The organism is Lonsdalea britannica (genome assembly GCF_002111595.1).
In the GTDB taxonomy this organism is placed as follows: Bacteria; Pseudomonadota; Gammaproteobacteria; order Enterobacterales; family Enterobacteriaceae; genus Lonsdalea; species Lonsdalea britannica.
The window spans coordinates 1-57,671 of record NZ_LUTN01000011.1; the positions used below are offsets into that span (position 1 = coordinate 1).

Genomic DNA, 57,671 nt, shown 5'->3' on the forward strand with positions numbered 1-57,671 from the left:
GGAGGGCAAGGCGCGTAGCGCCGCAGTGAATCCCTCCCTCACCGCCGCAGACAAAGAAAAAGCCCCAGACATGGGCCTGGGGCTTTTAACAGTAGCGGTTCGCTTATAGCGTTTAAATCAGGCGTAAGCCAGTAAGGTGCGCTGACACAGTTCTGAACGGACGCAATCATGTTTATTAAACGAGATCACGCCCACCATTTCATCTTCCGTGAATCGTTCCAGCGCGTCGCGCAGACCCGAACTGACACCTGCAGGCAGGTCGCATTGGGTGATATCGCCATTCACAATAACAGTGACGTTTTCCCCTAGGCGCGTCAGGAACATTTTCATCTGGTTCACCGTGACATTCTGTGCCTCATCCAAAATGACGACGGCATTTTCAAACGTTCGTCCACGCATATAGGCAAAGGGAGCAATCTCAACCTTCGCGATTTCAGGACGCAGGCAGTACTGCAGGAAGGAAGCGCCCAGTCGTCGCTGCAAAATGTCGTATACAGGACGGAAATAAGGTGCGAATTTTTCAGAGATATCGCCAGGTAAAAAACCAAGATCTTCATCTGCCTGCAAAACCGGGCGAGTCACGATGATCCGGTCAATTTCTTTGTGAATCAGTGCTTCCGCTGCTTTGGCCGCACTCAAAAATGTCTTACCACAACCGGCTTCTCCGGTGGCAAAAATTAACTGTTTATCGTCTATTGCAGACAAGTATTGTTCCTGGGCTTCTGTCCGGGCTTCTATCATCGATGTATCGCGATTTTCTCGCGCCATTCCGATGGACTCAATGCCCCCCAGCTGAACCAGAGAAGTGACCGAATCTTCTTCACGCTGGCGATGATTGCGGGCTCCACGTCTGATGACGCGTTTCGCTTCACGGCGTGCTTTGATCACTGCTTTTTGTCTTCCCATAGTGCCACCTTACAGTTTGTTTCACATACCGCATGAATCGGCTTCTGCGGCGCTGCATGTACAAATGAGGTTTGGCTTCCTTATTAAGCCGCTCGACAACACAAGAGGGGAAAAGCCGCCTGCAGGCGCGGTGACACCACCGAGCGTCGATGCAGTCGGTTTTCGATAAAAAGGGATAACATTTGATAGGACACGTGAGGTGAATAAAATCGGATGGAGATAACGAGTGAGAACGATGAGGGTAGAATACCCGCCGCAGCAGATGTGCGGTAAACAGCGATGAAGATTTATACTATTTCGTCCCTTTAAGGACTTCACCATTCTCGCCCCTTACTGTGACAACAACTATTCACAAGAATAATAATTGACAGACCAACATCCTTGCTAAAAAAATTACTGCTAAAGGATGTCAGCAATATGACAGTGCAATATTCTTCCCCTTCTGACAAGACTTTTCACACTGTCATATTATAAACGTATAGTTGAAGTCTCCCGGTTTACAACATCAACGCGGTTTCCCGTGAAAAATTTTTCTCCCATTCCAAAAACTGATCGTATTTACGCAGTGCGCTACGATAAGTGTTTTGTTCCAGATCGGGGATATCGCTGCAAATTTGCTGCTGAAGACTCTCATTTTCAACAAGGAGCTCGGAAGGATAATGACGCGTAATAAGTAATTCATCCAATCTACGCAGACGAATCACATATTCTCGCATCGTACTGTATTGCACTTCCGTTTGGTCGATAAGATAGCGGGTAAATGATTTGATATTGAAGTAATGCGCTGGCGGCTTACAGAAGACTTCGCTGCAGAACCGGCAGAGAGGAATTAATTCCGCCTGCATCGATTCCCAGGTCTCGTCATCGATCTTTCTGTCCAGATATTCGAGCGCTTTTTTATTGAGGGGCTTCGATTGGTAAACCAATGAGACACGGTCAAGTGATTTGCCGCAGTTGGCGCAATGACTTTGTTTATGTTTAAAATCTTTTAAATACCGACTAAGAAGCAGTTTCTTCCTGGCTGACTGAGACATGAATCCATTCCATGACAGTAAAAAGGGATAGCGACCGGCCTACGCTTCCAAATTAACTTTCATTCATTAATTTAACGCGCAGGCGCTTAATCGCTTGGCTATGTAATTGACTCACCCGTGACTCCCCAACCTCCAGAACCGCACCGATCTCTTTTAAATTGAGCTCTTCCTGATAGTAGAGGGTCAAGACGAGTTTTTCGCGTTCTGGAAGATTATCGATGGCATCCATAACACGCTGACGGAGGTTGACGTCCATAAGCTGTTTCAGTGGATTAGCATCTTCGTTGCCTTCCAGTAAGGCTTCGGCGCTATCGCCATGTTCCTCACGCCATTCGTCGTAAGAAAATAGCTGGCTGTTATTGGTATCGAGCAGGATCTGACGATAGTCCTCAAGGGAGATATCGAGAATTTGCGCCACTTCTTGTTCCGTTGGCGCTCGGCCCAGCTGTTGCTCGGCCTGTTGCATGGCATGAGCAACTTCTCGCGCGTTACGCCGCACGCTACGTGGGGCCCAGTCGCGACTGCGCAATTCGTCCAACATGGCGCCACGGATGCGCTGAACGGCATAAGTGGTGAATGCCGTCCCCTGCAGGGAATCGTAACGCTCAACTGCGCTGAGCAGCCCGATGCCGCCGGCCTGAAGAAGGTCGTCAAGTTCCACGCTTGCGGGTAAACGAACCTGCAAACGAAGAGCCTCATGGCGCACTAATGGTATATAGCGCTTCCATAAGGAATTTTTGTCCATTGTTCCTTCAGCGGTATACAGCTCACTCACAGTGACAAACACCTAGATAATAAAGTTATCGGTACTATTATGCGTTCGTATAGTGTAGCCAATCGAATGAATAGGCGTGAAAAAAGTATGCTATTTAAGATATACAAGAAAGGTAAGGAAGTTTTACACCGCTATCTGGCTGCCGCCAGATTATTGAAAATAAGTAAGATAAAGAATCATACCACCCAATGAGCAGGACACCATTTATGTCCAGGGTGTAGAAATGTGGCCGCGTATTTTAACCTCTGTAATTAAATATGTCTTCACTCTTTGAAAAATTATCGTTTTTACAAAAAAACGACCATTTCGTTTGAAAAGACTCCGGCCCAAAACCCTCCCCCATTTATTTTGACCAACGAAACGAACGTGGTTGATCTCGATAAAGTCGCGAGGGTTTTGGCCATCAGCAGCTACCGCCTATTCTGGCGCGTTTTCATTTGAAACAGCGTCGGTTTCGCGTACCGCCGCTTAATATCTTTCAATATTTTTAACGTTTCTGTCGGACCTAAGTCCGGGACATCTTTCACCCGCACACCGTGTTTATCACGAAAATAGTTAAGCGCTGCTTTTTGATTCTTGGTGTAATTTTCTTGGGAGAAAATGGTCGAATGCTCAAAGTCTTTATGGTCAAAGCCAATAAAGTCTTTCGCGTTATCGATATCCGCAAAATACCAGAATGGCGGATGCATGCCCGCGTTTATAATCGCCAGCGTATGGTCCACATGCTCTAACGCGTTGTAATAGGTTTCGTCCATATATCCCACACGGTCAATACACGCCTTCGAGTAGTAAACAAATGCGCCGTCGCATGTCTGATACAGTTGAATTCGACCACCAGCATAATCCGCGTTCATTTTCGGTTTAACCACTTCATCGAGACAGGCAGGCGTCGCCTGACTGAACATGAAATGTTGAATACCGCTGATCCTTGATGCCTGAATATATCGCTCGAATACGGATTTGTTTTTGATATAGACATCATCCTCAATCAAGAAAAAATGGTCGACATTGCGTTCATGTAAATACCGTAACGCAATGTTTTTACTTTTTCCTACCCCCAGGTTTTCGGGGTTATTGATCAACGTATGCGTGATCTCATGAAACTCGGAGAAAAGATGACCATCATTCACAATGACAAGTTCATCCAGAATATCCATCGGCAAGGAGCGATAGAGCTTGATTAACTCATCTGGACGATTATGAGTTATTATCCCTACCCCAATTTTTTTTCCGTTAATCATATTTCATCTGCTCAATGAACCAAAAAAGTCTAGCCGGGGTCGGCGATCGTTGCGTCCCCCGGAGAATGTCACATTAATCCGGCAGCCAGGCTTTCTGCCACAACAGCAAATTATCGCCGCTGAGCATCCAGTCACGGTAAACCGCCTGGCGTAATTCGTCCCCCATTCGCGCAGTCGCGTCGAGGTCGGCCAGATGCATGCGGATCGCATCCATCCAGTCTTTATAGCGGTTGCGTACGCGAGTGACCGGCAGGTCGCACTGGTAAGGCTCGATATCCGTACAAATAACCGGATACCCGCAGGCCCCGTACTCCAACAAGCGCAAGTTACTCTTACAGCGGTTGAAGATATTCTCTTCCAGCGGCGCCAGGGCCAAATCCAGGTTCAGTGAAGCCAATTTCTGCGGGTAAAAATCGATATCCACCCCTTTGTGGAATTCATGGATATAGGGGCGTAATTTTTCAGGGCACATCCCGAAGAAGACCCACTCCACTTCATCCGCCAAATCCCGCACGATATCGGCGATCAGTTCCAGATCCCCGGTATGGCTGCTCCCCCCGCCCCAACCAATGCGGGGTTTCTTGCCCTGACGCCGCAGGGAGCTGAGATTAGACCACCACGCCACCGGCAACCGGTTTTCGACCACGTGAATATTGTCGTGGATACCCGCGAACGCCTCCGCCATCGGCTGCGTCGAGACCACAAAACGGTCCATGAACCCCAGACTCTTACGCATCGCTTTCAGTGCGTCTTTGGGGAGCCCGGCTCTGTGCACGCTTTTCAGCGGGATATTAGGGAGGTAGTCGTCCAGCTCATATACCTTGAACGTATTGTTGAGCTTGCTGATTCTCTCGATCCAGTCATGAAAATACGCCGACACCTGTTTTTGAAGCACCAGCACCTCAGGATCATAACGCGTCAGCGTCGGAGTATTCAGATAAACATTGGAGAGCTTGCCATCGATCATGCTGGCCTCTTTCAGCGCATTGAACGGCTTGATGATGCGATAGTGGCCGCATCCGGTTTGGTCTGACATATGCGCCATCACCACCGGCAGCGGGCGCCAGGTCAGCGGACGCCAAATGAGTCCAGCATCCTGCTCCATCTCGAACCCGCGTCCATTTAAGGACAGGTTGATGTTGTAGGCAGGATCCCGGGCGATGACCGGAAGCCACTTCTCGTACATTGCCAGCTGTTCGCTCTGGAAACGCTTCCTCTTCGCCTCCTGCGCTGAAGTGTCGACCTTTTTCTGGCTCACGCTACCTTCGTGCATCACTGTGGCAAATGGCGTCCATACGGTGAGATAGCCCGCCTCACGCACTTTCAGACACAGGTCCACATCGTTGTAGGACACTTTAAAGGCCTCTTCATCCAGCCCGTTAACCTGCTGGTAGATGGACTTTCTAATCAGGAGGCAGGCGGCGGTAACGACACTGTAGTTTTGGTCCACTTTCAGGCGTTGCATATAGCCGGGAGCGTCCATCGGATCGCCGTTAAAGGGATGTTCAGCGGGTCCGCGCAGCCCCAGAATAACGCCGCCATGCTGGATGCCGCCATCCGGATAAACCAACTTCGCACCGACAATACCGACTTCGGGGCGTAGCGCGTGGTTAAGCATGTTATCCAGCCAATCCGGCTGCACCACTGCCGTATCGTTGTTGAGCAACAGCAGATAGTCGCCGCGCGCCTGCTCGGCGGCCATATTGTTAATCGCCGAGTAGTTAAAGGCGTGGGGATAACGAATCACGCGGATGCGATTAGGATCGACCTTCGCAAGCCCATCCAACCAGGCTTTCGCCTCAGGCGTTTCGCTGTTGTTGTCGACAATCAGGAGTTCATAATTGCGATAGCGCGTTTTCTCCAGCAGGCTGGTGACGCAGGCGACCAGCACCGGAAGTTCATCTTTGGTAGGGATGATGATAGAGACCAGCGGTGATTCTTGATGGCCGTATACCATCCGATAATGTCCGGGCAAAGTCGCGATGGCTTTACCGGAAGCATAGCCACGGCGCTGAAGATGCCTGTCCAATACGGCGATTTCATCTTCATTGGTCGAAATTTCCAGCTCACCCGAGATGGTGAGGAACTCCGCCAGATGTCCAATGGAACCCATGCCCTGCTGCTCAATCAAGCGCAGGATGTACTCCAGCTCCATGCAACTGGCGTATTTCGTATCGAAACCGCCGAGTGACAAAAACAGCTCGCGGTTGAATAACCAGTGCCGCGTCATGACCGCAGGCAGACTCAGCAGATAGTCCAGATTGAAGTCCGGTCGACATGACAGCCCCAGTTGACCATCTTTACCGCAGATCAGCTCATCGCCATAGATGGCGCTGCAGCCCTGTGCGGTCACCAAACCCAAGCTGGTCATTAGCAGGCCGCCTGCGGTAAAGAGCTCGCCTGCCTCAACCAGCATCAACCAGTCAAAGGTCTGTTCGCGTACCACTTCGTTGAGGGTTCTGACCAGAATTTCCTGACGGATTTCCAGCACCGTACAGGTGGGAAAGCGTGACGCCATTTCCGAGGACGAAGTCAGGATAATGCGCTTAAGCTGGACGCCATCGGATTCGATGGTTTCGAGGCTCTCGACGGTCGCATCTAATTTCTCTTCGTCGCCTTCGGTATCCAGAATGACAATACCGAATTCGCGGCCGTCCAGATGCTGACCTAAATACTCTTTAATGAGCACCGATTCACTGGCGGTCGGGTAACGACTGGCGACCCAGTCCGGCGTGGTGCTTTCTTCCTTTTTACCCTCTAATGCGGCTTTCATGCCTTTTTTGAGGTCAAAGGTGTAAAAATGTTCTTTTTGGTCCAGATCGGCAATCTCGAGCACGTCCGTATTTTCAACGTCGCGCGCGAAAAAGATCGAGTTTTGGACCTCGCGGAAGTAGGCCGCCTGTTCCTGGAACTCCGCTCCGCTGATGGAACCGTCCACCCTCTCCGCAGGTACACGCCGGTCGGTCAGCGGCTCGGACAACATCGCCAGATCGCCATCGCGCAGCAGTGCAAGGTAGAAAGCCAGCGGCGCCGTATAGTTCAGCTTGACGCCGTTTAGGGTGAACAGGGTTTTAGGGGACAGCATTTCTTGCCGTACTAAAACGCAGCTCAGTTCCCCAATAAAATTTGTCGCATACTGAGTCAGATAATGAATGACACTCTGTCCACGAATCTGCACGTTGCCGGAAAATGGGTATGCAGTTTCAGCAATGTCATTGAGTATCTGCCCCTCTCCATCAATACGACGGCGGCGTGATGAACTCAACACCACGCTGTCGTCCTCTTCCATCACTGCGGTCAGCAGTCGGACATGGTCTTCTCTCAGGACATCACCGTCGCTGAGGAAGTTGACATATTTACCTTCTGCGAACGTCAGGCTCTCTGCGCAGAGATCGTGTTCAGAAATGTCGCGGGACTCGCAGCGGAAATAGCGAATGGGATGGCGAGACACATCACTGACCTTATACACGGCATTCTCGATGAGCGTGTCGGCGCTGGCGTCATGAACGATGATTTCTACATTGTCATAATCCTGAAGGGTTGCGCTCAACAGTGCGAGTTCAAAGTATCGGGGTTCCTGCGCGGGAATAATGATACTGACGAGTGGGGACTTATTCATGACTAACCCTCTATGTGCATTCGATGTAACCGGACCTGACTCTGTATTGATGTGATGTCCCGATGGTGGACAGGACATCCCAATCTAATAATAAGATGCTGAATACCAGCTCAAATACGTGAATTCATCTTCTTTATACCGGCTAATCTCGGTATTGCCCGCGCGCGGGCGATCTTCAGCATAAAAAAAGCCCCGCCAGAGGCGGGGCTTTTTAGACAGAAGAGGAAACAGATTACTGCAGCAGAGACAGAACGGTCTGCGGAACCTGGTTCGCCTGCGCCAATACTGAAGTACCAGCCTGTTGCAGGATCTGAGCCTTGCTCATGTTGGAAACTTCTGTAGCGTAGTCAGCATCCTGGATACGAGACTGTGCTTCGCTCAGGTTGGTAGACGTGCTGGTCAGGTTGTTGATGGTGGAGTCAAAACGGTTCTGAATCGCACCCAGGTTACTACGCATGTCATCTACGGTAGACAGTGCTTTATCCAGAGTCGTCAACGGGTTTTCCGTCGCAACGCCAGTCAGGTTGTCGGTAGAAGCATCAACGGTCACGGTCATCGCGCCATCGTCAGTGATGGAGATGTCGTTAGAAGTCAGTTTGTAGTAAGCAGTAGCACCAGATGCGCCAACGCCTTCAACGTCTGCAGTCAGAGTACCGCTAACGAAGTAGTTACCGTTGGAGTCAGAAACCAGGCCGGTAGCATCCAGAGAAGAAGTACCAGAGAAGCTTACTGACGCATTAGCGCTCAGCGTGATGCTGTTGTAGGTAGAACCGCTTGCAACAGCAGTCGTTGCGCTGCTTGCAGGACCATCGACGTTGAAGCCAGTCAGGTTCAGAGAAGCAGTGTTAACTTTCTGCAGGTTGATGCTGATGGTCTGACCATCCTGAGAACCAACCTGGATAGAGATGGAAGTTTTGCTACCATCCAGCACTTTCACGCCGTTGAAGTCGGTCTGCTGAGAGATACGGTCAACTTCAGACAGACGCTGAGTGATTTCGTCCTGGATTGACTGCAGGTCGGAAGCAGAGTTAGTACCGTTCTGAGACTGTACGGTCAGAGTACGGATAGCCTGCAAGTTGTCGTTGATTTCGTCCAGTGCGCCTTCAGTGGTCTGCGCCAGAGAGATACCATCGCTTGCGTTGCTGGAAGCCTGAGTCAAACCGTTGATGCTGGAAGTGAAACGGTTAGAGATAGCCTGACCAGCGGCGTTATCTGCAGCGCTGTTGATTTTCAGACCAGAGGACAGACGTTCGATCGCGGTGCTCAGAGAAGACTGAGATTTGTTCAGGTTATTCTGTGCAACCAGCGAGATGCTGTTGGTGTTAATTACTTGTGCCATAAGAGATTTCCTTTTAGATATCCGTCAGGACTTAAATCGTTAGGGTTCAGGCTTTTCTGCCCACGGCGTCAACCACCGTCTACAGAAATATCGGCGTTGCCCTAATGATCTTTAGCAATTAAAACCAATATTTTTAAAAGTGATATTTTTCATGGAGTTAAAATAAAAAAACCTCAACGAGGAAGCGTTATTTTAACAAGTGATGCGGTATAAATCGGGTTTCGGCGCTTATTTTTCACACAAAAAAACGATAGCGCCTTGAATTTTTGTGGTTCATCGACCCCGCCTGCGACAACTTAAAACACCCTTACAGATTAAAGTTTGTCACCAGCGTAGCAATCATATCGAAGAACTCGCTAAAAAGATGCTCGGCGAATTGAGGTATCAGCATCATCAACGTACCTATCGTCATAATCCCCACCGTCAGCGTCACGGGAAAACCAATGACAAACACGGACAGCTGCGGGGTCATTCGGTTTAGCAAACCGAGAGCCAGGTTGAGAACCAGCAGCAGCGTCACCAACGGCAGCGCCAGCATCAGTCCATTAATAAAGATAAGACTGCCTGCGCGTGCAATAGAGTAGAAGACATTGGTGTCGATGGGCGACGTATCGATCGGAATCACATGAAAACTATCGGCAAGCATGGAGATCAGCCAAAGGTGTCCATCAAACGCCAGAAACAACAGCATAGCCAGCAGGTTGAGAAAGCGCGCCAGCACCGGCATGTTCGGCCCACCGGACGGATCGAAGAACGTCGCGAACGACAGCCCCATCTGTAAGCCAATCACCTCCCCGGCCATACGGAAGGTCGCGAACGCCAACTGCATCGTGAAACCGATACACGTGCCGATCAATATCTGTTTGACCAACAGCCAAAGCCCTTCGGCGGAGAAAATGGGGACGGGTGTAATGGTAAGGTGCGGGCCAATCAGAAACGTCGCCAGCAGACCCAGACCAATTTTGGCCTTGGTGGTAATTTCTTTTTCGTTAAGTACCGGAGCCGTAGAGATGAGCGCCATCAGGCGTATAAAAGGCCAGAAGAATTGGTTGAGCCAGTAGTAGATATCAGCGCTGGTAATGTCAATCATGCTTAGCCGATCATGGTAGGCAAATTGCTAAACAAGGTACGCATGTAATCAAGAAACAGTCCGAGCATCCAGGGACCGGCAATAATAATCGTCAGGAAGACGGCCAAAATCTTCGGAATAAAGGACAGCGTCATTTCGTTAATCTGCGTTGCCGCCTGCAAAATACTCACGATTAACCCGGTAACCAGCGCAGCCAGCAACAAAGGCGCGGCTAACGCCAACGCCACTTTCATTGCTTCACTGCCTAACGCCATGACCGACTCAGGAGTCATAAAATATCCTAATGCTCAATGTTAACTGTAAAAACTCTGCACCAATGAGCTTAGCAGCAGCTGCCAACCGTCAACCAGTACAAACAGCATAAGCTTAAACGGAAGAGAGACCGTCGCCGGAGGCACCATCATCATCCCGAGCGCCATCAACACACTGGCGACCACTAAGTCGATAATCAGGAAAGGAATAAAAACGGTAAAACCGATCTGAAATGCCGTTTTGAGTTCACTGGTGACAAACGCAGGCACCAACACCCGCATAGGTATGGCCTCTGGGCCTTCCAGCGGCGGAATATCCGCCAGTCGGGTAAACAGAGCCAAATCCGTTTCGCGCGTCTGACGCAGCATAAACTGACGCACCGGAGCCGAACCGCGATCAATCGCCACTTCCATGGAGATCTTCTCCTGACTGAATGGCAGATACGCGTCCTGATACACCTTGGTGATCACCGGCGACATAATGAAGAAGGTCAGAAACAGGCTCAACCCAACAATAATCTGGTTGGGCGGCGCCGTGGCGGTCCCCATGGCGTTTCTTAACAGACTCAGCACGATGATGATGCGGGTAAAGCTGGTCATCATCAGCAATACGGCAGGGATAAACGTCAAAGACGTCAGCAGAACCATCGTCTGGATCGGCAGTGACCAGCTCTGCGCCCCATTGGCCATTGGCTGACTAATGATGCCCGGCAGCTGCGCCCAGGCGTTTGGCGCGATAAAGACCATCACGCCGGCAAATAAAACGCGCCGCAACAGCCGCGCCCATCGAGATGAAAACCTGTTCATTCTGACTTTTCCGAACGATTCATGACCTTACTGAGGAGTTTGCGAAAGTCGGCAGGATTAGCTGGGGCTGAAGCTTGAGCGGCATCGACCGCTTTTGCCGGCAGCGTGTGCAGCGGCGTCACTTGCTGCGCCGTCACGCCGAGAACCAGCCAGGTATCGTCGACTTCAACGATCACCACCTTCTCGCGTTGCCCGACTGGACAACTCGATATGACTTTCATCATCTGATTATTGCGGGCCTGAGGCGTCACGCCGAGTTTTTTGGCGAGCCAGGCTAATAGAAGGATAAACAGGAGAATGCCTCCCAGCACAGAGCTAACCTGCGTCAGCGCCGAGCCGGGAGTTTGTGACGGGGCCTGGCTATGCGCCGGCACCGTCACGGATGCGGAGGTCTGCTCCTGAGTTTGCGCCATAGGTTAGCGACTCAGGCGACGCATACGCTCAGACGGAGTGATGATATCAGTGATACGTACGCCGTATTTATCGGCCACCACCACCACTTCGCCCTGTGCGATCAGATAGCCGTTGATCAGGATATCCAACGGTTCGCCGGCCAGACCATCCAGCGCGACCACTGAACCTTGTGAAAGGCGCAGCAGTTCTTTAATAGTCATTTTTGTTCGACCCAGCTCCACCGTCAGTTTGACCGGGATATCCAGAATCAGATCGATGTCCTGAGACATTCCAGGCGCGGCGTCGGCATCCAGCGACTTGAATACGCCTTCGCTACCGCTTTCGTCTTTTTCCGCGGCTTGCTGCTCATTAAATGCATCAGCCCACAGATCGTCCACGGATTCTTTTTCTTCGGACGGGTTCTTGGTGTCACTCATGGGGCTGTCCCTCGTTGTTCAGAGAAGTCAAAATTGGATTCACTAACTGTTCGACTCGAAGAGCATATTGTCCTTTGTAGGTGCCGTACTGACCGGTCAATACTGGTACACCGTCGACATGGGCAATGATGCTGTCAGGTTTTTCTATAGGCAATACATCGCCCGGCTGTAACTTCAGCACTTTGGACAACCGCAGCGACACATCGGTAAAGTTGGCGACCAGCTCCAGCTCAGAATGCTGAACTTGCTTGGCCAACGTATCCCTCCAGCTCTGATCTTCCTGCCGTGAGTTCTCCATCGGAGGATTCACCAGCAGTTCGCGCAGCGGCTCGATCATGGCAAAAGGAATACAAATATTGAATTCGCCGGTCAGGTTGCCGATTTCCACGTGGAAAGGCGTGGTTACCACGATATCGTTAGGCGATGTCGTGATGTTGGTAAACTTGACCTGCATTTCGGAACGTACGTATTCCACGTCCAACTTGTAGATCGCGTTCCACGCATCGCCGTAGCTTCCAACGCCAGGCGCAGCATTCTTTTCACCACGCGCTGTTCGGTGTGGGTGAACTCTCGCCCTTCCACCTTGGTTGGGAAACGCCCATCGCCGCCAAACAGATTATCTACCGCGATAAAAACCAGGCTCGGAGAAAACACGAACAGCGCGGTGCCGCGTAGCGGCTTCAGATGAATCAGGTTGAGGTTGGTCGGCACCGGCAGGTTACGCGCAAAATCATGATACGGCTGGATTTTGATAGGTCCGGCAGTAATATCCGGGCTACGACGCAACAGGTTGAACAGCCCCATGCGGAACTGACGGGCAAAGCGCTCATTAATAATTTCTAACGACTGCAAGCGCTCACGAACAACACGCCGTTGCGTATTGGGGTCGTAAGGCCGGATATCGCTCTCGGGGCCAGAGGCCGACTTGGCTTTGCTATCGCCGTCGTCACTGTCACCGTTGAGCAATGCGTCAATTTCTGCCTGGGAAAGAATACTGTCACTCATAATATTTATCGCAGTATAAAAGCGGTGAACAGAACATCCGTGACCACCTGGTTGGGTTGCCCTTGAACCAGAGGCGGGCTAAGAACCTGTTTAATCTCGTCAATCAGCTTCTGCTTACCTTGTTCGTTTGCCAGAGCGGCCGAATCCTGTCGGGAAAGCAACAACAGCAAGCGGCTGCGTACTTCCGGCAAATAGCGGGTGAAGCGGCTCTTGGTTTCTTCATCTGGCAAACGCAGGGTGAACCCAACGTACAACACACGATCGGGATTGTTATCCGGATTAACCAAGTTAACAGTGAATGTATCCAATGGCATGAATACAGGTTCCGGGGGAGGCACTTCTTTTGCCACCGTTGGCTCAGCGTTTTTATGATAAAAGAACCACCAACCGGTGCCGGCGGCACATGTCGCTACCAATGCGATAACGATTAGCAGCATTAACAAGACAGAACGCTTGCGTCCCGACTGTGATTTTTCTTCAGCCATAGACTAAGATAATTCCTATACTCATTGCCATTGATGCAGCTCTGTGCTGCATATACCCCGTAATTATCCCGTCTATTCCGTCGTTCAATACGGTGAATAGACGAGAAAAATCACACTAGCTTACTGATTTGCCTCACGCAAAAGTATCGACGCCGCTCGAGGAGGACGCAATTCTCTGGAGTGAAACTGGCACATCCACGATTTCCATGTGGGTGTCAAGGCTGCTCGAGTACTGAGACGAGGACGAACCGCCGCCGGTGCTCTGCTGCTGCCCCTGCTGCCATTCGGAGCCAGCGAAGGTCTCGCTGCCGACACTACTCTGGTTCAGCGTGATACCGCTCTCAGACAACGCCGTTCTCAGCTGCGGCATCGCAGCTTCCAACGCGGCTCGAACCTGTCCATGCGCTGAGGCAAGGTGGATTTGAGCCTGGTTATCATCCATCTTCATGCTGACCTGAATCGCGCCAAGCTCCTGCGGATGCAGACGCAGCTCAACGTTTTGCTGATTGTTACGCGTAAACATCACAACCTGCTGGCTGAGCGCCTGTTGCCACTCATCGCTGCCCAGACGTGATGTCAGTACCGCGGTTTGTGGTGTCGCCGCAGCGGAGGTATTGGCCTGGGTGCTGTTGAGTGCGCCCAAAGCGCTATTTACCGTCGCAGCGCTGGAATTACTGTTGGTGGAAGACGGCTCTTGCGTGACCTTAAAGGCGTTGCTCACGGCAGCGCTGATGTCCGCAGACTGAACTTTGTTCGACGTCGCAGTCGTATCAACTACGATGCTTTTCAGGTCAGTCGAATCGTCGTCTTTCGCAGTTCCTTTCGACACTGATTTGCCGGAAACGCGGCCTAAAATATCCGTTAATGCGTCATCGTCATCCTGCCCCGTCGTCGTATCATCAGCGACGGCGTTGAGCATCGAAGTCAGAGACGTGCTCTGCTGACCATCGGTCAACGTCTGTAAAGCATTTTGTCCGTCCACGGTCAGGGCGGCAACACCTTCACTCTGTGGGGTTATCGGCTGCGGCGTCACTTTCTGTAGCTGCGGCGCCAATCCCGCGCCCAGCATAGCCATGATCGTCGACGAGGCATCCTGATCGGCCGTCGTGACCGAAATTCCGGTATCCGTGGCGACCTGGTCGCCCAGCGTTAATGCCGCGTCATCGCGCTCAGCAGCCGCATCCGTTTTCGTAGCCGTGCTCGCGGTTTGCGCCGCTGTCGACTTACCGTGCGTCGCGTGCGATTGCTTTAACAATGCGCTCAGCGAAGACTGTACTGGCGATTCCGCGGACACCGACGTATCTTCGCCTGCGTTCGCCTCAGCAGTCTGCGCATCCACATCCTCATTGTCGTCAGCCTGTTTTGCCGACGTATTTTCGGTTTTAGGCGTCGTGTTGGACGTGGACTGAGCCGTAGTTTGTTTTACCGGCTGTGGCTGTGATTCTTTATTCTGAGCGTTTTGAGAAGCCGTGTTCGACGTATTCTGCTGTGTCCGATTTTGCTCTTCATTCAGGTGTGACGAAAACAGCGCCGTAAAGCTGTTAGGCTGTGACGCATTACTGTCTTTGTTAGTGCTGGACGAGGTCGAATCAGTTCGAGCCGTCTCAGACGCTGAAAGAGCAGTAACAGTAGATAGATTCATGGATTCAGTTTCCTCAATGACGAGCGCTGTGCAAATTCATCCATCAGTTTCTGGTCTCGACGGTTCTCACGAACCAATAGTTCCTGAGCCGCCCGTTCTTTTAATGTCTCAAACGCATTCAGCCGTTGACGCTTCGCCTGCCAGGTTTTCATGGCTTGCTCTAAGCGCTGTGCCCAAACGGCCAGCTGTTTGCGATGTTGTTCGATGGCCAACTCAAGCGTTTTTATAAACTGCTGATAGTTGTACCAATTCGCTGCGTTAATACCGCTGCCCATCGTTTGCTGCAGCTGTACACGGTAGTCATCTTCATACCCGAGCAACATATCGAGCTGCTGTTGCGCCTGAACGTGTGACTGACGGATCTGCCCCAGCAGAGTAGCGGCATCGTCCACTTCCTGCTGAGCCAGTTCGCGAAGTTTGTCGAGAGGAGTTTCAGTTTTCATAGTACCTCAATCACGTACAGTTACCGGCGGCTTACTGATTCAGCCCCTGTCGGGTAAAGCCTACGGCCTTGGTAATCAATACACTACATGCCGAACAGCGCATTCAATTGCTGCAATGCCTGCTGTTCGTCGCAACGTTCGAACATCCCCTGTTGTAAAAACGCTTCCATCTGCGGATAGAGCTGTATGGCCTGATCCAGCAAGGGGTCGGTTCCCGATGCGTAGGCACCCACGCTAATCAAATCCTTGTTCCGCTGATATACCGATAGCAACTGCTTAAATTGCCTTACTTTGGCGTAATGTGATTCGTCGATCAAAGCGGTCATCGCACGGCTAATCGACGCTTCGATATCAATTGCCGGGTAATGGCCGGATTCAGCCAGCTGTCGGGACAGCACAATATGCCCATCCAGAATGGCCCTGGCGGAGTCGGCGATCGGGTCTTGCTGATCGTCGCCTTCCGTCAATACGGTGTAAAACGCCGTAATGGAGCCCCCGCCATGCATACCGTTACCCGCACGTTCAACCAACGCAGGCAGCTTCGCGAAGACCGAGGGCGGATAGCCCTTGGTCGCCGGCGGCTCTCCGATGGCCAGTGCGATTTCTCGCTGCGCCATCGCGTAACGCGTCAGGGAGTCCATAATCAACAGAACATGGTGTCCCTTATCGCGAAAATCCTCCGCGATACGAGTGGCGTACGCCGCCCCCTGCATACGCAGTAGCGGGGAAACGTCAGCCGGGGCGGCAATCACGACCGCTCGGGCACGGCCTTCGGGCCCCAAAATGTTTTCGATGAAGTCTTTAACCTCACGGCCACGTTCGCCGATCAGGCCTACCACAATGACATCAGCTTCAGTATAGCGGGCCATCATGCCCAGCAGCACACTTTTACCCACGCCGGAACCCGCGAACAGGCCCATACGCTGCCCTCGTCCGACGGTCAACAACGCGTTGATAGCCCGGACGCCGACGTCAAGCACGTGATCGATCGGCGTTCGTTGCAGAGGGTTAACCGGCTGCGTGATCAACGGCGCTTTGAATCCCGTTTCCGGCAGCGGCAACCCATCCAGCGGTTTACCTGCGCCGTCCAGGATCCTACCCAGCAGCTCAGGCCCCAGCGGGAGCTTTTTACCTTCATGCTTCTCTCCCCCGCGGGCGTAAACGCGCGCGCCGGGAATAATGCCTTCGACTTCTTCCAGCGGCATCAGAAATAATCTTTGCCCATTAAAACCGACGACTTCGCTTTCGACTTCTTCGACTTTGTCGCCGTTGGCACGTTCCACAAAACAGGTCGCGCCCAGCGGCAAATGCAGCCCAGAGGCTTCAAGTACCAGTCCCGTCGCGCGAGTGAGACGCCCGTAGCGACGCACGGTTGGCGTCGTAGCGATCTTCTTCTCAAACGAATCCAGCGTAGTCAGCCAGCGAGAGAGTCGGTTCGTCATCACAACTCTCCCGGCGCAGCCATGTGACACAGCTCATGCCAACGTGTCGCGATGCTGGCATCCAGATCGCCATCCTCGGCGCTAACTTTACAGCCGCCTGGATGCAGCTGGTTATCCGCCAGTAGACGCCAGCCATGCTGGGCCAACGTCGGCCCTAACTGCTTCTCTACCCGTTCCATATCAGACGGATGAACGCGTAAATTAGGCTTGCCGCTAAATAAAGGTTCTTGCTGGATCATTTGCTGTATCTGATTCAGCAACGCTGTGCCGTCGCATACCGGCGCCTGACCCAAAACTTGTTTGGCCGCAGTCAGCGCCATTTGCATCAGACGTGCGGTAATGACGCTGTCCAGCGAGTCGAGCGTTTGCTGGAATTCGGTCACCATCTGCTGCATCTGCTCAGTCAGCTTTTCCTGCTGCTGTTTTTCTTCCTGCGCGCCCTGCTGACGACCTTCGGCCAGACCGGTTTGGTAACCTTCGTCGTAGCCTCTTTGCTGACCGTCTTTATAGCCGGCATCTTTCGCTTTGAGCTGAACCTCTTCGCGCAGCAGTTCCAGTGACTCCAACGCCTCGACCGGAGAAGTGTCTTCGTCTTCCGAATCGGAGGGCGCGGTTTCTTCCTGCTGAAGCGACGGCGGCGGCGCCGCCAAATCGGTCAGAGTCCAGGGACGCCAGGGTAAGTCATTGGTATTAGACATACGCATCCTCGCCGCCACCGATGATCATCTCGCCGCTGTCTGCCAGACGACGAACGATAAGCAGGATGGCCTTCTGTTCGTTCTCGACCTGAGACATACGTACCGGTCCACGCGTCGCCAGGTCGTCGCGCAGGATTTCTGCGGCACGCTGGGACATGTTGCGCAGGAACTTCTCGCGCAGCGGTTCTTCCGCACCCTTCAGGGCTATCAGCAGGGACTCGGACTCCACTTCCTGCAACAAACGCTGAATACTGCGGTCGTCCACTTCGACCAGGTTTTCGAACAGGAACATTTCGTCGATGATTTTCTGCGCCAATTCGCCGTCGAACTCGCGAACGGCGTCGATGACCGCTTCTTCCTGCTGGGTTTTCATCAAGTTGATGATTTCAGCCGCAGTACGAATACCACCCATTTTGCTGCGTTTAAGGTTCTGGCCGTCCAGCAAGCCGTTCAACACTTCGGTCAATTCAGCCAGCGCCGCCGGCTGTACGCCGCCGAAGGTAGCGATACGCAACATGACATCGTTACGCAGACGCTCGTCGAACAGCGCCAGAATATCGGCAGACTGAGCGCGTTTGAGGTGGATAAGGATGGTCGCGATAATCTGCGGATGCTCATCTTTAATCAGGTCAGCAGCCGTCTGCGGTTCCATAAAGTTGAGCGTTTCCATACCGGAAGAGGTTTCTTTGCTTTCCAGAATATCTTCCAGCAAGGTCGATGCACGTTCCTCACCCAGCGCTTTGACCAGAACAGAACGCAGGTAATCACCGGCGTTGACGCTCAGCGCCGCGTACTGTTCAGCAGAAACCTCGAATTCTTTCAGCACTTCCATCAGCTGCTGATTGGACACCTGTTTCATATTCGCCATGGCGGCACTCAGGTGCTGAACTTCACGCGTGGAAAGATGCGTGAAGACTTCAGCAGCGCGGTCTTCGCCGATGGTCATCAGCAAAATAGCGCTCTTATCAGTTCCAGTCATACTCATAGTTCAGTACTCATCCATTGGCGAATTACCAGGGCGCAGACGCGAGGATCGTTCTCGGCCATGTCGCGAATACGCTGGCTTTGCAGCTCAGTATTGACGCGCTGCTGCGATTTACGCTGCAAGTCTTGCTCTTCTTTGCTGAGCTTGACGATAACGTCTGCATCGCTCTCCTGACCGCCAGACAAGCTTTCCGCCAGAGCCTGCTGCTCTTTCTTCTTGAGCTGCAACTGCGGACGTACCATCTTGCGCCACAGGATCCAGGCCACAATCAAGACCAGCAGCCATTTCCCTGCGCTAATCAGCAGATCGAAGAAGGCTTGTTTCTGCCAGAAGGGCAATTCGCTACCGGCATCATTCGATTCTGTAAACGGCGCGTTGACCACATTGATGGTATCGCCACGGTCGGTTGAGAAGCCCATGGCTTCACGTGTCAGCGATTCAATCTGCTTAATCTGCGCATCGTTCAGCGCCGCGGATTTACCCTCAGCGTTAGGCGCGTAGTTAACGACGACCGCGACGGAGAGGCGCTGTACGGCACCGGCGCTTTGCTTGGTATGGCGAATGGTGCGATCGACCTCATAGTTGATGGTCTGATCGCGGCGGTTGTTGGAAGACTGAATGCCGCCGTTCGCTCCGCCTGATTCGCCCCATTGGCGCCGTTCGCGTTGTTATTAGCACCGTTCGCGTTTGCCTGCTGCTGGCCGTTAGCATTGTTCTGCGCGCCGTTGGCGTTTGGCGCGACAATCGGCGCCGTTGGCGTAGCAGGAGGCTGATTCGATAAAGCTCCCGGGACACCGCCGACGTTTCGCCCGCCTAACTGTTCGCTCTGGCTAGACTGCTGAGAGCGAACGGCGGCCTGATTCGGGGCCTGGTTCGGCTGATACTGCTCATCCGTCTGCTCACGGTTGGAGAAGTCGATCTGGGCAGTCACCTGCGCATGAACGTTACCGGTACCCACAATCGGCGCCAAAATGGCTTCAATACGACGCTGGAAGCGGTTTTCGACTTCGTTAGCGTATTTCAGCTGAGCGGCATTCAGGTCTCGGCCAGCACCGTCCGTCTGCGTCAGCAGCCGGCCATTCTGGTCTACGACGGTCACATTGTCCGGCGGTAAACCCGCGACGCTGCTGGATACCATGTAGACAATGGCGTTGATCTGCCCTTCATCCAGCGCTCTGCCCGGCTGCAAATTCAACGTTACCGATGCGGAGGGCGCTTTTTGTTCACGCACGAACAAGGAAGGTTTCGGGATCGCCAAATGAACCCGCGCTTTCTGCACAGGGCCGAGCGTCTCCATCGTTCGGGAAAGCTCACCTTCCAACGCGCGCTGGTAGTTAACCTGCTCGCTAAACTGGCTGATGCCGAACTTCTCCTGATCGAGAAGCTCGAACCCCACTGAGCCGCCTTTAGGTAGCCCCAACTGTGCGAGTCTCAACCGGGTTTCATAAACATTTTCTGCTGGGATCAGCAAAGCCCCACCGTTATCGCTGAATCGATAAGGGATGTTCATCTGCGTTAGCTGGGTGACGATCTCACCGCCATCCCGATCATTCAGATTGCTATAAAGCACTCTATAATCGGGACTTTTTGCCCATAAAACTAATGCTGTGACAACAGCCACAGCAAAGGCTGCGGCGATTAATAGAGGTACTTTCGGATTAGCACGCAGCCGGTTAAGCACAGCAGTAAATCCGTTGATACTCATTGCGGGCGAACTGCTTTTAGCGGAGCTCATGCACTATTCCTGCCAATTAACATTTTGATAGTTATTAATAAAAACAAAATATACTCCCTGAATAAGCAACGGTTGTTCTAAACATCAACACCCGCCTTTGAGATTTGGGCGATATATTATTTATCCCATAGGACAATTCTATAGGTGAATTAGCCAAGGTTTTTATGCCTATTTAGAAGCTTAGGGTTGCTGGTATTCTGCTAAAGTTATCGCCTGTAAATAATTGGTCACTGAGAAAACCCGAGGGTTTAAATGTCAATACAGGGAATTGAATCTGTCGTTCAGCAGCTACAAAGCGTAGCACTTCAGTCGACGGGCAGTACTTCTAATGCCATTGCAGAGCAGCAAAGCGGCTTTGCGGACGAGATGAAATCCGCGCTGGGAAAAATCAGCGAACAACAAACCACGGCACGCGCACAGGCGCAAAAATTCGAGCTGGGTGAAGAAGGCGTGGCACTGAATGACGTGATGGTCGACCTGCAAAAAGCGTCAATTTCGATGCAAATGGGCATTCAGGTAAGAAATAAACTGGTATCGGCTTACCAGGAAATCATGAATATGTCGGTATAAATAAAGACAGCTATCTTTTTATACCCTCAGCTTTTAGCCATCCAATTATAAGCACCCTTCGGGCTATTCGCTCTCGCATAGCCTGGTCTTGCATATTTATAAATTCTTTCCGCACCTGTTTTATGACAGGTATTGCGGTTGGGCCCCTCGGTTTTATTTCCGCTCATTTATCTCACAAATACCTTGGAATATGCCCAAGCCAGACTTGTAAGCCATTCACATTCATCTTGTGTCCAAGGTCTGCGCGAGGTTAAACGCCGTAGTAATGCCGCAAAGCAACGAGCTTATCGGGCCGAGCATTCAGCGGTAAGCGGTAATACATTTGGGATAAGAATATGAGCCGGTACAGGCAGAGTATGAGAGTCTGCCTCAGGGGACATGAGCCTCGCCGTAGCCTTGACGACGAGACTGAGGGACGTTGAAATCAGTCGATTTATTCTTTCCCGCCGCCGGGCAGCATAGAATCGCCATCGGCGAATTTATGGTAGGCCGCATTCAACGACTGCTGTCTGACAGACTGACCAATAAGTCCCTTCAACTCATTCATGCGTGACTCGAGGCGTTGAGTAATCAGCGTCTCATTTTCCAGAATCGTATCAAGGCACTGCTTGATCTTACGTTGTTCAACGCCAGAGACTTTATTGTTGTATTCGATTAGGCCCGGAAGAAGTCCAACCGCTTCAAGATAAAGCTGCTCAACTTCAATCAATTCTGCCCATTCTGCTTTTTTTGCAAGTGCCAGCATACGATCGCTTAGTTCAAGGATTTGCTGATAACAGGCAAGAACTGAATTGCTGGCTTCCATTGTGGTTTCCTGACTTACACTGTTGTTTATGTTTAACGCAAAACGGCAAAAACAGACACTGTGCCGTACACGAAGCTATTACGATAATGTTCCCGGCACAGACAAAAGCTAAATTACGAATCAATCAGCAGCGTTATTTTTTTCAGGGCCTATTTCTTTCCAGGAGTCAGCAATGCCTCGTAATAGTTCCGTTATATTTTCGAGTAGCGCACGATCGTTGTGCAGATTGGCATGAAGCAGCTGACGGATCATATAGTCGTAAAGCTGCGCCAGATTAGTGCTGATTTCTCCGCCCTTCTCCATATCAAGAGAAGCCAGTAATCCACTGTCAATAATTCTGATGGCTTTGGTAATCGCATTACCCTTCTCCACCGTGTCGCCCTGTTCCATGAAGATATCTGCACGAACCAAGGCGCTGATGGCGCCATCAAACAACATGGTAATCAGTTTATGCGGGCTGGCGCTCATCACGCCACTTTCCAAACCGACCTGCGCATAAGCCTGTGAACCATACATCATGGCCATAACCGTTCCTTACCCTACTCGTTAACTGCTGGAGCTATTGCTAAGTTGTTCGAACGCCGACGTCAGGTAGCTTGCTGTACTATCTAACTGTTGTACCAGTACGTCCAGCTTGGTGAACTGCGTTTTATAACGAGCCATTGTATTTTCAATGCTGCTCTGGACAGTCGTGTACTGTGTTTTCAGCTTGTCGATAATGGACGTGATACCTGATTCCGCGTTATCGATCAAACCTTTACTTTTGGTATAGGAGGACACAGTAGATACCAGCTGCGTTGCCAGCCCCGTTTTCTTGCCGTCGCCCATGAAGAACTCACCAACAGCAGAACCCTCGTCAGTCAGCGCATTCACCAGAGCGGTGTTATCAATACTCAGCGTTCCACGAACCACCGTACCCGTGGTAGCGTCCGTTGTCGTACTCAGCGAGATACCCATCTCAGAGAGCACTTTGAAGGTGTCGCTGCTCTGCGCCGAGCTTATTATGGTCTTCAGCTGGTTTTTAATACCGCTCAGGGTAGAGTCTCCGACCAAAGCACCGTTGCTGGTGGACTGTGATTCACCCGCACTCACGCTGCTGTAAGCGCTCAGCGACGCGAATGACGTCAGTAACGTGTTATAAGAGCTAACCCAATCGGTAATCGCGCTGGCGGCATCTGTGACGCTTTTAGTCACCACCAGATTTTCCGATGAGCTAGAAACCGCGTTCAACGTCAGCGTCACACCTTCGGTCGGGACATCTGTCACTGTATTGCTACTACGTTCAATGGCGATACCGTTGACCGTCAGCTCAGCATTTTGCGCCGCGACCTGCTGCGTCATCCCGTTGGATGACGACGTGCTGTCATATCCCAGGATGCTGTTCAAGGCGCTGTCATTTGAGCTCACGCTCATCGTCGACGTCTCACCCGTCTTATCAGAGGTCAACGTCAGCTGATAGCTGCTGTCACCCGACTGCACAATGCTGGCGGTCACACCCGCCTTGGCGGTATTGATGGCGCTCGCAATACCTGAAAGCGTGGTCTGATCGTTGGTCAGCGCGACATTGACCGCACTGCCGCTACCGACCTGCAGAGTCAGGTTGCGCGTTGTCAGACTGCTATCGCCCAGCTGAGCTGTTTTACTGGTTTGAGCCGCGGTAGCTAACGTTTGGGCCGTTGCCAGCTGGGTCACTTTTACCGCATACGACCCGGAAGTGGCTGTAGAAGTAGCCGTAGAGGTAAAAGCAGTATTGGTCGACGTTTTCTTAGTTGCATACAGCGAGCTGTCGCTCAGCTTTTGCGTGGCGGTTGAAAACGTCTCCAATGAGCTTTGCAGCGTGCCGTAAGCCGTGAGTTTGGACTCATAGCTGGTTTGTTTATTCGTTATCGCGGTAAGTTTCTGTTCCTCGACACTTTGCAAAGACTCAAGAATGCCTGACAGGTCCAAGCCAGAGCCAACACCGAGTCCCGATATAGCAGAGCTTGTCGAAGTCGTACTGGTAGTGCTTGATGTCGTAGCCATATCCTCTTACCCCTTAATAAATGTATTCATCCATCTGCATAGATTATCGGCAGTACTTTTTAAAAGTTTATGCGACTGTCAACATTTAGAAGATAAAAATTACAAGGTTGTTGACGCCAGCAGGGGCTGACAGCACGTCAACCTTGAACGGAATAGGTGCCTACCCTGTCTGTCTCAATTGCTTAGGGCAGAGAAAAAGCCCTATGCGTAAAATAAAAAAACGGCCGTATCGCCTGCTATTAACAGGACGATACCGCCTAAACAAATACGCCCGGTTTAAGCGTATTCCAAAATTTGTTGCTAATTAACTATTCATCTCAAACAGCGACATGCCTTTCATCGAAGAAAACGTGCTCTGCGCTGCCTGCAGCGCCACCTGTTGCATGGTGACATTGGAAATCATTTCATACATATCATCGACATCAGACCCTTTCAGGCTGGTCATACGATCCGAATAGATCAGGTCGCGGCTATCGCCAATACTGTCTAATGTCGTTAATTCATTCAGCTTGCTACCGACGGAGGCCTGTACGGTCAATACATTATCCAAAGAGTTGGCCATGCCTCGGTTAGCTTTATCGAACATCGCAACGTAAGCATCGGTGGTCGTGGTGTCGTCACCCGTATCATCCAGCGGAATATCCAGCGCGGTTAACGCGGTATCAATGCTGTTAAACATGTTGCTTTCACTGGCTGAACCGTCTGGCTCAGTTTTGTAACCCGCCGCCAAGCTCAGAAAAACGGTCGTGCCTGTGTCGCCCGTCGTCATGGTACGGCTGGCATCCACCTTTTGACTCACGGAGCTGTCGCTACCGACATAGGACACGTTGCCATCGCTATCTTCGACAAAAGGGGCCGTATCGGTTTTGTAACCGGCAAAAATGTAGTTACCGTTACTATCCGTCGTGTTAGCCAGCGTCAAGAGCTGATCTTTGTAGCCCTGCAGTTCCGTTTTCATGGACTGGCGGTCGGAATCGCTGTAAGTCGTGCTCGCCGCTTTAACCAGCAGAGTCTGCACGTTTTGAATCACGTCAGTGACCTGATCCAGAACCGTGGATTCCAGAGACAGGTTGCTGGTCGCCGTATCACGAGCGGTAGCAAACTGTTCATTCGTTGACTGTGATTGCGCCAATACAACGGCCTGCGCCGAAGCAATAGGATCGTCCGATGGTTTGTTGACCAGCTGTCCATTGGACAAATCTAACGACGCGCTCTGAAATTTAGAGTAGGCGTTCGTAATGCTTTGCATGTTCTGCTGATAAATCATCGATGAACTTAGACGCATAACACAGTCCTTAAATTTAATTTATATATTATTTTCAATGAATTAGCGAGTCAATCAGTTAACCGCAGACAGCAACGCATCGAAAATCGCTCCGGCAGTTGACAATATTTTAGCGTTGGCCGTGTAGTACTGCTGGTAACGCTGTAGATCAACATACTCTTCATCCAGATTAACCCCGGAGATAGACTGCTGCTTCTCTGTCAACTGGTCCACGATGCTTGATTGCGTCGTGCTGTTGGTGTCAGCGCTTTGCGTTTTCACACCGATTTCACCGACCAGCGAGGCGTAAGCTTCACTGAAAGTGGCATTACCGTTCACCTGATTGCTGGTTTGCAGCGCCAACAGTGCGGCCGCATTACGGTTATCGCTCTCACCCGTGCTGGAATCATTGAGCGCTGCCGCGATTTTTGCTGTGTCAGAGATTGCCACAGACATGTTGGTAATCACTTCGCTAACGGTGTTCAGCGTAAATTTGTCGCCGGAAGTCGCTGTACCGCTAACCGCCACTTCCACGCCGTCGAAGCTCAGCGTCGTGTTGCCGCTACTGTCGGTTCCCGAGGTGTAATCGACGCTGGCACCGTCAGAGGTGCGCGTAACGCCCCAAGAGCCGTTGGTGTATTTCAGCGTGTAATCGCTCGCCTTAACCGCCGTCGTGTCGGTATACGTCGCTGTCAGCGCGGCGCTACCTTTATTGTTTGTGTTGCTGATAACGCTGGGCTGAGTGAAGCTGAAGAAATCCGTCCCCACATCACCGTTCAGATCAACACCTTCTTTATGCTGAGTGTTGAAGCTGCTGGCCAGCGATAACGCAAGCTGACCCAGCTGGTTACGGGCGGTATCCAGCGTTTCAGTACGGAACGTAAGCAAACCGCTGACGCTACCGCTTTCAAGCGAATCTGAGCTCAGCTGAATCGGTTTGCTAATACCATTGTCATAGGCCACTTCCGTTCTTGACGGATCGTCCGGAGATGTCATGGTAACTAAGTTATAGGACGCGTTGCCTTGTACCAAGGTCATGCCGTTAGCCAGGCTGACGCTGACCATGCTGTCCTGCGTGGTGGTGGTCACGCCGACGAAGTTGTTCAGTTCGTTAATCAGCTGGTCACGCTGGTCAAGCAGCGCATTCGCCGAGCTGGAGCCGCTGCCGAGCTGAACGATTTTTTCGTTCAGATTCGCTATCTGCTTCGAGTAGGTGTTGATCTGATCTACGCTGCTTTTCAATTCAGCATTGATAGACGAATCCATATCCTGCAGATATTTATCCGTGCTGCTGAACTGGTTTACCATACTTTGCGCGCTGCTGATGACCGTCTGGCGCGCAGAAGCGTCGCTCGCATTGGTGCTGAGCGACTGGATAGAAGAGAAAAACGAAGACATCAGCGTGGACAGGCTGTTATCGCTGTCGGACAACAGATTGTCGATCTGTGAAACCTGCTCGGAATAGGCTTTTGTACCTGCATAGTTACTGGACGCGGCACGCAGCTGATTGGCCACCAGGGAGTCGTAGGCCCGGTCGACGGAAACAATATTTACCCCATTGCCGATGGTGCCATAAGGCTTTTGCGTACCCGCACTTTGCGCCAGAGATACGCTCTGTCGGCTGTAGCCATCAGTGTAAGCGTTACTGATGTTATTGGACGACGTGCTAAGAGCCACATTCGCAGCTTTCAGCCTGACGACGCAATGTTTATCAATGAACTGGCCATGAAATTTCCTTTAGATTACAAATTCTAACCGGCAATGGTGTCTAATAAAGTTATCGGCTAGGGCCACACAAACTTGAGCAAGAAATTAAAAAATAAAAGCGGTTTAAAATAAGTTACTTATGTCGTGTGTATAGGCCTTCACCGCTTTCTCGGTCGTGTTCTTAATCTGTCCGATAATTTGCACCAGCTTGTCACCATAACGCGGATCGGTCGCATAGCCTGCCCTCTGCAGTTCATATGCCGCCGCCTCCGCGCTATTCGCATTGACGACGCCTTATAACGGGCGTTGTCGGTCAGCAAAGAGATATAGTCATTGATGGAGTCCAGATAAGTGTCATAAACGCGGAACTTCTCTTTCACCTTATAGGACCGACCATTTTCAAACTCGGTCGTCATGATCTCGGTCACTTTCCCATTCCAGTTACTGCCTGCTTTCACGCCGAACAGGTTGTGGCTGGGCTTACCGTCGCTGGTCGTGATTTCGCGTTTACCCCAACCAGATTCGAGCGCGGCCTGCGCCATAATCAGGTGATGGGGAATGCCGGTTTTCAGGCTGGCAATCATGGAAGGCATTGACAGACGATTCGTGAAATCTTCAGAGGACGGCGGCAATTCCGGCGCGGCCTTCGTTGCGCTCTGCCCATCCTGATTGGTGCGCTTCAGGAACTCGCCCATCAACGCCGGCGGGAAAGCGGACGACGTCATAAAATCATCTTTGCTGACAGGCATCGGCGTGGTACCCACACCGTTGCCGATCTGCTCGTTAGCGTTACGGCTGAGCTGTTTCACCATCATGTCAGCGAGTCCCAGGCCTTTTGCTGACAAATCCTGGGCAACCTGCTGGTCATACATGCTGGTGTACAACCGGGTCTGGTCGCTGCTGAGCAAGCCGTCTTTTGGCAGCGCCGAACGCATGCTTTTCAGCATCATGTTGACGAACAAACCTTCGACCTGCTTCGCCACTTTTTTCAGCGCGGAGGGATCGTTTTTGACCGCATCATTGCGTAGCTTGTTCAGTGACTTGATGTCATAGGCCGCAGAGGCCTGATCAACCGAGCTGTTGCTATCGAGCTTCATCATTAGATGATCTCCACTTCCGCCTTGACGCAGCCCGCACTGTGCATTGCCTGGATGATGGACATCAGATCCATCGGCGTCGCACCCAGTGAGTTCAGCGCACGGACCACGCTGTTCAAATTGGTGCCCGCATTCACACGCTGCAGCGCCCCGCCTTCCTGACGCATATCGATCTGCGTCTGCTGGGTAACCACGGTCTGCCCACCGGCTAACGGCGTATCCGGCTGATTCACGTTCTGCTGATTGTTGACCGTAACGGACAGGTTGCCCTGTGCGATAGCACAAGAGTCGAGCGTCACGTTGCGGTTCATCACCACCGAGCCGGTGCGAGAGTTGATGATGATCTTCGCATCCATTTCGCCGGTGTTAATGTTGATATCCTGAATCTGCGCCAGAAAACGAACCTGAGATGTGCTACCGGACGGTAAAGTCACTTCCACGGTACGACCATCAAGCGGTCTGGCAACGCCGGAGCTATTGAACTGATTAATAGAGTCGCTGATGCGCTGCGCCAGGCTGAAGTTTTCCTGCTTCAGCTGCAGCGTAAGGTTGTTGGACGCGCCGAACGTGGTGGGCAGCTCGCGCTCAATGGTCGCGCCGCCGTTGATTCGGCCGCCGGACAACTGGTTTACCTTGACCTGGCTGCCGCCGGAAGAGGCGCCCGCGCCGCCCACCAACATGTTGCCCTGCGCCAGCGCGTAGACCTGATTATCCACCCCTTTCAGCGGCGTCATGAGCAGCGTACCGCCGCGCAGACTTTTCGCTGAACCCAGAGAGGACACCACGATATCGATTTTCTGACCGGCCCGTGCAAATGCCGGGTAGTTGGCGGTCACCATCACGGCCGCGACGTTTTTCAGCTGCATGTTGGTGCCGCTGGGAACGGTAATCCCCAGCTGCGACAGCATGTTGGTCAAACTCTGCGTCGTAAACGGCGTCTGAGTGGTTTGGTCGCCCGTGCCATCAAGACCGACAACCAGGCCGTATCCAATCAGCGGGTTATCACGTACGCCTTGAATATCAACCAAATCACGTAAACGCTCGGCGTGTGCTGATGACAAGAGCGTCAGTGATAATGTGATAAATGAAAAAATAAGGTGACGAACCCGCATGATTAACCTCTTAAAATGGTGAAACGTTCAGGAAGAAGCGCTGTAACCACCCCATTTCCTGGGCTTCATTGATATAGCCTTTACCGACGTATTCAATTCGGGCGTCAGCAACCTGCGTGGAGACCACGGAGTTCGACCCGGTAATTGTTCTCGGATTCACGATGCCGGAGAAACGGATATATTCCGCCCCTTGGTTGATGGCGATCTGTTTCTCGCCCACCACCTTCAGGTTGCCGTTACTCAACACGTCTTTCACCGTCACCGTTATCGTACCGGTAAAGGTGTTTTTCGCGGTCGCTCCACCGGAACCGTCGAAGTCGTTCTTACCTTCTACGTCGAAGTCGGCGCGCTGATTACCGAACAGACCTTGCAACAGACGAGGCGCCGTAGTGACACCAAGCGATCCAGAGCCATCACGGGATGAGTTCGCGCTCGAACTTTTGCTGGCGCTGACATTCTCCTGCAGGGTGATCGTCAAGATATCGCCGACGTTGCGGGGACGACGGTCCTCGAACAGCGGCTGATAGCCATAGTTCATCGGCTGAACCATCTGAAAGATCGATCCATTGGTAGCAACCAGGTTGGGCGGCGCAGGCTGCGCCGTCGTTTCACCTTCTACCAGCTCTTTGTGCGGAAAATAGGCGCATCCGGCCAATGAAGCGCATACCGATAGCACGAGCGCCGGTACGACGACATTTTTCCACCCGGCGCGGCATAGGCGAACACCGCGCGTGCGCGGTGCGTTCACTTCTTTTCTCATTAACACCATAAATGTGCTTTCTTAAATTTGCGTAAGCCGCTGCAGCATGGCATCGGAAGTCGACACCGCCTTACTGTTTATTTCGTAGGCACGCTGGACCTGGATCATATCGACCAGTTCTTCCGCCACATTGACGTTAGAAGTTTCAACAAAACCCTGATAAAGCACGCCTGCGCCGTTCTGACCCGGAGTCGACTCTGTCGGCGCGCCGGAGCTCTGCGTTTCCTGGTACAGGTTTTCACCCAGGCTCTGCAAGCCGGTCGGGTTGATAAACGTGCTGAGCGTCAACTGACCAATCTGCGTCGCAGCCGCCTGACCCTGTTCAGTCACGCTCACTACACCGTCACGCGCTACCGTCATGGATACCGCGGTATCAGGCACCGTAATCGCCGGCTGAACCTGATAACCACTAGAGGTAACCAGCTGGCCGTTCGCATCCAACTGAAAAGAACCGTCGCGCGTATAGGCGGTCGTACCATCAGGAAGCAGGATCTGGAAAAAGCCCTGACCGTTGACAGCGATGTCTTTGGTGTTTTCCGTCTGTTCCAGGTTACCCTGGCTGTGCAAACGCTCTGTCGAAACCGGACGAACCCCCGTACCCAGCTGCAAACCAGAGGGCAAATTGGTTTGTTCAGAAGACTGAGCCCCCGGCTGGCGAACCGTTTGATACAGCAGATCTTCGAAAACCGCGCGCTGACGCTTAAAGCCGTTGGTGCTGACGTTAGCGAGGTTGTTCGAGATGACATCCATGTTGGTCTGCTGAGCATCAAGCCCGGTTTTTGCAATCCACAGTGAACGAATCATAGTGTTACCCTTAAAATTAATTAACTAACAGACAGCAGCTTGTTCGCGCTCTCGGCGTTTTGATCGACGTTGGTGATCACTTTCATCTGCATTTCAAAGCGCCGGGCGCTGTTGATCATGTCAACCAGCGTTTCCGTCGTGTTCACGTTGCTGCCTTCAAGGACGCCAGGCATCACTTTCACTGTGTCATCCGCCGGCAGTGCGTTGCCGACTTGCTGCTGACCTGCGGCGAAATGTGGAACAGGCCGTCATCGCCGCGAACCAGCTGGTTCGGTTCGGACTTGACCAGTTTCAGCGCGCCCGCCGCCCCTACCGTATTCGGCGCATCGCCGTCACCTAAAGCGGAAATCGTTCCGTCTGCGGCGATGGTGACAGTGGACTGCACCGGCACCGTCAGCGGACCATCGTCGCCGACGACCGGATAGCCCTGAATGGTGAGCTGACCGGTTTCATCCAACTGAATAGCACCATTGCGGGTATAAGCTTCTTCGCCGTTGGGGAGCTGTACGGCCAACCAACCGTCGTCCTGCACCGCCACGTCCAGAGGACGGGACGTATAGTTCAGCGGCCCCTGTGACATATCTGCACCCGGAGTCGACGCCACGACCAGCGTACGGGTTGGGAGCGTAGGCCCCTCGACCGGCACCGCGCGCATGGCATTTAACTGCGCCCGAAAACCGGGCGTCGACACATTGGCCAGGTTGTTGGCGATGACCGACTGCTGTTCCATCGTCTGGCTAGCAGCGCCCATCGCTGTATATATGGCATGATCCATATCGTTACCTTGTGTGGCTTAATTAACGCAGGTTGACCAGCGTGTTCAGGATGGAGTCCTGCGTTTTGATGGTCTGGGCGTTGGACTGATAGTTACGCTGGGCAACGATCATACTGACCAATTCCGCCCCGATATCGACGTTGGATGACTCCAGCGCGCCGCTCGTCAGTGAGCCCAACAGACCGGTACCCGCAGAACCCAGTGAAGCTTCACCGGAAGAAGATGTCGCACTCCACACGTTGTCACCTTCAGACTTCAGGCCCTGGTTGTTGGAGAACGTGGCCAGCACGATCTGTCCCAACAATTGGCTCTGGCCGTTGGAGTAAGTCCCGCTGATGGTGCCGTCATCGTTGATGGCGTATTCAACCAGGTTACCGGTGGTGTAACCGTTCTGCGTTTTACTCAGCTCGGAGCTGCTCGCGTTCTGCTGGGTGGAGCCAGTGAAATCGATAGTGAATGCGTTGGCGGCAGAACCATTCAGAGAGTTGGTGTTGATTGTGAAAGACTTCGTATCCGTGGCTGCTGTTGCCCCAGGAAGAGTCGTTCCAGATAGCTGACCGCTGGTGCTGAAGTTCAGCGAGCCAAGATCCTGAGCGGTAGCGTTGCTATCACTGCTGTCCAGCGCGTGCACTTCCCAAGTGTTGTCAGCCGTTTTTGAGAAATACAGGTTCATGACGTGGGTGTTACCCAGACTGTCGTAGGTCGTCATGGACTTGGTCCAGCTATAAGTGCTGGAATTGGTCGCATCGAACGTGGTGCCAGCGGCCAGCGCCGTGGTGCTGGAGTTCAAGTTAGCAACATAGGTAGAAGTCGACGTCTGCTGAGCGGCGATTGAACCAGCCGAGATGTTGAGCGTGGTCGGTTCCGCACCTGCTGCGATGGTCGGCGGCGTACCGGTAGCGGCATAACCCGTCACGTAGTAGCCGGTTTTGGTGGTCAGGTTACGGTCCGCATCCAGCTGGAATTCGCCGTTACGGGTGTAGTAAACCGAACCGGCGTCGTCCGCTACGCGGTAGAAGCCGTTACCGGAAATGGCGACGTCGGTGCCGACGTCGGTATTTTCGATCGTACCGTCGTTAAAGTTCTGCGTAACGGCGGCGACTTTAACGCCCAGACCGACAGCAGAATCAGCAAAGATATCGGCGAAAGAGACGGTTGCGCCTTTAAAGCCTTTGGTCTCTGAGTTGGCGATGTTGTTACCGATGACATCCAGGTTACTGGAGGCAGCATTCAATCCGCTGACCGCTTGTGAAAAACCCATTTGGAGGTGCTCCTAAAAATTAGTAGTTTGCTGTGTGTTGTTTTAGGCGGCTGGTCTGCTTGTCAGCCGCGCCATTCACAATCAAATAATTTGTTTGACGTCGCTCAGCGACGCAGTGCCTGACAGGCCGAGGTTAAGCACGGCTTCCGAAGAGTCCGTGTTAACGCCGTAGACCAGCGCATATTTCAGCGGCGTCGCTGTCACGCTGGCGCCATCGGAACCGGTCGCCGTCACCGAGTAGGTGTAGGTGCCGGCGTCGACGGTGCCGCCGCTGTCGTTAGTGCCATCCCAGCTGTAGGTCTGCACGCCGGCGCTTTGAGCACCGAGATCCACGGTTTTCACCGTATTACCGCTGGAGTCTTTAATGGTGACATTCACGTCCGTAGCCGCGTTAGCCAGTTCAACACCAAATGCGGTGGTGGAGCTGTCGGAGCCGACGACGATGCTGTTGCCCTGAATCAGGACGCCGTTGCCAATCAGAGAACTGGCTTGCAACGTCTCGGAGGTATCCAGCTGGCTGGAAATAGAGCCCAGCGTGGTGTTCATGTTCTCGATGCCGCTCAGCGTACTGATCTGCGCAAGCTGCGTGGTCAGCTGGCTGTTGTCCATCGGATTGGTGGGATCCTGGTTCTGCAACTGCGCAACCAGTAAGGTCATAAATTCGTTTTGCAGGTCCGCACTGCTGCTCGTACTGGACGAGCTGCTGGTTGTGCTGGTCTTGCTGGTATCTGTTGATTCGGTAAGTGAAACTGAGACGCTCATGGCTACTCTCCCACGTTATTATTGGCCTAATGTCAACGTTTTCTGCATCAACGACTTGGCCGTATTCAGCACTTCTACGTTTGCCTGATAGCTGCGTGACGCAGAGATGGAGTTCACCATTTCCGCAGTAACATCCACATTAGGCATACGTACATAGCCACGTTCATCCGCCAGAGGATTTCCCGGTTGATAAACCAGCTTGTCCGGAGAGGTATCTTCCACGACGTCGTCAACCTGCACGCCGCCGATAGCCTGTCCATCTGGAGCAGCCACTTTGAAAACCACTTGCTTGGCGCGGTATGGCTCGCCATCTGGTCCGGTGACACTGTCCGCATTCGCCAAATTACTGGCGCTTACGTTCATGCGCTGGGACTGCGCAGTCAGCGCAGAACCCGAAATTTCGAAGATATTAATTAGCGACATACGCGTTATTTATCCTGTAACACTGACATCATGCTTTTGATTTGGCCGTTTAACAGCGTAAGATCCGTTTGATACCGCAGACTGTTGTCTGCGAAATTTGTCCGTTCTCTGTCCATATCTACGGTATTCCCGTCAAGGGCCGGCTGGTCGGGTACGCGATAAAGCAGATCTAAATCAGGCGTTGACGTCGTAGATGCAGGGATATGACGGGTCGACGTAGTGGCTAACGACATCGTCGTACCGGTCGCGCGACCTTGTTTCAGGGCTTTATTCAGCTCGCTGGAAAAGTCGATATCCCGAGCCTGGTAGCCCGGCGTATCCGCATTCGCGATATTCGCAGAAAGGATTTCCTGGCGCTGAGCCCGTAAATTCAACGCCTCCTGCTGGAAGCGGAACGATGCATCTAATTTGTCAAGCATGCTTTCCCTCAGGAAAAGTAATTAAAGAAGAGTGACGATAGACAGGATAAACTTCGCGCGGCAACTTTATCGCCGGAATAGACGGGAAATGAGTAGCTATTTTCTCGTTTGGCACAGACTGCATCTCTGTAAACTGCACAGGCGATGTTGTGTACTGCTACAGTCGGATCGACTTCATTTCATAAAACGGACAGGGGACTATTTGATGGGATTTTGGCGCAAATTAATCTTATGTAAGATTTTTTTCCTTATCTCACTCACCCCGGCGGCGGCCGCTGATCGCGATCAGATTACCGCGCAAATTAAGACGTTCATTCAGGGACAGCTCGACATCCCCTCGGCTGAAGTTAATGTTATTGTGAAAACGCCGGTCGAAAGGCTTGAATTATGTCCTGAGCCACAGCTGTCGCTGCCCTCCAGAAAGAAAATATGGGGCACCCTCAGCATCCGAGCCATGTGTGGGACCCAACGCCATTTTCTGCAGGCGAATGTTCAGGTGACCGCACCTTACGTTGTCGCCACTCGGCCGATACCGCCCAAACAAAAAATCCTGGCAGAAGATGTGGCTCTTCAACGAGGCCGACTTGACGCATTGAACGTACCACCGCTGGCGGACCCTGCTCTCGCCGTCGGCGCTATAAGCATTCGCATGATTGGCGCAGGGCAACCCCTTGCCGCCAGCATGTTGCGAAATCCCTGGGCGGTGAAAATGGGCGAGACGGTGAAAGTGACGGTATCTGGGGATGGTTTTAGCATTGTCAGCGAAGGCAAAGCCATGGATAACGCCGCGCTTAATGACGCCGTCAGAATACGAATGGAGTCCGGACAGATTATTACTGGAATAGTGGCTGAAATGGGATTGGTAAAAATTGTACAATAAGCGTTAAAGCTTGGGCGGGATCGTCCGATATAAGTATTCAGTCACTATACCGATATCATTTTTGTAAGTAGGGAGGCCACATGAGCATTGATAGTACTCGTCCGGTATCTGGAGTAAAATCAATTCAAAATACGGAAGCGGATTTACTTCACACCACAAAAAGTAAATCTACTTCATCAAGCAGCGCAGCGAGCACGAGCAGCCAGACGCAGGTTAGCCTGAGTGAGACGCAGTCCAGCCTGATGCAGCCAAGCAGTCAGGACATCGATATGGAAAAAGTCGATACCCTGAAGCAGGCTATCAAGGACGGAAAACTGGAAGTCGATGTGGGTAAAATCGCCGATGCCCTGCTGAGCGAAGTTCAGACAACTTTCTGATAAGTTTATTAAAAGGCAACGTTGACCCATGCAAATGAATGAAGTTCTGGAACAAATGCTGAATAGCCTGGTGTCGCTTAAAGATATCCTCTCTCAGGAGCAGGATGAATTAAGCGCACGCCAGGTCAATCCTGCGTTTTTGCACCGGGTGACTGAGAATAAAAACGAGCAGTTGTCTATTCTCAAGCATTTTGATAATCAGCGCCTGGCGCTGGATGAGCAGTTGTCGGTTAAACCTCCCTACCCCCACTCGCCGGAGCTGAATGCTCAGTGGTCTCAGATTCATGAGCTGACGAGCGAGTTAAGCCAATACAACCACCGCAATGGTCTGCTGCTGAACGCACACCTTGAAAATAACCAGCAGTCGCTGGCTTTCCTGGAGCAGAAACAGCGTCAGGGCATTTACGGTCCGAATGGACAGACCGAAAACAAGGGTTCACACCTAGGTCGGAAGTTCAGCGTTTAAGACGCCATTCGAACCAGTAACCTTACTTTTTGGTGTAGTTGACTATCAGCTGGTATTTCGTGACTCGCATAGGCTGGCGCAAAGCGCCTTTGCCTGGGACATGAAATACCAGGTAGAACGGCGTCTCCGCCGACAATCCCGCAAACATCTCCGTACTTCCATTTTGCCCATTCAGACGAACACACTGCCCTGGAATACACAGTGACGCGTGCAGTCCTGTCGAATTACGTGACAGCAGTTCATAGCGCCAAAGGACCGACGTCAAAACGGCCCCTTTGGGGAAGGAGCCGTTTGAATGAAGTAAAACTGAACGTTTGGCGATCCCCTTCTGACTAATCAGCAGATTCGCGCCTTCCCATACGGGTTGAGTATCGGCGGCGGTAGCGCTAGCGATGCCAGCCGCCAATAACAGCATTAAGGCGAAACGTTTCACTGCCCTGACCCACCAATGACTGACGTCATGCGAATCTGACGGCTATCCGTAATCTCCTGATTGGAAAGAACGACCAGCTGCGGCAGGCTGCGGCGCAGGAATCGGGACAGCAGCGGACGAAGCGCATGCGTCACCAAGAGAACCGGCGGCGCGCCCAGCGCTTCCTGATGCTGAACCGCATCCTGAGCCTGGGAAAGCAATCTGTCGGCCAGCCCCGGCTCCAAACCGCCGCCGTTTTGCATTGCCTGCAACAATACGCGCTCCAGCGATGACTCCAGACCAATCACCTGAATATCATCGTTACCCGGGAACCACTGCTGAGTAATGGCGCGGCCCAATGCCACGCGCACCACCACGGTCAGTTCGTTCGGGTCTTTCTGGACCGCCGCATGCTCTGACAACGTTTCCAGAATCGTACACATGTCACGGATGGACACACGCTCAGCCAGAAGATTCTGCAACACTTTATGCAGCACCGTTAGCGTGACGACATTCGGGATAAAATCATCGGCCAATTTAGGCATCTCTTTCGTGACGCGATCCATTAGCTGCTGCGCTTCCTGACGGCCGAACAGGTCGCTGGCGTACACGTTAATCAGATGGTTGAGGTGAGTCGCCACCACGGTACTGGATTCAACGACCGTGAAGCCTTGCGCCTGCGCCTGATCTTTCAGCGCGCTTTCAATCCATACGGCTGGCAGACCAAATGCAGGATCTTTCGTGATGTCGCCCGCCAGTTTGCCGATAGCGCTGCCGGGGTTGATTGCCATCCAGCGGCCCGGATGCGCTTCACCACTGCCGATCTCAACCCCTTTCATCAGAATGCGATAACCCGCAGGCTGCAGCTCCAGGTTATCTCGGATATGAACGACAGGCGGCAGGAAGCCAATTTCCTGTGCGAATTTTTTACGAATACTGCGGATACGTCCGAGCAGTTCGCCGTTTTGTTGAAAGTCCACCATTGGGATCAGTCGATAACCCACTTCCAGGCCCAACTGGTCTTCCAGCTGAACGTCATCCCAGCTGGCTTCAACAATTTGCTGCTGCTGGCTCTCCGCCAATGCAGGTTCCGTCGCCGCCGCCGCCGCTTTTCGTTCGTCCTTGCCGCGCGTCCACCAGGCGACACCGAGCAATATGGCGGTAAACAACAGGAAGACGAAGTTAGGCATGCCCGGAACGAGACCGATCAAGCCGAGAACGCCGGCGCTCAGCACCATCACCTTCGGGTTACTGAACAGCTGGGTCACCATCTGCTCACCCACATCCTGCTCGGTGCTGACGCGGGTAACGATGACACCGGCCGCGGTGGAGATCACCAACGCAGGAATCTGCGCGACCAGACCATCACCGATGGTCAACAACGTATAGCTTTGAGCCGCATGGCCAAGATCCATGTTGTGCTGAATGACCCCAACCAACAGGCCACCGATAATGTTGATGGCCATGATCATCAATCCGGCGATCGCATCGCCGCGCACGAACTTACTGGCACCATCCATTGAGCCGTAGAAGTCGGCTTCCTGCGTCACTTCGGAACGACGCTTTTTCGCTTCGGCTTCACCAATGAGTCCAGCATTCAGGTCGGCGTCAATCGCCATCTGTTTACCTGGCATTCCGTCCAGCACGAAACGTGCGCCCACTTCCGCGATACGCCCGGCACCTTTGGTGATAACCATGAAGTTGATCAGGACCAAGATGATAAACACGACGATACCGATGGCGAAGTTACCGCCTACCAGGAAGTGGCCAAAGGCTTCGACGACCTTCCCTGCCGCCCCGGCCCCCGTATGGCCTTCCATAAGAATGATTCGCGTAGAAGCAACGTTAAGCGAGAGTCGCAACAAAGTGGAAAACAGCAGAATCGTCGGGAACGCGGCGAACTCCAGCGTACGCTGGGTGAACATGGCGACCAGAAGCACCATGACGGAAAGCGCGATATTGAAGGTAAACAGCAGGTCCAGAATAAACGGCGGCAGCGGGAGCACCATCATCGACAGGATCATCAGAATCAGGATCGGTCCTGCCAAAACCTGCCACTGCGTATCTTTTAAGTTGCCTGGCAAGCGTAGCAATGAAGCCAGATTAGCCATCAGTCGTGTTCTCTTTTGCGAAGTCCAGTGAATCTGGCACAGATAAATGGGTTGGTTTCTGCGGCGTCAGGCCGCCTTCACGTTTCCAACGTTTAATTTGGTAAACCCAGACCAACACTTCGGCAACGGCCGCATACAGTGTGGCAGGGATGCTTTTTCCAATTTCAGCGTGCTTATAGAGCGCCCTCGCCAAAGGCGGCGCTTCCAGCGTCGGCACGCGATGTTCAGCGCCGATTTCTCGAATCTTCAGCGCGATATCTCCGGCGCCTTTAGCTAACACTTTGGGTGCGCTCATCTTTTTGTCGTTGTACTGCAGCGCGACCGCATAATGCGTCGGGTTAGTCACAATCACATCGGCTTTCGGAACATCAGCCATCATGCGTCGCTGGGCTATTGCCCGCTGCATCTGACGAATACGCCCCTTGATATGCGGGTCGCCTTCGTTCTGTTTGAACTCATCCCGAATATCCTGCTTACTCATACGCAGTTTTTTCAAGTGGCTCCAGATCTGCCAGAAGACGTCAAAGGCCACCATAGGGATCATGCTGAGCAGGACCAAAAAACCGCAGTAAATTGCCAGCTCAAGTGCATCGCCAAGTGCCGTCACTAGCGGTTCGGAAATCAGCCGCAAAATCTCCGGCCATTTATGCCAGAGAAACAGGCCCGTCACAAAGCCCACAACGACAGCTTTAATGATGGCTTTGAATAACTCAGCCACCATCTGTGATGAGAACAGACGTTTGAGGCCCGCAATCGGATCGAGCTTCTCAAGACTAAACTCGAAGGACTTAGTGCTAAACACCAATCCACCCAGCACAACCGGCGCACCAATGGCGACAAGAACCATGCCCATCATAATCGGGACTAATGCCAACGCGGCCAGCTTCAGCAACGCAAAAACATGCCGGCCCATCTGTTTGTTGTCGTTAATGATGTCGTGGTTGAAATACAGCCCCTGGCTTAGCATGGTGCCAAGCCGGTGATACATCATTTCACCGGTCATCCACAATATCCCCAGCCCGATAATGAGCATGAGAATAGATGTCAATTCTCGGGATCGAGGAACTTGACCTTCCTCGCGGGCTTTTTCCGTTCGGTGGGCTGTGGGGGCCTCTGTTTTTTCCAGATCGCTATCGTCTGCCACGTTAGCTGTTCCTGTTTGTTACTGACCAAAACGAAAAATACACGCGATTAGCATGACAAATAAGAAAAAACTTGATGGGTGGAAAAAAGAAGAAAAGAGGCGGCTATTTGGTGCATAAGCAAATACGGAGGGGGATTTACGGTCGGGAGAAGGCCCGACCGTAAAAATCCACATGCCTTTGCCTGATATCCCCCCAATCTACAGACTGTCAGGGGTCGGGCTAATCAGAATCCGAGGCTATCGAGCAGATCGTCGACCTGATCCTGATTTGAGACAATACCTGCAGCGGTTTTGTCGACTTGAGGACCGTTGAGCAGTCCATCGTCAGCACGCTTCGGTTCGGCCTTTTTCTCTGGCATGTTTTCCAGCAAGACCATCAGCAGCTGTTTCTCGATCTCCTGGACAACATCCATCATGCGTTTGATGACCTGTCCCGTCAGATCCTGGAAGTCCTGCGCCATCATGATTTCCAGTAACTGAGCATTGGTGAAAGAGGTATGTTCGGGAACTTCCTGTAGATAACTGCGGGTATCCGTTACCAGCTCACGTGCATCGGCCAACTCAATCGGGTTTTCAAACCACTCGTCCCAACGCGTCGTCAGGGATTTGGCGTCTTCTTCCAGCTTATTCTGACGCGGCTGAGAAGCCTCAACACAGCTCAGAGCGCGCTCTGCCGCCTGTGCGGTCATCTGAACAACATAATCAAGACGATCCCGAGCGTCAGGAATTGCTTCCGCCGCTTCGGCAATAGCATGATCCAAGCCCAGCTCTTTCAGGCTATCACGCAGCATACGAGTCAACTGGCCGATACGGGAAATGATCTCGGTCGCAGACGCGTTATCGTTAACAGGGGGCACCGGATGTGGATTCATGACATCTCCTTACATACCCAGCTTTTCGAAAATTTTACCCAGCTTTTCTTCAAGCGTAGCCGCAGTAAATGGTTTAACCACATAACCGCTGGCGCCAGCCTGCGCTGCTGCAATAATGTTTTCTTTCTTCGCTTCTGCGGTCACCATCAGTACCGGAAGTTTAGAAAGCGTGCCGTCGGCGCGAATGGTTTGCAACAGTTCCAAACCATCCATATTGGGCATATTCCAGTCGGAAATGACGAAGTCAAAACCACCAGTGCGCAGCTTGTTCAGAGCGTCAGCACCGTCTTCTGCTTCTTCCACATTGTTAAAGCCCAGCTCTTTTAGCAGATTCCTTACGATGCGGCGCATCGTTGAGAAATCATCTACCACTAAAAATCTGAGTTCTTTATCAGCCATACCTACTCCTACAGTTATTATTGCTCACTCGGAGCTGCTATATACGTAATGCCTGTCCGGCAGAAATTTGAGCCAGCATTCGCTGACTTACCTGGTGCAAATCCACCACTTCGTCGACACCACCGAGCGCAATAGCTTCTCGAGGCATACCGAAAACTACACAGCTGGCCTCATTTTGCGCCATCGTGTACGCGCCGGCTTGATGCATTTCCAACATGCCCATCGCGCCGTCGTTACCCATCCCGGTCAGAATGACGCCGACCGCGTTACGACCCGCGTATTTCGCCACGGAGCGGAATAACACATCCACGGAAGGACGATGCCGGTTGACCGGCGCCTCGTCATGTAACTTGACCTGATAGTTTGCTCCGCTGCGCGACAGCTCCATGTGACGAGCCCCCGGCGCAATGTACGCGTGGCCCGGCAGAACACGCTCTCCGTCTTCCGCTTCTTTCACCGTGATCTGACACAGTTTGTTCAGACGCTCGGCGAAAGACTTAGTGAAGCCCGGCGGCATGTGCTGCGTGATGATAACCGCAGGGCTGGTCGGCGGCAGCGGCTGGAGTACATGGCGAATGGCCTCTGTACCGCCGGTGGACGCGCCGATGGCGATCAATTTTTCACTACTCAACAACGGCGTGCTGAGCACTTTTACCGGCGCTGATGTGCTCTGGCTCTGTTGCGGCAAACGCGCCTTGGCCGCCGTACGAATCTTGTCCGCGATGAGCTCGCTGTAAGCCAGCATGCCTTCGCGAATCCCCAGCTGAGGTTTGGTCACAAAATCGATCGCGCCGAGTTCCAGCGCTCGCAGCGTGATTTCCGATCCCTTGCCCGTCAGCGATGACACCATGACAACCGGCATCGGTCGCAGCCGCATCAGTTTTTCGAGGAAATCCAATCCGTCCATGCGCGGCATTTCAACATCCAGCGTCAGAACCTGTGGATTGAATTTTTTAATCAGATCGCGCGCCACCAACGGATCCGGCGCGGTCGCCACCACTTCCATATCGGGGTGACTATTGATGATCTCGGTCATGATTTGACGCATGAGCGCTGAGTCGTCAACGCACAATACTTTTATTTTGCTCATTATCTTTCCTTAGCCAGCCCATAGACAGTCTGCCCGCGCAGATAGAATTCCCGACTGATCTGACTGAAATTCTCTGAATGACCAGCAAATAGTAATCCGCCGGGTTTAAGCAGCGGAACAAAGCGACGCAGGATACGTTCCTGAGTTTCTTTGTCGAAATAAATCATAATGTTACGGCAAAAAATGGCGTCAAACGGCGCGGGAACAGCCCACTCCGGCGCCAGGAGATTCAATTGCTGGAAATGAACCATTGAAGCCAGTTCAGGGCGCACGCGAACCAGACCGCTATGTGGACCGGTGCCGCGTAAGAAGAAACGCTGCATCTGCTGAGGAGAGAGCGAGCGCAATTCATCCTGCCGATATATGCCGGCAGACGCTTTTTCCAGCACCTGAGTATCGATATCGCTGGCAATCACCTGACAGTGATTATGTGACTTGTCGCCAAAAACCTCAGCTAACGTCATTGCTAGCGAATAAGGCTCTTCGCCCGTCGAAGCGGCGGTACTCCAGACGGAGTAGTTACCCTGACGCTTGCGAGCGTGTTCAGCCAAAATCGGGAAATGATGCGCCTCACGGAAAAAAGCCGTCAGGTTGGTGGTCAATGCGTTGGTAAACGCCTGCCATTCGGCGCTATTGGGATCGGACTCCAACAGGGCCAGGTATTGACCGAAATCGTTTATGCCCAGTAATCGCAGACGCCGAACCAAGCGGTTGTAAACCATTTCTCGCTTGTGATCGGCCAGCACAATACCGGCGCGTTGATATATCAGCTGACTGATGCGTTTGAAGTGCGTATCAGAGAGCGGTAACCGTTCAACCATCTGCGACAATATTGAGGCAGATCCCGAATGATTTGGCGATGTCGTATTTTTCATTGTCTAACTGCCCGAAAATGGATAGGTTATTTTCTTGTTTTTCAATATGGGCTCATCCCTAACAGCAATTACAGGCATACCATTCCTCAGATATCCATCTTCTGCAGATTTATGGCACAGCCGCTGCGCCTTACTGGTAAACATTCACCTTGCGCCTCTCAACTTCAGAGATGCTGCTGATGTTTGTTATACCAACGCTGAATTAGCTCAGGTGACACGTCCATCTTAGTCACTGCGTTTTACCCACTTCGATACCTCTATACCTGCTGTCAGAGGCTACAGTAGCCATGTCTGCATATCGTCAACTACGGCCATCAATCAAAAAGTTGCGTTTGTCTTTTATAATGTGCTGCCGGTTTCCCGGCAGCATTGCCTTCAAGGCTATAAGTTTTGCTGTGTGACCTACGTCTTTGCCCAACTCATGCAGAGTTGTCAGCCGATATACCGGCTCGACAAGTCCCCTACACTAACTCCATCGGCTGATGCCGACCTTTCTTTAACTCAATACGCGTTTTCAGCGCGTAATAGCCGAAAATATAACCTCTCGGCTCGCTAAAACGATTTTGCCGGCCCTAAATCAGGGCCGGGCAGACGATCGTCGGGACAAATTTAAGCGTAGCGGAAATTCACGCTGAACCTCCCGCAACGCTCAAGGACGCCGTTAGAACTTTTCCCAATTATCACTGGATGAACCCACTGCGACGGCACGGCTCTTACCCGACGATTTCCCTGTCGCCGGGCTCAACAGTGCCGTTTTGGCTACCGCTGGAGCAATGGCAGGACGGTAGGAACTTCTTTCTTCCGGTAAACGGAACAGCGACACCGAATGGTTCAATCCACGAACCTGTTCTTCAAGCGCAACCGCGGCAGAAGCTGATTCTTCTACCAGCGAGGCGTTCTGTTGAGTCACGCGGTCCATTTCTGTTACAGCCTGACCAACCTGATCAATCCCTTTGCTCTGTTCATCGGAAGCAGAAGCGATTTCGCCCATGATGTCAGTCACTCGGGTTACCGCGCCGACGATCTCACCCATGGTTTCACCCGCCGTTTCGACCAGCTTTGAACCTTCATCCACACGCCCGACAGAGTCGTCGATAAGGGTTTTGATCTCTTTAGCAGCCTGAGCGCTGCGCTGCGCCAGATTACGGACTTCACCGGCCACCACCGCAAAACCACGACCTTGTTCGCCTGCACGCGCCGCTTCTACCGCAGCATTCAGCGCAAGAATGTTGGTCTGGAAGGCGATACCGTCGATCACGCTGGTGATATCAGAGATTTTCTGGGAGCTGCCTGCAATATCGTGCATCGTTTTGACCACGTTATCGACAACCTGACCGCCCTTCTGCGCCGTTTCAGAAGCGCTCAGCGCCAGTTGGCTAGCCTGACGCGCATTTTCGGCGTTTTGTTTTACCGTTGCCGTCAGCTGTTCCATGCTCGCCGCCGTTTCTTCAAGGGAAGCCGCTTGCTGCTCGGTTCGGGAAGACAGGTCGTTGTTACCGGCGCTGATTTCTGTTGAGCCGGTATAAATAGCTTCCGCGCCCTGACGGACGGCGCTTACGGTTGTAATGAATTCACTCTGCATATGACGGAGGCTGTCAGCCAGAATGCCCATTTCGTTGGTACCCTGGAATTCGAGACGATGAGTCAGATCGCCTTTCGCCATATAACGGATGTTTTCAACAATCTTGTTAAGCGGTTGGATAAGCGCACGGTTGACACCCAGCCAAACGACACCGGACATCACCAGCACAAAGACCACGATAGCGCCAAGGATCCACAGGGCAGACTTATAGGCAGACTCGTTTTCTTCTATGGCGTCTTTGTAAATAGCGTCATAAGAGTCACGGTACGTCATGTAGGTTTTCTCGAACGTATTCTGATAACTCTGGGTCGGCTGATCGAGGAATGCCTGCAGTTTACCGGTGGTGATAAACACAACCAGTTCACTTAACGCGCCGTTCAACTTATCAAAATCAGATTTGACCGCCGCTTGTATGGCCTTGTCCTGTTTTGGCGAATACGGGATGCTTTCGTAGTTGCTGAAACGATCGTTAGCCATCTGCAGCTGTTTTTTAGCTAATTCGATAAGTTCATTCGCAGCGGAATTGTTTGTAGACTGGCTGTTTTGATTCAGCGCCAAACGTGAGCCGGCACGGTTAAGCGTATTACGGGCCTGTAACAAGTATGTCCAGGTTGCATCCAGCTGCGATTTTTGTTCATTAAGAGTGCGCGTGTCGCGGAAAATATCACGGTCCGTTTTCAACGCATTGAAAAACAGACCGCCAGAGACAAATTGAAGAGCACTAAACAACGCCAAGATAAGAACTAAACTCGTTACCACTTTGATACGATTGAGCATGTGAGCCTTTTCCATAGTTCCATGACCCTGTCACCGGTAATTGATTGGACATTACCTGGACAGATTTCCGTTTAAAGAAAAATTCACTACATATGAAGCGGGCCATCTTATGATGGCCCGCCGTTATGCATGTAGGTAAATCAACCTTTCAGCACGCTATCAACCAGCGCCATTTCTTCGCTGCTCAACAGCTTTTCGATATCGACCAGAATCAGCATCCTTTCACCCAAGGAACCTAAGCCAGTCAAATACTCCGTGGAAAGCGTAACCGCAAATTCCGGAGCCGGACGGATTTGATCCGCCGTCAGGGACAGCACATCAGAGACGCCGTCAACGACGATCCCCACAACGCGCTGTCCCAGATTCAGAACGATAACGACCGTATTGTCATCGTAGTCAACTTCCTGCTGTGCAAATTTGATGCGTAAGTCAACGATCGGAACAATAACGCCGCGCAGGTTGGTTACACCTTTAATAAAGGAAGGCGTGTTAGCAATGCGAGTCACCTGATCGTAACCCCGGATTTCCTGTACCTTCAGAATATCGACGCCGTATTCTTCGTCGCCAAGCGTAAAGATCAGGAACTCCTGCCCTACGGTTTCACCTGCCAGTTTTGTGACGTTTGCAAGTCCAGTCATGTTACTCACCTTATTATCAATAGCCGTTATTTTTTATTAAGCGGTCTCTACCACGCGCTTTTCACGATAAAGCGCCTGCAATGCCGACACATCAACAATCAGCGCAACACTACCATCGCCCAAAATGGTTGCGCCTGAAACGCCCGGCACCTTGCGGTAGTTGCTTTCCAGGTTTTTCACGACAACCTGATGCTGGCCAATCAACTGATCAACCAGCAACGCGTAACGACGTCCCGCACTTTGCAGAATGACGACAATGCCCTGAGTCGCATCCGTCTTCGCATTTTCTACATCAAACACCTGGTAAAGCTCGATCAGCGGCAGATATTCGCCACGAACCTGCAACACCCGCTCGCCGCCAGCCAGCGGATAGAGGTCTTCAGACTGAGGTTGAAGAGATTCCATTACCGCGTTCAACGGCAGAATGAACACTTCACCATCAACCTTGACAGACATGCCATCCAGAATCGCCAGGGTCAGTGGCAGCAGGATACGGATAGTGGTTCCCTTCCCTTTCTGGAAGTAGATTTCCACATGACCGCCCATCTCCTGGATATTTCGTTTAACAACATCCATCCCCACACCACGGCCAGAAACGTCAGTAACTTGTTCCGCCGTAGAGAAGCCAGGGGCGAAGATCAGCATCCCGACTTCTTCATCCGTCATGCTGTCGCTGACAGAAAGCCCTTGAGAAAGCGCTTTGGCGAGAATACGTTCGCGGTTCAGCCCAGCGCCATCATCGATAACTTCAATACAAATGTTGCCGCCCTGATGTTCAGCGGACAGCGTCAGATTACCCACGGCCGTTTTGCCAGCGGCAACGCGATCCTCGGGATGCTCAATACCGTGGTCGAGGCTGTTACGCACCAAGTGAGTCAGCGGGTCGATGATACGTTCGATCAAGCTCTTATCGAGTTCAGTCGAGCTACCTTGCAGCGTCAGTTCAACTTCTTTGCCCAGTTTGGCGGCCAAATCACGAACCAGACGCGGGAAGCGGCTGAACACGTATTCCATCGGCATCATACGGATGGACATGACGGATTCCTGGAGATCACGCGCGTTGCGTTCTAGCTGTCCCATGCTGTTCAGCAGGTCGCCGTGCACGACAGGATCCAGCGCACTGGAGCGCTGCGCCAGCATGGACTGTGTGATAACCAGTTCACCAACCAGGTTGATTAGCTGATCCACTTTTTCCACGGCCACTCGAATGCTGGTATCGCCGGTTTTAGGTCGTGCTTTTGCTGCTTCAGCAGGTTTCGCGACCGGTGCCGCCGGTTTAGCCGGTGCCGCGGCCACAGCCGGGGCTGGTTCTGCCGCTACAGGCTTAGGTGCCTCTTGTGGCGCTGCCGCCGGAGCCTCGTCGACAGTTTTGAAGTTGATCTGCTCGGGTTCAAGGACGAAACACAGCACCGCCGTGATATCGTCCTGACTTTCCGTCGTCACCAGCGTGGCTTCAACGCTGTTCGCCGTCTGGTGAGAATCTTTTACCGTACCCAGGTTTGCCAGTTCTTCCAGCAGCTGCGGAATTTCCGGTTCTTTCAGGTTGGTGAGGGCAATACGCAGTTCATTGTGCCCGGCAGGCGTCGATGGCGCAGCCGACGTCGTAGCAGCACTTTCGTTGGTCGCAGCAGCAGGAGCAGCTCCGCCCTGAGCTTCTTTAGACTCAAGCGCAAGCTGACGAAGGGCCTTGCAGATGTACTCGAAGCTCTCGGCGTTCGGTTCCTGCGCTGTTTTATAAGCGTCCAACTGATCCTGCATAATGTCTTTTGTTTCCAGAAACAGGTTGATAATGTCAGTGCTCAGTCGCATTTCGCCGCGTCTGGCACCATCTAACAGGTTCTCCAGCAAATGCGTGGTTTCCTGCAATACCTTGAAACCAAACGTCCCGGCGCCCCCTTTGATCGAGTGAGCCGCTCGGAAGATCGCATTCATCTGTTCGGTATCAGGGCTTGACGGGTCGAGCAGCAATAAATGCTGCTCCATATCCGCCAACAATTCGTCTGCTTCATCAAAAAACGTTTGATAGAAAGCACTCATGTCCATGCTCACGTGGGTCACCTCTGCTGTGAATCGTGGCTTGTTGAAGAAGGCGTCACCTGACTATCAGGAGAAGCGGGCAAAGCGGTAGTCGGCTGTGAGCGTCCGGCAGCGGATACGCCATCCGTTACTGTGACGGATGCGGAACCCGGCGTTCCCGCCGCGCCTTGTGCCGGTGCCGGTGCCGGTGCCGGTGTTCCATTTTCGGCCCCAGGCGCAGCGCCGCTACTACTGTTATTGTCGGCAGGTGCCGAGGTAGGTTTAGCGTTATCCGGATTGATATTTTGTAAATTCTCAGCTTTATCAATATCAACGGCGTTGCTTTCAGCGTTCTCACGCTCAATGCTTTCCTGCGTCTGCTTGTTCAGCACCACCAGGCTAATACGTCGATTGATCGCATCATCGCCGCTCTGTGCCTGCTTCAGTCCCATGGTGGCGGCCATGCCGACCACGCGCAGCACTTTACCCTCGGACAGACCTCCAGCGATAAGCTCTCGGCGGGATGCATTGGCACGGTCCGCAGACAACTCCCAGTTACTGTAACGTCGCTCGCCTGTCACGTAGGGCGCATCATCCGTATGACCGGATAAGCTGATTTTGTTGGGGATATCATTCAAGATGGGCGCAATAGCACGCAGGATATCGCTCATATACGGTTCGACCTGAGCGCTACCTCGTTTGAACATCGGTCGCTTTTGGCTATCGATGATCTGAATTCGCAGACCTTCTTCAACCATCTCAATCAGCAGGTGCGGACGCAAGGCACGAAGACGTGGATCGGCTTCAATCAGCTGATCGAGCTTATCCCGCAGTTTGTTTAACTTGGCTTCTTCACGCTGACGCTGATCTTTGGAAACATCGATCTGCTTCCTGACTTCACCGTCCTGCTGTGTCGGGTCTTGCCCGCCGCCGGGGATCGGGCTGGACGCATCACTAATGCGTGTACCATTCGTCATGGCGACTTTTAAAGGAGTACGGAAATACTCCGCAATCTGCGCCAACTGGGAGGGTGATGAAATGGCAATGAGCCACATCACCAGGAATAGTGCCATCATGGCGGTCATGAAGTCGGCATAAGCAATCTTCCAAGCCCCGCCGTGGTGGCCTCCATGACCTGATTTACGCTTTTTACGAATAATGGGGTGCTGATGTTTCATGCGTCATTTTCCGCTGACTGCGCCGCCGGTGCCTTCACATTGCGAATGTGCTCCTCCATTTCGGTGAATGAAGGACGAATCGTGGAGTACAGCGTCTTACGCCCAAATTCGACGGCAATCTGCGGCGCATAGCCGTTCAGGCTGGACAGCAATGTGACTTTGATGCATTGCAGCACTTTGATCTTTTCGGCGTTTTTCTGACGCAGCAATGAAGCGAGGGGAGATACGAATCCGTAGGCCATAAGAATACCCAGGAAGGTCCCCACCATCGCATGCGCGATCATCATCCCGAGCTCTGCGGCAGGTCGGTCAACGTAAGCCAAAGAATGCACCACGCCCATAACCGCGGCGACGATACCAAAGGCGGGTAGACCATCCCCGATCTGAGTCAAACTGGATGCAGGTACTTCACATTCATGTTCGACGGTCTCGATTTCCTCATCCATCAGCGTTTCTATCTCGAACGCGTTCATGTTGCCACTCACCATAAGCCGCAGATAATCCGTCACAAATTCAACAACATAGTTGTCTGATAATATGCGGGGATAGCTGGAGAAGATTTCGCTTTCTTTGGGATTGTCGATGTCGAACTCGAGAGAAAGCATACCTTGTTGGCGAGATTTGGCCATGAGTCGGAAGAGCACAGCCATGAGATCCATATATACAGCTTTGGTATATTTCGAACCTTTGAACAGCAGCGGTAACGCCTTGATTGTGCCTTTAATTGCCTTACCGTTGTTTCCCACGATAAACGCACCGATGGCAGCACCACCGATAATCAGCAACTCGGAAGGCTGATAAAGTGCACCTAGCTCTCCACCGACGATAAGATAACCGCCCAGAATGGAGCCTATAATGACGATATAACCCAATATAACCAGCACAAGCATTCCTTATAGTAACAAGGGGTAGTGGAGTGAGGTTAAAACGCAGTCTTATCGCGTACGACTTTAGGAGGAAAGAGCCCTGCCATTTGCCCAAAACGCTCAATGGCAGGTTCACTAGCGCTACCAAGCTCAGACTGCGTGCTTAACCTGTTCGTCCAGCAGTTGAGGTAGGATATCGGCAACGTTCGGAGAAAGTTTACGTCTTTTTACTGCCCGGGAAGGCGGTTGGCATAAACTACAGACGAAAACGTTTTTAGGTTGGTGCGCGTGGGTGATAAACATCCCGTTACAGCAGTTGCAAGCCGATAACTGCAACATGCCGCTGTCGACAAAACGCACTAGAGTCCAAGCTCGCGTCAGCGCCAGCAAGGGAGTTTCGTTGTGTGGGGAGCATTGTTCAATATATAGGCGATACGCTTTGATGACGGCTTCCACTCCGCTGCATTTACTAATTTTCAGCAAATACAGATAAGCGTTATAAAACATGGAAGAATGAATATTTTGTTCCCACGTCATAAAACAGTCGGTGGAAAACGGCAGCATACCTTTGGGCGGAGGACTGCCTCGCAATTCTTTATATAATTTGATGAGGCGTCCGCGGCTCAGCTGCGTTTCACTTTCCAGCATTTGCAAACGTGCGCCAAGCGTGATCAGTTCCATAGCTAACTGAATATCTTTAGCTTCCTGAACAATACTTTTCTCAACCATTTTTATGCCCTTTTCTTAGGCACGTTCTCTTCTTTTGAAGACAACTGTTGAAGTAAATGACTCGACAGAAGAATACCGGTATGGATCTGCTGCAAATCATCCACACGAGATTCTTGAGTCAGTTGCTTAATAGTCGTGTGATCGTTGAATCGGAAATGGCAAATCAACTGATTTGTTTCAGCCAATTTTACCATTTGAGGCAATGTAAGCTGCATCAACGCATCAGCCATTTCATCATCAATGCCTAAACGAAACATCGCAGAAGCTTTTTCGTCATTAATCAAACGTTGTGCCAATAACAAATAAGACAGGTTTATGTCATAAATGTGCTTGAGTAGTTCAGAGGTACCCATAATCCATCCCAACAGGCTATGTTTCAAACATAAATCAGGTGATATTCGCTATCGCCCAGTTCAATAATCACTCTCCATAGGTGGCATGAAAACTATCGGTGCCAGATGTGCCTACTACTGTATGCAATTTTGTTTCGACTTGTTTTACCACGCCGATTTCAACATCTTTTAGGCTCCCATTATCCATCACCTCACCAGCTCCCTTCCGTCAATTATCGTCCTTAAACGAGGTATAGGATTAATCCTAAACGGTTGTCACTCTACCGCCTATGCCCCAACACATACAACGCAACTGCACGTGAATTTTGACAATTATGTGATGTATATCACAAAAATGAAAGTTTTTGCTTTCATCCGCGCGGCCTTTTTTTCTCCACACTGAAAGTTTTTTATACGCAAAACAGGTGGAAACAAAAATATTCCGCATTTTGTAAAGATTTTACAGGTTGCTACGATAACCCCAACCACCTGTTTTTAAAAGAAAAAGAAATTAACCTTATAATTCAGATCATCTCGAGAACAAAAAAACATCAAAATTCCATTAAAAAAATCAAATTAATAACTAACGTTATTAGTGTTCCGATAACTATTTATTAGGACAAGATATAAGCCAAAGCCATGTATCTTCACCTGGAACCTCGTAAAATAAGAAACATAATTTCCCAAAACCCCTACAGAAATTGAGGTAATCATTCATCCCCGAAGCATGATGAAACTAAAAGATAAATTGCTTTTGGCCATCACCGACGGACTTTTCAATAGCGCCAAAAAGAACTAAGTCTGCGGTGAGCCCTAATATCTGAGCAAGTACCAACATTTGTTGAAATATAAATATTTTTATAGCGGCACTACTGATATAGACCTCAAAAAATAATTTTAGGCGATCTGATAAGTTCGTCATTATTCAGCGCTGAATATTTATAACCATCTCGGTAAAGTTAACCATTTTTCACCACATACAGACACGATTTGTTAGCAGGCTTATAAAAATATCAGAAACCGTTTCAATATTTTATACATTCGTTTTTTATTCCCCTGTTTATTACAGAGGTATTAAACTATTAGCCCTTGCGCATTTATTGCCTCAGATCTAGTGTTATTAAAATGCGGGCGGATGATTAGCATCATTATTATGTAAATTTGATTGAGCCAGCACAGTGCGTCAAAGATTAGACTTGGATAATGCTCTGCGGTTGGCTGACCCGCCTCTTTTCGTGGTACTGCCACGGCCACACCTACCATCCAGAAGAAAATCTTCTACTACCTAATATAAGTAGACCATCTAGCGACCATCGCTACTTTTTTTGTTGCTTTTTATCTAAAAAATCAAATTGAACATCGATACAGTCACATTTCTCACGCAGTGGTCTCAGTTCCTAACTCATTTATTCAGGATAGCAGACGTTCTGAAACCGTTATGTTTAATGCCGTTTCTCTTACCTATCACTGGGATAGCCCAGCACAGTTTGCATACCGGATACGTCAACTTCATTCGGTGCAGTTGCTAGCCAAGATTTCGAATATTCGCCCCTACACTGCGTTTTTGCTTTTCTTACCCGTCACCACTATCTGCCGTCGCGCTCTTTCTCTTAGGTGGCTCGATATTGAGATCGCGTACAATGACAAGAGCTCTGATTATTTATCGAAGATTTACAGGCGGAGAGCCCAGGATGAAAAAGACCATGGGTAAATTGAGGTTAAAGAGCCTATACATTTCAAGCTAGACCTCAGAATTGCGACTGAAATTCTCTTTTTCGTTTTTCGAGTGTTGAGTCGTACTGCTTAACCTGATTATTAAGTACCAGGAAGCAGCCGTCGCCGTCCTAAATACGAATACGTGTAATAAAGGTTAGAAAGACCCGTCAAACTTAGACAACGAGGTCGGAGAAAAAACGTTATAGCTTTACCACGGTAGTTTCCCATTTATGGTCAAGTCCCGGTCGTTTGCTACTCAGCCAATTTCTAACGATTCGTTCATCCCTCTATTTTGCAGGAAGGCTGAACCTGCCAGCTCCAGGCCGGAAACCGGTGTGGATGTGGCTGATGAGGTTTGCAAAACCTTTTCCGCAATTTCCGCAGGGAAAAACTGCGGATGCCTGGGGCTCTGTGCGGTTCAGAATCTGCGCTCAAGTAAAGATGCAAAAATGCTGAAATGCTGAGATGCTGAGATGCTGAGATGCTGAGATGCTGAGATGCTGAGATGCTGAACAGCATAGCACTCAGGCGACCTTTGCCACCGTTGCTGGAAACCGACAATGGTTTTGAATTTGCAGGGAAATACTGGATAAATGGGTTTACGAACGGGGTATAAGGATTGACTTTTCCCGCCCCGGGACACCCACGGATAATGCCACGGTGGAGTCTTTTAACGGCAGGCTGCGGCAGGAGTGCCTGAATGAGAACGGGTTCATGTCTCTGGAGGATGCACGGTGCACAATCGAGGCCTGGCGCATACACTATAACCAGAGTCGTCCCCATTCCGCGCTGGGCTGGATGACCCCCGCTGAATTCGCCGAAAAATCTGCCGGTTGCCAGAATATGCAGCCAACCTGAAGCCGGTTATTTCTGATTATGGGTGGATCATTTTTGGGGTCAGGGTCACCTTACCGCATCAAAACGCGACAAGAACTTGCACTGAGACATGAAAAACAAAAATCCCGCTTAAGTTTCCTTAAGCGGGATTTTCTAAATATGGCTCCTCTGACTGGACTCGAACCAGTGACATACGGATTAACAGTCCGCCGTTCTACCGACTGAACTACAGAGGAATCGTGTGAACGGGGCGCATATTATCTGGGTCACTCAGGGCTGTCAACGCCAAAATCGCGTTTAGATCCCAACTGCTTAGCCTCTGTTCGATTATGCGTTTTTATGCTCAAGAGTTGTACGATATTGGGGCTTCGGCCTTTTTTTGCCAGCGCTGTAAACGCTCTAGCGGCGACTGACGGTAAAATCGCGTGAACACCTCATAGACCACGGGGAAACGCTCGTAGAGCAATTCGGGCGCACTAAAGAAGTACTCGGACAGCACGGCAAAACACTCTGCGGGGTCGGACGCGGCATAGGGATCCATACTGGCCCCCTCTTCTCCCACCAGGTCGATTTCATCCTGCAGTTCGCACATCGCCCTGTGGATCGCCTGCTCCCATTGCGCCATTTCCCGCAGAGGAAGCGGTGGAACACCACTCACTTCACGTCCTCCGCGGAGGTCTAGCTTATGCGCCACTTCGTGGATCACCAGATTGAATCCCGACAGGTCGAAGGAATCCTGGATGTCCTGCCAGTTAAGCACGATCGGTCCCTGCTCCCAACTTTGCCCTGACTGGACAACCTCTCCCGAATGGACAAGGCCGATGTCATCGACCCATTCGTCCGTGACAATAAACGGAGAGGGATAGATCAGGACGTCATGAAAGCTATCGAGCCAGCTGATGCCAAGCTCCAACACCGGCAGACAAAACAGCAACGCGATACGCTGCTGCATCAGTGCATCCAGTTCCAGATGATCCAAGGGCACCAGGTGCTTTTGCCGCAGAAAGTGTTGCGCAAGGTCGACGAGCCTCCGCCGCTCACGTTCATCCAGCGGTGCCAACAATGGGATAGACAGCGCAGACTGCCAAGCGGTCCCCTCTTCAGACGAAGACGGTGAGGTTTTCCATTGCCACTTCATGCATGATTGCTCGCTATGTCGTCACTCAGGTCTTGAGACAGGGATAGGGCTGTTAAAATGCCATGAAAACGGGCATTATAGTCGCCCTTCCGTGGAGAGATGCCGGAGCGGCTGAACGGGACGGTCTCGAAAACCGTTGAGGGAGTCATCCCTCCGAGGGTTCAAATCCCTCTCTCTCCGCCATTATTCAAGCAGTTATCCCAACGCACGTCTGTGATAAAAGTCCCGCTGAGTCAATCCAATAAGAAAACCGGCGTGTCGTCTCACAATAACTCAATCTCTTCTGTGAAACTACGCCGGCTGATTTTGTTCATCAAGGCTTAGTGAAGCACGGTTAGCGCGTGCGCCAAAGCCGGTACTGTCCCCCAAAGCCTACTTCTGCCGCATACTCTTGCTCGCTACCATCAGCAAGAACATCCACGGTCCGTCGCATGCCCAGCGACAGCGCGACACACTCGTTGCTGACTCTCAGTTTATGCAGTCCGTTATTCAAATAAGCTGTGATGTATTGGTTTTGTTTAACAGCGCGATATCACTATCATCAACCGTCACGACAAATTTGCACATACCACCGCTCCCGGCGCCAATAAACTGCTTATTTCGGGTCACGGTGACTTTTGTCTGTTTGACCTGAGTATTCGGCGTGATGATGGCACGATCTATTATATATTCTGCCGGGCGGTGCGGTCTGGAACACCCACTTAAAACCAATACGACAAACAGAAAGAATGGTCTTTTCATTATCATTTACCCAATATAAATGGAGAGCAGATCTTCCGCTGCTCTCAACAAATATTGATGATTGAAGTCCACCGTAAGAATGCAAACAGACGTTATTGCGCTTGAGGGGTTAACATTGCGTTGGCGGATTTGGGGTGAAGCGTATACATACCACCGTTGAAAGGATCCACCAGTAAGTAGCCGATAAGACCGCCGAAGACCAGGTTCCCGCCGATATACCATCCGTTTGCAGATGATCGAACAGGCAAGGTCAGTGGCTGATAAGTTTCTTTTGTGAACGTAATCAGGTAGTCTTTTCCACCAAAATAATGCCCGCTAGATTTATCCAGAACCACGTTTTGAGGCGTATTACCGGTGACTATGACTCGCCCGGTTTCATCCTGTATCGAGAATTTTGCGCCAGTGGGATGACTTTCAACGTTGACTACCTGAGATCCTTCTCCAACAATAGTTGCGCATCCCGAAAGTAATATTGCTGCAGATAAAGCAAAGGCTGCTAATTTTTTCATTTGCGAATGACTCTTTAACGGTTTTATATTTAGCCTGATTTGGCGAAAAAATATTACCAAATATTGCAAAATGAGTCATCCTAAAGCGTCATTTATATTTCCCTGTTGGGACCTGCGGGGGTAGAGAATAAATGAGACGTTACCCAAAAGCCTATTATCTTATTTCACTGAAGAGTTCAATCTATTATTTTCACAACTTATCGCCATTATTTTTCATTTCAGCGACAGGAAATTCGTTTTCTTTTGCATTACTCGTTTTACGTTTTGCACATTAACATTTCACCGTGTTTTCTCTATTAAGTTCATTTCGTCGATAGCTTAGGACAACAACGCTTTCAGGCGTGTCGCGCTCATCGGTCGGCCAAAGTGCCAACCTTGGCCCACAGCGTCGGTACAATGTTCTTTGACGTAGGCGGCCTGAGCGGCCGTTTCAATCCCTTCGACAATGACGCAGGTATTCAGCATGGCCGTCATCGTGAACAACAAATCCACCATGCGGGCGTTAACAGAGTCGGTGCCGATGGCCTCAGTAAACATTCGGTCAATCTTGATGGCATCAAACGGCAGGCTGGAGAGGTACGAGAAGTTGGAGTACCCCGTCCCGAAATCGTCGATGGCAATACGATATCCCTGCGCGCGCAGCTCGGATAAGCGTTTCGCCAGCATCGTGTAATTAGCCGTCGAACGCTCCGTGATCTCCAAAATAATTTGTTTCGGCGTCACGCCAAAATTCGCCACCTGTTCATTCAGGTACGTCTGATAATCGGCATCCAACACGTCGGAGATATCCAGATTAATGCTGAGGTAAAACTCCGGGTGATTTAATAACAGACTTTGCATCTCCGCGATCGACTGGTGAGTAATATGCCGCGTAATATCGCCGATCATTCCCTGTTTCTCCGCGATAGGGATAAACACATCGGGAGGGATGATCTGACCGTGCTTATTCGTCCAGCGAGCCAATGCTTCAACACCGATGATTTTTTCATCATTCAGGTGAATGATCGGCTGATAATTCACGTGAAGTTTTTTATGGCTGACCGCCAAGCGCAGCTGTTTAGGAATTGAACGATTAATATCGAGCAAAAGAAAAATAACCAACGTCAGCGAGCCGCCTAATATCGCGCCCAACAAGGAGATGGCGGAAATCATATAGGCAGGCATCTGTAACACGCCGGAGGCGCTTAGCCGCGCATGAATGCAGATCTCATACAGCTTGCTGCATAAATAAGATTGGCGATATTGAGCGAGCCAAGAGCTTTCATAGCGAGATGGCGTCACGCTTTTGCTGCCGAAAGTCTGGAAAACGTGGCTATCGTCCGCCGACGTCAATACCGCGCCGTAGCCATGTAACGGATAAGTAAAGCTGCGAAAGGCATCGGGCGACGTAAATACCACCACGTTTTTGCGGCTGACGATATCCGTTTGGATCCGGGGATCGAAGAGGCCTCTGACGGCGGTCCAAAGCTGGGTGCCGTCTGCTTTTTGAATATCGGTTTCCGGCAGCGGAATAGGCGATGCCAACACGCCACGCCCGGCAGTGCACAATAACTGACCATCCTGAATGCGTCCGACGTCAATAAGATAACGATACTTATAAACCATGTAACGAAGCTGGAATAAATCGTCTTCAGAGCAGAGGGGATACTTCAGTGCGTAAGCTTCATTGATCGCGGTGTTGGATTCCGTGACGACGTCATCGGAACGCTTCATTATGGCTTCAGCATAATCCTGCAATTTCTTTTGATCGTTCTTAGCGATCACTCGCTGGCTCAGGAGCAACAAAATCAATATTCCTCCCATAATGCCAGCGACCACCATCGCTAGTATCATTTTATTTATTGACTTCATATTGACTTCCCCGGCCTTGATAAATCC

50 protein-coding genes, 2 tRNA genes and 6 pseudogenes are annotated in these 57,671 nt (G+C 51.5%); 6 read left to right on the forward strand and 52 right to left on the reverse strand.

Annotated elements, in window-relative coordinates:
• Positions 1-117: 117 nt before the first annotated feature.
• The 19 genes and pseudogenes from phoH to fliF all read right to left on the reverse strand — a co-directional run bounded on the left by phoH (position 118) and on the right by fliF (position 20,327).
• Positions 118-906: a phosphate starvation-inducible protein PhoH gene (gene phoH / locus AU509_RS10430; protein ID WP_094118284.1), complete on the reverse strand. Its 789-nt coding sequence runs from the start codon at positions 904-906 to the stop codon at positions 118-120.
• Between the two features lie 497 nt (positions 907-1,403).
• Positions 1,404-1,940: a flagella biosynthesis regulatory protein FliZ gene (gene fliZ, locus AU509_RS10435; protein WP_094118285.1), complete on the reverse strand. Its 537-nt coding sequence runs from the start codon at positions 1,938-1,940 to the stop codon at positions 1,404-1,406.
• A gap of 52 nt (positions 1,941-1,992) precedes the next feature.
• Positions 1,993-2,715, reverse strand: a complete 723-nt coding sequence (locus tag AU509_RS10440) for an RNA polymerase sigma factor FliA (RefSeq protein ID WP_085653721.1) — start codon at positions 2,713-2,715, stop codon at positions 1,993-1,995.
• Between the two features lie 410 nt (positions 2,716-3,125).
• Positions 3,126-3,956: a glycosyltransferase family 2 protein gene (locus tag AU509_RS10445; protein WP_139824044.1), complete on the reverse strand. Its 831-nt coding sequence runs from the start codon at positions 3,954-3,956 to the stop codon at positions 3,126-3,128.
• A 73-nt stretch (positions 3,957-4,029) separates the two neighbouring features.
• Positions 4,030-7,575 (reverse strand): glycosyltransferase, encoded by a 3,546-nt coding sequence (locus tag AU509_RS10450; protein WP_162896357.1) that lies wholly within the window; start codon positions 7,573-7,575, stop codon positions 4,030-4,032.
• 232 nt (positions 7,576-7,807) lie between these two features.
• Positions 7,808-8,914 (reverse strand): FliC/FljB family flagellin, encoded by a 1,107-nt coding sequence (locus tag AU509_RS10455; RefSeq protein ID WP_094118288.1) that lies wholly within the window; start codon positions 8,912-8,914, stop codon positions 7,808-7,810.
• A 307-nt stretch (positions 8,915-9,221) separates the two neighbouring features.
• A complete protein-coding gene (gene fliR / locus AU509_RS10460; RefSeq protein WP_094118289.1) occupies positions 9,222-10,004 on the reverse strand; it encodes a flagellar biosynthetic protein FliR in 783 nt (260 codons plus the stop codon).
• A gap of 2 nt (positions 10,005-10,006) precedes the next feature.
• The gene (gene fliQ / locus AU509_RS10465; RefSeq protein ID WP_085653716.1) at positions 10,007-10,276 is read right to left on the reverse strand and encodes a flagellar biosynthesis protein FliQ; all 270 of its coding nucleotides are present in this window, start codon (positions 10,274-10,276) and stop codon (positions 10,007-10,009) included.
• Positions 10,277-10,297: 21 nt separating this feature from the next.
• Positions 10,298-11,029 (reverse strand): flagellar type III secretion system pore protein FliP, encoded by a 732-nt coding sequence (gene fliP, locus AU509_RS10470; RefSeq protein ID WP_176223476.1) that lies wholly within the window; start codon positions 11,027-11,029, stop codon positions 10,298-10,300.
• Between the two features lie 29 nt (positions 11,030-11,058).
• The gene (fliO, locus tag AU509_RS10475) at positions 11,059-11,475 is read right to left on the reverse strand and encodes a flagellar biosynthetic protein FliO (RefSeq protein ID WP_094118291.1); all 417 of its coding nucleotides are present in this window, start codon (positions 11,473-11,475) and stop codon (positions 11,059-11,061) included.
• Between the two features lie 3 nt (positions 11,476-11,478).
• On the reverse strand, positions 11,479-11,892 hold the full coding sequence (gene fliN, locus AU509_RS10480; protein ID WP_094118292.1) for a flagellar motor switch protein FliN: 414 nt from the start codon (positions 11,890-11,892) through the stop codon (positions 11,479-11,481).
• Positions 11,885-12,897, reverse strand: a pseudogene (gene fliM, locus AU509_RS10485) (flagellar motor switch protein FliM). Before fliM ends, fliN begins: the two are co-directional and overlap by 8 nt.
• A 5-nt stretch (positions 12,898-12,902) precedes the next feature.
• On the reverse strand, positions 12,903-13,382 hold the full coding sequence (fliL, locus tag AU509_RS10490) for a flagellar basal body-associated protein FliL (protein ID WP_085653383.1): 480 nt from the start codon (positions 13,380-13,382) through the stop codon (positions 12,903-12,905).
• Between the two features lie 133 nt (positions 13,383-13,515).
• On the reverse strand, positions 13,516-15,024 hold the full coding sequence (locus AU509_RS18645) for a flagellar hook-length control protein FliK (RefSeq protein WP_094118293.1): 1,509 nt from the start codon (positions 15,022-15,024) through the stop codon (positions 13,516-13,518).
• Positions 15,021-15,467: a flagellar export protein FliJ gene (fliJ, locus tag AU509_RS10500; RefSeq protein ID WP_085653381.1), complete on the reverse strand. Its 447-nt coding sequence runs from the start codon at positions 15,465-15,467 to the stop codon at positions 15,021-15,023. The genes AU509_RS18645 and fliJ overlap by 4 nt, the downstream gene beginning before the upstream one ends.
• Before the next feature lie 83 nt (positions 15,468-15,550).
• On the reverse strand, positions 15,551-16,909 hold the full coding sequence (gene fliI, locus AU509_RS10505; protein ID WP_094118294.1) for a flagellar protein export ATPase FliI: 1,359 nt from the start codon (positions 16,907-16,909) through the stop codon (positions 15,551-15,553).
• Entirely contained in the window at positions 16,909-17,607 is a 699-nt protein-coding gene (gene fliH / locus AU509_RS10510) for a flagellar assembly protein FliH (protein WP_094118295.1), read from the reverse strand. Before fliH ends, fliI begins: the two co-directional genes overlap by 1 nt.
• A complete protein-coding gene (gene fliG, locus AU509_RS10515) occupies positions 17,600-18,592 on the reverse strand; it encodes a flagellar motor switch protein FliG (RefSeq protein ID WP_085653378.1) in 993 nt (330 codons plus the stop codon). Before fliG ends, fliH begins: the two co-directional genes overlap by 8 nt.
• A pseudogene (fliF, locus tag AU509_RS10520) lies at positions 18,589-20,327 on the reverse strand (flagellar basal-body MS-ring/collar protein FliF). The gene fliG and the pseudogene fliF overlap by 4 nt, the downstream one beginning before the upstream one ends.
• A gap of 252 nt (positions 20,328-20,579) precedes the next feature.
• Between fliF and fliE the strand changes: the two are divergent.
• The gene (gene fliE / locus AU509_RS10525) at positions 20,580-20,897 is read left to right on the forward strand and encodes a flagellar hook-basal body complex protein FliE (RefSeq protein ID WP_094118296.1); all 318 of its coding nucleotides are present in this window, start codon (positions 20,580-20,582) and stop codon (positions 20,895-20,897) included.
• Positions 20,898-21,330: 433 nt separating this feature from the next.
• Here fliE and fliT read toward each other — a convergent pair whose 3' ends face one another.
• The 14 genes and pseudogenes from fliT to flgB form a co-directional block, all read right to left on the reverse strand.
• Complete coding sequence (gene fliT, locus AU509_RS10530; protein WP_094118297.1) at positions 21,331-21,702, reverse strand: flagellar protein FliT; 372 nt, start codon at positions 21,700-21,702, stop codon at positions 21,331-21,333.
• Between the two features lie 120 nt (positions 21,703-21,822).
• Positions 21,823-22,227: a flagellar export chaperone FliS gene (gene fliS / locus AU509_RS10535; RefSeq protein WP_409359761.1), complete on the reverse strand. Its 405-nt coding sequence runs from the start codon at positions 22,225-22,227 to the stop codon at positions 21,823-21,825.
• A 21-nt stretch (positions 22,228-22,248) separates the two neighbouring features.
• On the reverse strand, positions 22,249-23,724 hold the full coding sequence (fliD, locus tag AU509_RS10540; protein ID WP_094118298.1) for a flagellar filament capping protein FliD: 1,476 nt from the start codon (positions 23,722-23,724) through the stop codon (positions 22,249-22,251).
• Between the two features lie 304 nt (positions 23,725-24,028).
• Entirely contained in the window at positions 24,029-25,009 is a 981-nt protein-coding gene (gene flgL / locus AU509_RS10545; RefSeq protein WP_094118299.1) for a flagellar hook-associated protein FlgL, read from the reverse strand.
• Between the two features lie 54 nt (positions 25,010-25,063).
• A pseudogene (gene flgK / locus AU509_RS10550) lies at positions 25,064-26,715 on the reverse strand (flagellar hook-associated protein FlgK).
• 103 nt (positions 26,716-26,818) lie between these two features.
• Positions 26,819-27,795 (reverse strand): annotated as a pseudogene (flgJ, locus tag AU509_RS10555) (flagellar assembly peptidoglycan hydrolase FlgJ).
• Positions 27,795-28,904: a flagellar basal body P-ring protein FlgI gene (locus AU509_RS10560; protein ID WP_094118301.1), complete on the reverse strand. Its 1,110-nt coding sequence runs from the start codon at positions 28,902-28,904 to the stop codon at positions 27,795-27,797. Before AU509_RS10560 ends, flgJ begins: the two are co-directional and overlap by 1 nt.
• 10 nt (positions 28,905-28,914) lie before the next feature.
• Positions 28,915-29,673, reverse strand: coding sequence for a flagellar basal body L-ring protein FlgH (locus AU509_RS10565; protein WP_240503843.1), 759 nt, complete (start codon positions 29,671-29,673; stop codon positions 28,915-28,917).
• Between the two features lie 12 nt (positions 29,674-29,685).
• Positions 29,686-30,468, reverse strand: coding sequence for a flagellar basal-body rod protein FlgG (flgG, locus tag AU509_RS10570; RefSeq protein ID WP_085653369.1), 783 nt, complete (start codon positions 30,466-30,468; stop codon positions 29,686-29,688).
• A 20-nt stretch (positions 30,469-30,488) separates the two neighbouring features.
• A pseudogene (locus tag AU509_RS10575) lies at positions 30,489-31,243 on the reverse strand (flagellar basal body rod protein FlgF).
• A gap of 22 nt (positions 31,244-31,265) precedes the next feature.
• On the reverse strand, positions 31,266-32,504 hold the full coding sequence (gene flgE, locus AU509_RS10580; protein ID WP_094118302.1) for a flagellar hook protein FlgE: 1,239 nt from the start codon (positions 32,502-32,504) through the stop codon (positions 31,266-31,268).
• An 81-nt stretch (positions 32,505-32,585) separates the two neighbouring features.
• Positions 32,586-33,266: a flagellar hook assembly protein FlgD gene (flgD, locus tag AU509_RS10585; protein WP_085653367.1), complete on the reverse strand. Its 681-nt coding sequence runs from the start codon at positions 33,264-33,266 to the stop codon at positions 32,586-32,588.
• An 18-nt stretch (positions 33,267-33,284) separates the two neighbouring features.
• Complete coding sequence (gene flgC, locus AU509_RS10590) at positions 33,285-33,689, reverse strand: flagellar basal body rod protein FlgC (RefSeq protein ID WP_085653366.1); 405 nt, start codon at positions 33,687-33,689, stop codon at positions 33,285-33,287.
• 5 nt (positions 33,690-33,694) lie between these two features.
• Positions 33,695-34,108 carry a flagellar basal body rod protein FlgB gene (gene flgB / locus AU509_RS10595; RefSeq protein ID WP_085653365.1) on the reverse strand — a complete coding sequence of 138 codons (414 nt, stop codon included), beginning with the start codon at positions 34,106-34,108 and terminating at the stop codon, positions 33,695-33,697.
• 205 nt (positions 34,109-34,313) lie between these two features.
• Here flgB and flgA point away from each other — a divergent pair, with 205 nt between their 5' ends.
• The 3 genes from flgA (at position 34,314) to AU509_RS10610 (ending at position 35,831) form a co-directional block, all read left to right on the forward strand.
• Positions 34,314-34,988: a flagellar basal body P-ring formation chaperone FlgA gene (flgA, locus tag AU509_RS10600; RefSeq protein WP_162896356.1), complete on the forward strand. Its 675-nt coding sequence runs from the start codon at positions 34,314-34,316 to the stop codon at positions 34,986-34,988.
• 80 nt (positions 34,989-35,068) lie between these two features.
• Positions 35,069-35,365 (forward strand): flagellar biosynthesis anti-sigma factor FlgM, encoded by a 297-nt coding sequence (gene flgM, locus AU509_RS10605; protein WP_094118303.1) that lies wholly within the window; start codon positions 35,069-35,071, stop codon positions 35,363-35,365.
• A 28-nt stretch (positions 35,366-35,393) separates the two neighbouring features.
• Positions 35,394-35,831, forward strand: a complete 438-nt coding sequence (locus AU509_RS10610) for a flagella synthesis protein FlgN (protein ID WP_085651922.1) — start codon at positions 35,394-35,396, stop codon at positions 35,829-35,831.
• Between the two features lie 22 nt (positions 35,832-35,853).
• Here the strand turns inward: AU509_RS10610 and AU509_RS10615 are convergent, their stop codons facing one another.
• The 14 genes from AU509_RS10615 to flhD all read right to left on the reverse strand — a co-directional run bounded on the left by AU509_RS10615 (position 35,854) and on the right by flhD (position 50,873).
• Positions 35,854-36,264 carry a flagellar protein FlhE gene (locus AU509_RS10615; RefSeq protein ID WP_118895023.1) on the reverse strand — a complete coding sequence of 137 codons (411 nt, stop codon included), beginning with the start codon at positions 36,262-36,264 and terminating at the stop codon, positions 35,854-35,856.
• On the reverse strand, positions 36,261-38,354 hold the full coding sequence (gene flhA, locus AU509_RS10620; RefSeq protein ID WP_085651924.1) for a flagellar biosynthesis protein FlhA: 2,094 nt from the start codon (positions 38,352-38,354) through the stop codon (positions 36,261-36,263). Before flhA ends, AU509_RS10615 begins: the two co-directional genes overlap by 4 nt.
• On the reverse strand, positions 38,347-39,498 hold the full coding sequence (flhB, locus tag AU509_RS10625; RefSeq protein ID WP_094118304.1) for a flagellar biosynthesis protein FlhB: 1,152 nt from the start codon (positions 39,496-39,498) through the stop codon (positions 38,347-38,349). Before flhB ends, flhA begins: the two co-directional genes overlap by 8 nt.
• 224 nt (positions 39,499-39,722) lie before the next feature.
• Positions 39,723-40,370, reverse strand: coding sequence for a protein phosphatase CheZ (gene cheZ / locus AU509_RS10630; RefSeq protein ID WP_026741075.1), 648 nt, complete (start codon positions 40,368-40,370; stop codon positions 39,723-39,725).
• 9 nt (positions 40,371-40,379) lie between these two features.
• Complete coding sequence (gene cheY, locus AU509_RS10635; protein WP_026741074.1) at positions 40,380-40,769, reverse strand: chemotaxis response regulator CheY; 390 nt, start codon at positions 40,767-40,769, stop codon at positions 40,380-40,382.
• A gap of 37 nt (positions 40,770-40,806) precedes the next feature.
• The gene (locus tag AU509_RS10640; protein WP_085651926.1) at positions 40,807-41,859 is read right to left on the reverse strand and encodes a protein-glutamate methylesterase/protein-glutamine glutaminase; all 1,053 of its coding nucleotides are present in this window, start codon (positions 41,857-41,859) and stop codon (positions 40,807-40,809) included.
• Positions 41,859-42,734, reverse strand: coding sequence for a protein-glutamate O-methyltransferase CheR (gene cheR, locus AU509_RS10645; RefSeq protein ID WP_085651927.1), 876 nt, complete (start codon positions 42,732-42,734; stop codon positions 41,859-41,861). The genes AU509_RS10640 and cheR overlap by 1 nt, the downstream gene beginning before the upstream one ends.
• A 661-nt stretch (positions 42,735-43,395) precedes the next feature.
• Positions 43,396-45,093 (reverse strand): methyl-accepting chemotaxis protein, encoded by a 1,698-nt coding sequence (locus AU509_RS10650; protein ID WP_094118305.1) that lies wholly within the window; start codon positions 45,091-45,093, stop codon positions 43,396-43,398.
• A gap of 140 nt (positions 45,094-45,233) precedes the next feature.
• A complete protein-coding gene (cheW, locus tag AU509_RS10655; protein WP_026741070.1) occupies positions 45,234-45,731 on the reverse strand; it encodes a chemotaxis protein CheW in 498 nt (165 codons plus the stop codon).
• 36 nt (positions 45,732-45,767) lie between these two features.
• Positions 45,768-47,768 (reverse strand): chemotaxis protein CheA, encoded by a 2,001-nt coding sequence (gene cheA / locus AU509_RS10660; RefSeq protein WP_176223475.1) that lies wholly within the window; start codon positions 47,766-47,768, stop codon positions 45,768-45,770.
• Between the two features lie 17 nt (positions 47,769-47,785).
• A complete protein-coding gene (gene motB / locus AU509_RS10665; protein ID WP_094118307.1) occupies positions 47,786-48,925 on the reverse strand; it encodes a flagellar motor protein MotB in 1,140 nt (379 codons plus the stop codon).
• Positions 48,922-49,809: a flagellar motor stator protein MotA gene (gene motA / locus AU509_RS10670; RefSeq protein ID WP_026741067.1), complete on the reverse strand. Its 888-nt coding sequence runs from the start codon at positions 49,807-49,809 to the stop codon at positions 48,922-48,924. Before motA ends, motB begins: the two co-directional genes overlap by 4 nt.
• 132 nt (positions 49,810-49,941) lie before the next feature.
• Complete coding sequence (gene flhC, locus AU509_RS10675; protein WP_094118308.1) at positions 49,942-50,520, reverse strand: flagellar transcriptional regulator FlhC; 579 nt, start codon at positions 50,518-50,520, stop codon at positions 49,942-49,944.
• A 2-nt stretch (positions 50,521-50,522) separates the two neighbouring features.
• On the reverse strand, positions 50,523-50,873 hold the full coding sequence (gene flhD / locus AU509_RS10680) for a flagellar transcriptional regulator FlhD (RefSeq protein ID WP_085651931.1): 351 nt from the start codon (positions 50,871-50,873) through the stop codon (positions 50,523-50,525).
• Positions 50,874-53,103: 2,230 nt separating this feature from the next.
• Here flhD and AU509_RS10695 point away from each other — a divergent pair.
• Positions 53,104-53,426: pseudogene (locus AU509_RS10695) on the forward strand (integrase core domain-containing protein); the annotation flags it as partial.
• A 139-nt stretch (positions 53,427-53,565) separates the two neighbouring features.
• Here the strand turns inward: AU509_RS10695 and AU509_RS10700 are convergent.
• Together AU509_RS10700 and mtfA are read right to left on the reverse strand one after the other, a co-directional pair.
• Positions 53,566-53,641, reverse strand: a tRNA-Asn gene (locus AU509_RS10700).
• Between the two features lie 107 nt (positions 53,642-53,748).
• Complete coding sequence (mtfA, locus tag AU509_RS10705; protein WP_085651935.1) at positions 53,749-54,543, reverse strand: DgsA anti-repressor MtfA; 795 nt, start codon at positions 54,541-54,543, stop codon at positions 53,749-53,751.
• A gap of 93 nt (positions 54,544-54,636) precedes the next feature.
• Between mtfA and AU509_RS10710 the strand changes: the two genes are divergently transcribed.
• Positions 54,637-54,726: transfer RNA gene (locus AU509_RS10710), tRNA-Ser, on the forward strand.
• Positions 54,727-55,032: 306 nt separating this feature from the next.
• Here the strand turns inward: AU509_RS10710 and AU509_RS18650 are convergent.
• The 3 genes from AU509_RS18650 to AU509_RS10725 all read right to left on the reverse strand — a co-directional run bounded on the left by AU509_RS18650 (position 55,033) and on the right by AU509_RS10725 (position 57,644).
• Positions 55,033-55,284: a hypothetical protein gene (locus AU509_RS18650; protein ID WP_244200946.1), complete on the reverse strand. Its 252-nt coding sequence runs from the start codon at positions 55,282-55,284 to the stop codon at positions 55,033-55,035.
• A 92-nt stretch (positions 55,285-55,376) separates the two neighbouring features.
• Positions 55,377-55,793, reverse strand: coding sequence for a single stranded DNA-binding domain-containing protein (locus AU509_RS10720; protein ID WP_094118311.1), 417 nt, complete (start codon positions 55,791-55,793; stop codon positions 55,377-55,379).
• Between the two features lie 318 nt (positions 55,794-56,111).
• Positions 56,112-57,644, reverse strand: coding sequence for an EAL domain-containing protein (locus AU509_RS10725; RefSeq protein WP_094118312.1), 1,533 nt, complete (start codon positions 57,642-57,644; stop codon positions 56,112-56,114).
• Positions 57,645-57,671: the final 27 nt, after the last annotated feature.

Excerpts from the sequence above, each read along its gene's own strand:
- flgB (WP_085653365.1), bottom strand. The coding sequence starts at position 34,108 with ATGCTTGACAAATTAGATGCATCGTTCCGCTTCCAGCAGGAGGCGTTG.
- flhC (WP_094118308.1), bottom strand. The coding sequence starts at position 50,520 with ATGGTTGAGAAAAGTATTGTTCAGGAAGCTAAAGATATTCAGTTAGCT.
- fliR (WP_094118289.1), bottom strand. The coding sequence starts at position 10,004 with ATGATTGACATTACCAGCGCTGATATCTACTACTGGCTCAACCAATTC.
- flgL (WP_094118299.1), bottom strand. The coding sequence starts at position 25,009 with ATGCGTCTAAGTTCATCGATGATTTATCAGCAGAACATGCAAAGCATT.
- cheA (WP_176223475.1), bottom strand. The coding sequence starts at position 47,768 with ATGAGTGCTTTCTATCAAACGTTTTTTGATGAAGCAGACGAATTGTTG.
- fliT (WP_094118297.1), bottom strand. The coding sequence starts at position 21,702 with ATGGAAGCCAGCAATTCAGTTCTTGCCTGTTATCAGCAAATCCTTGAA.
- AU509_RS10560 (WP_094118301.1), bottom strand. The coding sequence starts at position 28,904 with ATGCGGGTTCGTCACCTTATTTTTTCATTTATCACATTATCACTGACG.
- fliI (WP_094118294.1), bottom strand. The coding sequence starts at position 16,909 with ATGACGAACCGACTCTCTCGCTGGCTGACTACGCTGGATTCGTTTGAG.
- motB (WP_094118307.1), bottom strand. The coding sequence starts at position 48,925 with ATGAAACATCAGCACCCCATTATTCGTAAAAAGCGTAAATCAGGTCAT.
- flhA (WP_085651924.1), bottom strand. The coding sequence starts at position 38,354 with ATGGCTAATCTGGCTTCATTGCTACGCTTGCCAGGCAACTTAAAAGAT.
- AU509_RS10720 (WP_094118311.1), bottom strand. The coding sequence starts at position 55,793 with ATGAAAAAATTAGCAGCCTTTGCTTTATCTGCAGCAATATTACTTTCG.
- fliO (WP_094118291.1), bottom strand. The coding sequence starts at position 11,475 with ATGGCGCAAACTCAGGAGCAGACCTCCGCATCCGTGACGGTGCCGGCG.
- flgE (WP_094118302.1), bottom strand. The coding sequence starts at position 32,504 with ATGGGTTTTTCACAAGCGGTCAGCGGATTGAATGCTGCCTCCAGTAAC.
- fliJ (WP_085653381.1), bottom strand. The coding sequence starts at position 15,467 with ATGAAAACTGAAACTCCTCTCGACAAACTTCGCGAACTGGCTCAGCAG.
- fliH (WP_094118295.1), bottom strand. The coding sequence starts at position 17,607 with ATGTCTAATACCAATGACTTACCCTGGCGTCCCTGGACTCTGACCGAT.
- flgC (WP_085653366.1), bottom strand. The coding sequence starts at position 33,689 with ATGTCGCTAATTAATATCTTCGAAATTTCGGGTTCTGCGCTGACTGCG.
- AU509_RS10565 (WP_240503843.1), bottom strand. The coding sequence starts at position 29,673 with ATGGTGTTAATGAGAAAAGAAGTGAACGCACCGCGCACGCGCGGTGTT.
- flgM (WP_094118303.1), top strand. The coding sequence starts at position 35,069 with ATGAGCATTGATAGTACTCGTCCGGTATCTGGAGTAAAATCAATTCAA.
- phoH (WP_094118284.1), bottom strand. The coding sequence starts at position 906 with ATGGGAAGACAAAAAGCAGTGATCAAAGCACGCCGTGAAGCGAAACGC.
- flgA (WP_162896356.1), top strand. The coding sequence starts at position 34,314 with ATGGGATTTTGGCGCAAATTAATCTTATGTAAGATTTTTTTCCTTATC.
- fliQ (WP_085653716.1), bottom strand. The coding sequence starts at position 10,276 with ATGACTCCTGAGTCGGTCATGGCGTTAGGCAGTGAAGCAATGAAAGTG.
- AU509_RS10610 (WP_085651922.1), top strand. The coding sequence starts at position 35,394 with ATGCAAATGAATGAAGTTCTGGAACAAATGCTGAATAGCCTGGTGTCG.
- fliZ (WP_094118285.1), bottom strand. The coding sequence starts at position 1,940 with ATGTCTCAGTCAGCCAGGAAGAAACTGCTTCTTAGTCGGTATTTAAAA.
- cheW (WP_026741070.1), bottom strand. The coding sequence starts at position 45,731 with ATGACTGGACTTGCAAACGTCACAAAACTGGCAGGTGAAACCGTAGGG.
- fliE (WP_094118296.1), top strand. The coding sequence starts at position 20,580 with ATGTCAATACAGGGAATTGAATCTGTCGTTCAGCAGCTACAAAGCGTA.
- fliS (WP_409359761.1), bottom strand. The coding sequence starts at position 22,227 with ATGGCCATGATGTATGGTTCACAGGCTTATGCGCAGGTCGGTTTGGAA.
- AU509_RS10445 (WP_139824044.1), bottom strand. The coding sequence starts at position 3,956 with ATGATTAACGGAAAAAAAATTGGGGTAGGGATAATAACTCATAATCGT.
- flgG (WP_085653369.1), bottom strand. The coding sequence starts at position 30,468 with ATGATTCGTTCACTGTGGATTGCAAAAACCGGGCTTGATGCTCAGCAG.
- AU509_RS10640 (WP_085651926.1), bottom strand. The coding sequence starts at position 41,859 with ATGAGCAAAATAAAAGTATTGTGCGTTGACGACTCAGCGCTCATGCGT.
- AU509_RS10725 (WP_094118312.1), bottom strand. The coding sequence starts at position 57,644 with ATGAAGTCAATAAATAAAATGATACTAGCGATGGTGGTCGCTGGCATT.
- cheY (WP_026741074.1), bottom strand. The coding sequence starts at position 40,769 with ATGGCTGATAAAGAACTCAGATTTTTAGTGGTAGATGATTTCTCAACG.
- cheZ (WP_026741075.1), bottom strand. The coding sequence starts at position 40,370 with ATGAATCCACATCCGGTGCCCCCTGTTAACGATAACGCGTCTGCGACC.
- flhD (WP_085651931.1), bottom strand. The coding sequence starts at position 50,873 with ATGGGTACCTCTGAACTACTCAAGCACATTTATGACATAAACCTGTCT.
- flgD (WP_085653367.1), bottom strand. The coding sequence starts at position 33,266 with ATGAGCGTCTCAGTTTCACTTACCGAATCAACAGATACCAGCAAGACC.
- cheR (WP_085651927.1), bottom strand. The coding sequence starts at position 42,734 with ATGAAAAATACGACATCGCCAAATCATTCGGGATCTGCCTCAATATTG.
- fliD (WP_094118298.1), bottom strand. The coding sequence starts at position 23,724 with ATGGCTACGACATCAAGCACTACCAGTACGACTTCGACAAGCTCTGCT.
- AU509_RS10450 (WP_162896357.1), bottom strand. The coding sequence starts at position 7,575 with ATGAATAAGTCCCCACTCGTCAGTATCATTATTCCCGCGCAGGAACCC.
- AU509_RS10455 (WP_094118288.1), bottom strand. The coding sequence starts at position 8,914 with ATGGCACAAGTAATTAACACCAACAGCATCTCGCTGGTTGCACAGAAT.
- fliG (WP_085653378.1), bottom strand. The coding sequence starts at position 18,592 with ATGAGTATGACTGGAACTGATAAGAGCGCTATTTTGCTGATGACCATC.
- mtfA (WP_085651935.1), bottom strand. The coding sequence starts at position 54,543 with ATGAAGTGGCAATGGAAAACCTCACCGTCTTCGTCTGAAGAGGGGACC.
- fliN (WP_094118292.1), bottom strand. The coding sequence starts at position 11,892 with ATGAGTGACACCAAGAACCCGTCCGAAGAAAAAGAATCCGTGGACGAT.
- AU509_RS10650 (WP_094118305.1), bottom strand. The coding sequence starts at position 45,093 with ATGCTCAATCGTATCAAAGTGGTAACGAGTTTAGTTCTTATCTTGGCG.
- fliL (WP_085653383.1), bottom strand. The coding sequence starts at position 13,382 with ATGGCTGAAGAAAAATCACAGTCGGGACGCAAGCGTTCTGTCTTGTTA.
- AU509_RS18645 (WP_094118293.1), bottom strand. The coding sequence starts at position 15,024 with ATGAATCTATCTACTGTTACTGCTCTTTCAGCGTCTGAGACGGCTCGA.
- AU509_RS18650 (WP_244200946.1), bottom strand. The coding sequence starts at position 55,284 with ATGAAAAGACCATTCTTTCTGTTTGTCGTATTGGTTTTAAGTGGGTGT.